The organism is Mesorhizobium sp. LSHC412B00 (genome assembly GCF_000503035.1).
Classification (GTDB): Bacteria; Pseudomonadota; Alphaproteobacteria; order Rhizobiales; family Rhizobiaceae; genus Mesorhizobium.
Genome location: NZ_AYWB01000003.1, coordinates 1 through 56533, shown reverse-complemented (window position 1 = coordinate 56533; position 56533 = coordinate 1). Strand labels below are relative to the sequence as shown.

General features: G+C 64.2%; 50 protein-coding genes and 2 pseudogenes (1 of these 52 cut by a window edge). 20 read left to right on the top strand and 32 right to left on the bottom strand.

Features of this window, described 5'->3' with window-relative positions; translation table 11 throughout:
• A protein-coding gene (locus tag X757_RS157780; protein WP_023670766.1) for a pyridoxal phosphate-dependent aminotransferase crosses the window boundary here: on the top strand, positions 1 to 1058 show its 3' portion. It extends 124 nt beyond the left edge of the window; only the last 1058 of its 1182 coding nucleotides appear in the window; its start codon lies off the left edge, out of view; the stop codon is at positions 1056 to 1058.
• A complete protein-coding gene (locus X757_RS157785) occupies positions 1055 to 3502 on the top strand; it encodes an FAD-dependent oxidoreductase (protein WP_023685238.1) in 2448 nt (815 codons plus the stop codon). Before X757_RS157780 ends, X757_RS157785 begins: the two co-directional genes overlap by 4 nt.
• A 69-nt stretch (positions 3503 to 3571) precedes the next feature.
• Here the strand turns inward: X757_RS157785 and X757_RS157790 are convergent, their stop codons facing one another.
• The 7 genes from X757_RS157790 to X757_RS157820 form a co-directional block, all read right to left on the bottom strand.
• Complete coding sequence (locus tag X757_RS157790; RefSeq protein WP_023685237.1) at positions 3572 to 4153, bottom strand: NAD(P)H-dependent oxidoreductase; 582 nt, start codon at positions 4151 to 4153, stop codon at positions 3572 to 3574.
• A complete protein-coding gene (locus tag X757_RS157795; protein WP_023685236.1) occupies positions 4153 to 4734 on the bottom strand; it encodes an NAD(P)H-dependent oxidoreductase in 582 nt (193 codons plus the stop codon). Before X757_RS157795 ends, X757_RS157790 begins: the two co-directional genes overlap by 1 nt.
• 283 nt (positions 4735 to 5017) lie before the next feature.
• On the bottom strand, positions 5018 to 6421 hold the full coding sequence (locus X757_RS157800) for an FAD-binding oxidoreductase (protein ID WP_031251149.1): 1404 nt from the start codon (positions 6419 to 6421) through the stop codon (positions 5018 to 5020).
• A complete protein-coding gene (locus X757_RS157805; protein ID WP_023685234.1) occupies positions 6421 to 7722 on the bottom strand; it encodes a cytosine deaminase in 1302 nt (433 codons plus the stop codon). Before X757_RS157805 ends, X757_RS157800 begins: the two co-directional genes overlap by 1 nt.
• Positions 7723 to 7916: 194 nt before the next feature.
• Positions 7917 to 8768, bottom strand: coding sequence for an ABC transporter permease (locus X757_RS157810; RefSeq protein WP_023670772.1), 852 nt, complete (start codon positions 8766 to 8768; stop codon positions 7917 to 7919).
• The gene (locus tag X757_RS157815) at positions 8755 to 9579 is read right to left on the bottom strand and encodes an ABC transporter ATP-binding protein (protein ID WP_023685233.1); all 825 of its coding nucleotides are present in this window, start codon (positions 9577 to 9579) and stop codon (positions 8755 to 8757) included. Before X757_RS157815 ends, X757_RS157810 begins: the two co-directional genes overlap by 14 nt.
• A 2-nt stretch (positions 9580 to 9581) precedes the next feature.
• Positions 9582 to 10586 (bottom strand): ABC transporter substrate-binding protein, encoded by a 1005-nt coding sequence (locus tag X757_RS157820; protein WP_023670774.1) that lies wholly within the window; start codon positions 10584 to 10586, stop codon positions 9582 to 9584.
• 255 nt (positions 10587 to 10841) lie between these two features.
• On the opposite strand from X757_RS157820, the gene X757_RS157825 reads away from it, so the two are divergent.
• Positions 10842 to 11225, top strand: coding sequence for a RidA family protein (locus X757_RS157825; RefSeq protein WP_023670775.1), 384 nt, complete (start codon positions 10842 to 10844; stop codon positions 11223 to 11225).
• 53 nt (positions 11226 to 11278) lie between these two features.
• Positions 11279 to 12082, top strand: coding sequence for a creatininase family protein (locus X757_RS157830; protein ID WP_023685232.1), 804 nt, complete (start codon positions 11279 to 11281; stop codon positions 12080 to 12082).
• 9 nt (positions 12083 to 12091) lie between these two features.
• Here the strand turns inward: X757_RS157830 and X757_RS157835 are convergent, their stop codons facing one another.
• Both X757_RS157835 and cobD read right to left on the bottom strand, forming a co-directional pair.
• On the bottom strand, positions 12092 to 12601 hold the full coding sequence (locus X757_RS157835) for a tyrosine phosphatase family protein (RefSeq protein WP_023685231.1): 510 nt from the start codon (positions 12599 to 12601) through the stop codon (positions 12092 to 12094).
• Positions 12598 to 13653 carry a threonine-phosphate decarboxylase CobD gene (gene cobD / locus X757_RS157840; RefSeq protein WP_023685230.1) on the bottom strand — a complete coding sequence of 352 codons (1056 nt, stop codon included), beginning with the start codon at positions 13651 to 13653 and terminating at the stop codon, positions 12598 to 12600. The genes X757_RS157835 and cobD overlap by 4 nt, the downstream gene beginning before the upstream one ends.
• Between cobD and cbiB the strand changes: the two genes are divergently transcribed.
• Positions 13652 to 14629, top strand: a complete 978-nt coding sequence (cbiB, locus tag X757_RS157845; RefSeq protein ID WP_023725581.1) for an adenosylcobinamide-phosphate synthase CbiB — start codon at positions 13652 to 13654, stop codon at positions 14627 to 14629. The genes cobD and cbiB overlap by 2 nt on opposite strands.
• A 138-nt stretch (positions 14630 to 14767) precedes the next feature.
• Here the strand turns inward: cbiB and X757_RS157850 are convergent, their stop codons facing one another.
• Positions 14768 to 15658 (bottom strand): LysR family transcriptional regulator, encoded by an 891-nt coding sequence (locus X757_RS157850; protein ID WP_023725580.1) that lies wholly within the window; start codon positions 15656 to 15658, stop codon positions 14768 to 14770.
• Between the two features lie 96 nt (positions 15659 to 15754).
• Here X757_RS157850 and X757_RS157855 point away from each other — a divergent pair, with 96 nt between their 5' ends.
• Positions 15755 to 16750, top strand: coding sequence for an aldo/keto reductase (locus tag X757_RS157855; protein WP_023725579.1), 996 nt, complete (start codon positions 15755 to 15757; stop codon positions 16748 to 16750).
• A 67-nt stretch (positions 16751 to 16817) separates the two neighbouring features.
• Here the strand turns inward: X757_RS157855 and X757_RS157860 are convergent, their stop codons facing one another.
• The 8 genes from X757_RS157860 to infC form a co-directional block, all read right to left on the bottom strand.
• Positions 16818 to 17420 carry a nucleotidyltransferase family protein gene (locus X757_RS157860; protein ID WP_023725578.1) on the bottom strand — a complete coding sequence of 201 codons (603 nt, stop codon included), beginning with the start codon at positions 17418 to 17420 and terminating at the stop codon, positions 16818 to 16820.
• Positions 17421 to 17580: 160 nt separating this feature from the next.
• Positions 17581 to 19989, bottom strand: a complete 2409-nt coding sequence (pheT, locus tag X757_RS157865) for a phenylalanine--tRNA ligase subunit beta (protein ID WP_023725577.1) — start codon at positions 19987 to 19989, stop codon at positions 17581 to 17583.
• Positions 19990 to 19991: 2 nt separating this feature from the next.
• Positions 19992 to 20438, bottom strand: a complete 447-nt coding sequence (locus X757_RS157870) for a GFA family protein (protein WP_023681387.1) — start codon at positions 20436 to 20438, stop codon at positions 19992 to 19994.
• A complete protein-coding gene (gene pheS, locus X757_RS157875) occupies positions 20435 to 21487 on the bottom strand; it encodes a phenylalanine--tRNA ligase subunit alpha (protein ID WP_032891898.1) in 1053 nt (350 codons plus the stop codon). The genes X757_RS157870 and pheS overlap by 4 nt, the downstream gene beginning before the upstream one ends.
• A gap of 296 nt (positions 21488 to 21783) precedes the next feature.
• The gene (rplT, locus tag X757_RS157880) at positions 21784 to 22185 is read right to left on the bottom strand and encodes a 50S ribosomal protein L20 (protein ID WP_023672281.1); all 402 of its coding nucleotides are present in this window, start codon (positions 22183 to 22185) and stop codon (positions 21784 to 21786) included.
• A 39-nt stretch (positions 22186 to 22224) separates the two neighbouring features.
• The gene (gene rpmI / locus X757_RS157885) at positions 22225 to 22428 is read right to left on the bottom strand and encodes a 50S ribosomal protein L35 (RefSeq protein ID WP_006201248.1); all 204 of its coding nucleotides are present in this window, start codon (positions 22426 to 22428) and stop codon (positions 22225 to 22227) included.
• Positions 22429 to 22612: 184 nt separating this feature from the next.
• Positions 22613 to 23251 (bottom strand): isoprenylcysteine carboxylmethyltransferase family protein, encoded by a 639-nt coding sequence (locus tag X757_RS157890; RefSeq protein WP_023681388.1) that lies wholly within the window; start codon positions 23249 to 23251, stop codon positions 22613 to 22615.
• A gap of 132 nt (positions 23252 to 23383) precedes the next feature.
• Complete coding sequence (infC, locus tag X757_RS157895) at positions 23384 to 23920, bottom strand: translation initiation factor IF-3 (RefSeq protein WP_023744911.1); 537 nt, start codon at positions 23918 to 23920, stop codon at positions 23384 to 23386.
• A gap of 247 nt (positions 23921 to 24167) precedes the next feature.
• Between infC and X757_RS157900 the strand changes: the two genes are divergently transcribed.
• The 4 genes from X757_RS157900 to X757_RS157915 all read left to right on the top strand — a co-directional run bounded on the left by X757_RS157900 (position 24168) and on the right by X757_RS157915 (position 27647).
• Entirely contained in the window at positions 24168 to 24938 is a 771-nt protein-coding gene (locus X757_RS157900; protein ID WP_023725576.1) for a carboxylesterase, read from the top strand.
• Positions 24939 to 24944: 6 nt separating this feature from the next.
• The gene (locus X757_RS157905) at positions 24945 to 26087 is read left to right on the top strand and encodes a benzoate/H(+) symporter BenE family transporter (protein ID WP_023681390.1); all 1143 of its coding nucleotides are present in this window, start codon (positions 24945 to 24947) and stop codon (positions 26085 to 26087) included.
• 117 nt (positions 26088 to 26204) lie between these two features.
• Complete coding sequence (locus X757_RS157910) at positions 26205 to 26690, top strand: DUF2852 domain-containing protein (RefSeq protein WP_023672286.1); 486 nt, start codon at positions 26205 to 26207, stop codon at positions 26688 to 26690.
• 198 nt (positions 26691 to 26888) lie between these two features.
• On the top strand, positions 26889 to 27647 hold the full coding sequence (locus X757_RS157915; protein ID WP_023681391.1) for a M48 family metallopeptidase: 759 nt from the start codon (positions 26889 to 26891) through the stop codon (positions 27645 to 27647).
• A gap of 18 nt (positions 27648 to 27665) precedes the next feature.
• On the opposite strand, the gene X757_RS157920 is transcribed toward X757_RS157915, so the two are convergent.
• The gene (locus X757_RS157920) at positions 27666 to 27884 is read right to left on the bottom strand and encodes a hypothetical protein (protein ID WP_023672288.1); all 219 of its coding nucleotides are present in this window, start codon (positions 27882 to 27884) and stop codon (positions 27666 to 27668) included.
• A gap of 109 nt (positions 27885 to 27993) precedes the next feature.
• On the opposite strand from X757_RS157920, the gene X757_RS157925 reads away from it, so the two are divergent.
• The 6 genes from X757_RS157925 to X757_RS157950 all read left to right on the top strand — a co-directional run bounded on the left by X757_RS157925 (position 27994) and on the right by X757_RS157950 (position 33698).
• Entirely contained in the window at positions 27994 to 28653 is a 660-nt protein-coding gene (locus tag X757_RS157925) for a phosphoribosylanthranilate isomerase (RefSeq protein WP_023725575.1), read from the top strand.
• A gap of 90 nt (positions 28654 to 28743) precedes the next feature.
• Positions 28744 to 29994, top strand: a complete 1251-nt coding sequence (trpB, locus tag X757_RS157930; protein ID WP_023725574.1) for a tryptophan synthase subunit beta — start codon at positions 28744 to 28746, stop codon at positions 29992 to 29994.
• A 2-nt stretch (positions 29995 to 29996) separates the two neighbouring features.
• Positions 29997 to 30836 (top strand): tryptophan synthase subunit alpha, encoded by an 840-nt coding sequence (gene trpA, locus X757_RS157935; RefSeq protein ID WP_023693067.1) that lies wholly within the window; start codon positions 29997 to 29999, stop codon positions 30834 to 30836.
• 101 nt (positions 30837 to 30937) lie between these two features.
• On the top strand, positions 30938 to 31864 hold the full coding sequence (accD, locus tag X757_RS157940; protein WP_023725573.1) for an acetyl-CoA carboxylase, carboxyltransferase subunit beta: 927 nt from the start codon (positions 30938 to 30940) through the stop codon (positions 31862 to 31864).
• 62 nt (positions 31865 to 31926) lie between these two features.
• A complete protein-coding gene (locus X757_RS157945) occupies positions 31927 to 33252 on the top strand; it encodes a folylpolyglutamate synthase/dihydrofolate synthase family protein (protein ID WP_023672293.1) in 1326 nt (441 codons plus the stop codon).
• 26 nt (positions 33253 to 33278) lie between these two features.
• Positions 33279 to 33698: a VOC family protein gene (locus X757_RS157950; protein ID WP_023681395.1), complete on the top strand. Its 420-nt coding sequence runs from the start codon at positions 33279 to 33281 to the stop codon at positions 33696 to 33698.
• Between the two features lie 438 nt (positions 33699 to 34136).
• Here X757_RS157950 and X757_RS157960 read toward each other — a convergent pair whose 3' ends face one another.
• The 13 genes from X757_RS157960 to X757_RS158020 form a co-directional block, all read right to left on the bottom strand.
• Positions 34137 to 34418, bottom strand: a complete 282-nt coding sequence (locus X757_RS157960; RefSeq protein WP_023672296.1) for a cupin domain-containing protein — start codon at positions 34416 to 34418, stop codon at positions 34137 to 34139.
• A 190-nt stretch (positions 34419 to 34608) separates the two neighbouring features.
• Positions 34609 to 34932, bottom strand: a complete 324-nt coding sequence (trxA, locus tag X757_RS157965; protein ID WP_023672297.1) for a thioredoxin — start codon at positions 34930 to 34932, stop codon at positions 34609 to 34611.
• 73 nt (positions 34933 to 35005) lie between these two features.
• On the bottom strand, positions 35006 to 38524 hold the full coding sequence (gene addA, locus X757_RS157970; protein ID WP_023725571.1) for a double-strand break repair helicase AddA: 3519 nt from the start codon (positions 38522 to 38524) through the stop codon (positions 35006 to 35008).
• Entirely contained in the window at positions 38521 to 41658 is a 3138-nt protein-coding gene (gene addB, locus X757_RS157975; RefSeq protein ID WP_023725570.1) for a double-strand break repair protein AddB, read from the bottom strand. The genes addA and addB overlap by 4 nt, the downstream gene beginning before the upstream one ends.
• Positions 41655 to 42359 carry a nucleotidyltransferase family protein gene (locus X757_RS157980; protein ID WP_027049083.1) on the bottom strand — a complete coding sequence of 235 codons (705 nt, stop codon included), beginning with the start codon at positions 42357 to 42359 and terminating at the stop codon, positions 41655 to 41657. Before X757_RS157980 ends, addB begins: the two co-directional genes overlap by 4 nt.
• Positions 42360 to 42373: 14 nt before the next feature.
• On the bottom strand, positions 42374 to 43885 hold the full coding sequence (gene tsaE, locus X757_RS157985; protein ID WP_023672299.1) for a tRNA (adenosine(37)-N6)-threonylcarbamoyltransferase complex ATPase subunit type 1 TsaE: 1512 nt from the start codon (positions 43883 to 43885) through the stop codon (positions 42374 to 42376).
• 8 nt (positions 43886 to 43893) lie between these two features.
• On the bottom strand, positions 43894 to 46458 hold the full coding sequence (locus tag X757_RS157990) for a PAS domain-containing sensor histidine kinase (protein ID WP_023672300.1): 2565 nt from the start codon (positions 46456 to 46458) through the stop codon (positions 43894 to 43896).
• 308 nt (positions 46459 to 46766) lie between these two features.
• On the bottom strand, positions 46767 to 48167 hold the full coding sequence (gene ahcY / locus X757_RS157995) for an adenosylhomocysteinase (RefSeq protein WP_023681401.1): 1401 nt from the start codon (positions 48165 to 48167) through the stop codon (positions 46767 to 46769).
• Positions 48168 to 48374: 207 nt separating this feature from the next.
• Positions 48375 to 48665 (bottom strand): HPr family phosphocarrier protein, encoded by a 291-nt coding sequence (locus X757_RS158000; protein WP_023672303.1) that lies wholly within the window; start codon positions 48663 to 48665, stop codon positions 48375 to 48377.
• A complete protein-coding gene (locus tag X757_RS158005; RefSeq protein ID WP_023672304.1) occupies positions 48662 to 49063 on the bottom strand; it encodes a PTS sugar transporter subunit IIA in 402 nt (133 codons plus the stop codon). The genes X757_RS158000 and X757_RS158005 overlap by 4 nt, the downstream gene beginning before the upstream one ends.
• 164 nt (positions 49064 to 49227) lie before the next feature.
• The gene (locus X757_RS158010; protein ID WP_023672306.1) at positions 49228 to 49689 is read right to left on the bottom strand and encodes an HPr kinase/phosphorylase; all 462 of its coding nucleotides are present in this window, start codon (positions 49687 to 49689) and stop codon (positions 49228 to 49230) included.
• 12 nt (positions 49690 to 49701) lie between these two features.
• A complete protein-coding gene (locus X757_RS158015) occupies positions 49702 to 51483 on the bottom strand; it encodes a sensor histidine kinase (protein ID WP_023672307.1) in 1782 nt (593 codons plus the stop codon).
• Positions 51484 to 51567: 84 nt separating this feature from the next.
• Positions 51568 to 52269 (bottom strand): response regulator transcription factor, encoded by a 702-nt coding sequence (locus tag X757_RS158020; protein ID WP_023725569.1) that lies wholly within the window; start codon positions 52267 to 52269, stop codon positions 51568 to 51570.
• A 346-nt stretch (positions 52270 to 52615) separates the two neighbouring features.
• Between X757_RS158020 and X757_RS158025 the strand changes: the two genes are divergently transcribed.
• The 4 genes and pseudogenes from X757_RS158025 to X757_RS01000000164620 form a co-directional block, all read left to right on the top strand.
• The gene (locus tag X757_RS158025) at positions 52616 to 54226 is read left to right on the top strand and encodes a phosphoenolpyruvate carboxykinase (RefSeq protein ID WP_023695997.1); all 1611 of its coding nucleotides are present in this window, start codon (positions 52616 to 52618) and stop codon (positions 54224 to 54226) included.
• 86 nt (positions 54227 to 54312) lie between these two features.
• Positions 54313 to 54747, top strand: a complete 435-nt coding sequence (gene arfB, locus X757_RS158030) for an alternative ribosome rescue aminoacyl-tRNA hydrolase ArfB (RefSeq protein WP_023725568.1) — start codon at positions 54313 to 54315, stop codon at positions 54745 to 54747.
• 158 nt (positions 54748 to 54905) lie between these two features.
• Positions 54906 to 55232: pseudogene (locus X757_RS158035) on the top strand (alpha-ketoglutarate-dependent dioxygenase AlkB); the annotation flags it as partial.
• A 97-nt stretch (positions 55233 to 55329) separates the two neighbouring features.
• Positions 55330 to 56533 (top strand): annotated as a pseudogene (locus X757_RS01000000164620) (IS256 family transposase); the annotation flags it as partial.

Here is a 56533-nt window from a genome sequence, read left to right as displayed (position 1 = left end):
ACCATGATTTCGATACGCCGAGCCAGACCATCGAAGCCTGCGTGACGGCGGTTCGCGGCAGCAACCACCACTACACCCCGCTTCCCGGCGTTCCGCGCCTGCGCAGGGCGATGGCGGCGGCCTCGACCGCCTGCACCGGGGTCGAGACGAGCCCCGACCAGGTGATCGCCACGCCGGGCGGTCAGGCCGCCCTTTACGCGGCGGTGCAGGCCGTTCTCGACCAGGGCGACCACGCTATCGTGGTGGCGCCCTACTACGCGACTTATCCCAACACCTTCAGCGCCGCCGGCGCCAGCTTCACCGTCGTCGAGACGCCGGCCGGAGACGGTTTCCAGCCGCACGCCGAGATGATCCGCGCGGCGCTCAAGCCCAACACGCGCGCCATTTTGATCAACACGCCGAACAACCCGACCGGCGCCGTCTATTCGCGTGAGCGTCTGGAAGAGCTGGCCGAGATCTGCCGCGAGCACGATCTCTGGCTGCTGTCGGACGAGGTCTACTGGACGCTCGGCGGCGGCGAGCACATCTCGCCGCGCGGCCTGCCCGGCATGGCGGAGCGCACGCTGGTCATCAATTCGATGTCCAAGAGCCATGGCATGACCGGCTGGCGCATGGGCTGGCTGACCGGCCCAGCGCAGATGATCACGCTGTTGACCAATCTCAATCTGGTGACGACCTACGGCCTGCCGGCCTTCATCTCGATCGCCTGCGCCGAGGCGCTGGAGAACCGCTTTGGCGTCAGGGAGATCGCCGAACGCTATGCGGCGCGCCGCACCGTCCTGCTCGACGCCGTGCGCGGCATGAACAATATCAGCGTGCACGGCTCCGAGGGCGGCATGTATGTCATGCTCGACATCTCCGCAGTCGAGCCCGACGACGAGAAATTCGCCTGGGCCTTTCTCGACCAGGAGAGTGTCGGCGTCATGCCGGGTTCCAGCTTCGGCAAGGCCGCTGCCGGCCACATCCGCATCAGCCTCTGCCAACCGGAGCCGGTGCTTCAGGAAGCCGCAAAACGCCTGCGCCGCTTCGCATCCGGCTATCGCCGCGAGGCCGCATGACCAGAAGCATTCCCACCAAGGCCCGCGCGGTTATTATCGGCGGCGGTGTCTCCGGCTGTTCGGTCGCCTACCACCTGGCCAAGCTCGGCTGGACCGACATCGTGCTGCTCGAACGCAAGCAGCTGACCTCGGGTACGACCTGGCACGCCGCCGGCCTGATCGGCCAGCTGCGCGGCTCGCAGAACATGACGCGGCTGGCCAAATATTCGGCCGACCTCTACGTCAAGCTGGAAGCCGAAACGGAAGTCGGCACCGGCATGCGCCAGGTCGGCTCGATCACCGTGGCGCTGACTGAGGAGCGCAAGCACGAGATTTATCGGCAGGCCTCGCTCGCCCGCGCCTTCGATGTCGATGTGCGCGAGATTTCGCCTGGTGAAGTCAAGGAGATGTACCCGCATCTCAACGTGTCCGATGTGGTCGGCGCCGTGCATCTGCCGCTCGACGGCCAGTGCGATCCGGCCAACATCGCCATGGCGCTGGCCAAGGGCGCCCGCCAGCGTGGCGCCGCCATCGTCGAGAATGTGAAGGTCACCAAGGTCCATACCAAGGCCGGTCGCGTCACCGGTGTGTCGTGGGCGCAAGGCGACGACCAGGGCACGATCGAGGCCGACATCGTCGTCAACTGCGCCGGCATGTGGGCGCGCGAGCTCGGCGCCCAGAACGGCGTCACCATCCCGCTGCATGCCTGCGAACATTTTTATCTCGTCACCGAGCCGATCCCCGGGCTCGGTCGTCTACCGGTGCTGCGCGTTCCCGATGAATGCGCCTACTACAAGGAAGACGCCGGCAAGATGATGCTCGGCGCCTTCGAGCCGGTGGCCAAGCCCTGGGGCATGGACGGCATAAGCGAGGATTTCTGCTTCGACCAGTTGCCGGAGGACATGGAGCATTTCGAGCCGATCCTCGAAATGGGCGTCAATCGCATGCCGATGCTGGCAACCGCCGGCATTCACACCTTCTTCAACGGCCCCGAAAGCTTTACCCCCGACGACCGCTACTATCTCGGCGAAGCGCCGGAGCTGTCGGGCTACTGGATGGCGACCGGCTACAATTCCATCGGCATCGTCTCGTCCGGCGGCGCCGGCATGGCGCTGGCGCAGTGGATCAATGACGGCGAAGCGCCCTTCGACCTCTGGGAAGTCGACATCCGCCGCGCCCAGCCATTCCAGAAGAACCGTAGGTATCTCAAGGAGCGGGTCTCCGAGACGCTCGGCCTGCTCTATGCCGACCATTTCCCCTACCGGCAGATGGCAACGTCCAGGAATGTCAGGCGATCGCCCCTGCATGAACACCTGAGGGCGCGCGGCGCGGTCTTCGGCGAAGTCGCCGGCTGGGAGCGCGCCAACTGGTTCGCCCGCGAAGGGCAAGAGCGCGAATACCGCTATTCCTGGAAGCGGCAGAACTGGTTCGACAACCAGCGCGAGGAACACCTGGCGGTCCGCAACAAGGTCGGCCTGTTCGACATGACCTCGTTCGGCAAGATCCGTGTCGAGGGCCGCGATGCCTGCGCGTTCCTGCAAAGGCTCTGCGCCAACGACATGGACGTGGCGCCGGGCAAGATCGTCTACACTCAGATGCTCAACCAGCGCGGCGGCATCGAGAGCGATCTTACCGTGTCGCGGCTGTCGGACACGGCCTATTTCCTCGTCGTACCGGGCGCGACGTTGCAACGCGATCTCGCCTGGCTGCGGCGGCATGTCGGCGAGGAATTCGTTGTCATCACCGATGTGACGGCGGCAGAAAGCGTGCTCTGCCTGATGGGTCCGGATGCGCGAAAGCTGATCCAGAAAGTCAGCCCCAACGATTTCTCCAACGACAACAATCCATTCGGCACCTTCCAGGAGATCGAGATCGGCATGGGCCTCGCCCGCGCCCACCGCGTCACCTATGTCGGCGAACTCGGCTGGGAGCTTTATGTCTCTACCGACCAGGCTGCCCATGTTTTCGAGGCGATCGATGAGGCGGGGGCGGATGTCGGCCTGAAACTTTGCGGCCTGCATACGCTCGATTCCTGTCGCATCGAAAAGGCGTTTCGGCATTTCGGCCACGACATCACCGACGAGGACAATGTGCTGGAGGCCGGCCTCGGCTTTGCGGTCAAAACCGCCAAGGGCGAGTTCATCGGCCGCGATGCGGTGCTGAAGAAAAAAGAAGCCGGCCTGTCGCGCCGGCTGGTGCAGTTCCGGCTGAAGGACCCGCAGCCTCTGCTCTTCCACAACGAGGCGATCCTGCGCGACGGCAAGATCGTCGGCCCGATCACATCGGGGAATTACGGCCACCATCTCGGCGGCGCGATCGGACTGGGCTATGTGCCCTGCCAGGGCGAGAGCGAGGCGGATGTGCTGGCCTCGTCCTACGAGATAGAGATCGCCGGCGAGCGTTTTGCGGCGGAAGCATCGCTGAAGCCGATGTACGATCCCAAGGCGGAACGGACGAGGATGTAGCACCTTTTTACCCTCCCCCTTGTGGGGAGGGTCGGCNGACCCTCCCCACAAGGGGGAGGGTGAAGAAGCTCAAAACCGCTCCAGCTTCGCCCGCACCTTCACCAGAAACGCCGCCCTCGTCCTTGGCGTCGAGGCGTCCATCAGGTAGTGCGCCAGGAAAAACGTCCGGCAGCGACGGGCGCACAGCGCGCGCATACCGCGCAGCAAGGTCTTGCGGCCGGGCTGGCCGACGACGACGCTCCACCAGGTCGGCGCGCCGCAGGGGGTGATGACGCCGACCCTGGTGACATGTGTCATCAGCGACATGATGCGCCCCTTGCCCAGCTTGAAGGCGACATCGGTCGCCCAGACCCGGTCGAGCCAGCCCTTCAGCATGGCCGGCAGCCCGTACCACCAGGTCGGATAGATGAACAGGATCGCCTCAGCCCAGGCGAGATGCTCGAAATGCGGTTTTAGGGCCGGATCCTCCGGCGCCCGCTCATTGTAGGCGCGCCGCTCCTCGCTACCCATCACCGGGTCGAATTTTTCGGCATAGAGGTCGAGCAGCCGTACCTCCCAACCCCGCGCCTTCAGCACGTCGACGGCGGTATCTCTGATCGCGGCGCAAAAACTTTCGGGCACCGGATGGCAATAGACCACCAGCACGCGCATCAGAAGGTATCCATCCCGGCCGCGACCTTGGCCATGAAGGCTGCCCGCGTCTCGTCGGTCGACAGGTTCATCGAATAATGAGCGAGGTAGGACACCGAGGCGCCGGGCCTGATCGTCGCGCGCAGCATCCGCTTGACCAGCCGGCGCGGCGGATCGCCCATCAGCATGGCGCGGAACCGGCTGCCGCCATAGGTGGTGACGGCGGTCAGCTTGCGGATGTTGTGGAGCGAAGGCTGCGCCTTGCCGTCGACCAATTTGAACGACACGCCGGGCAGAAACACGCGGTCGAAAAAGCCTTTCAGGATAGCCGGAAAGCCGTAGTTCCAGACGGGATATGACAGCACCAGCGCCTCGGCCTTGAGCAGCCGCTCGACATAGGGCGCGGCCGGGTCCGCAGGGCTGCGTTGGTTGTGATAATCCAGCCTCTCCCCGCGCGTCAGCCTGGGGTCGAAATCCTCGGCATAGAGATCGCAATCGTCGACCTCATGGCCGGCCGCCGTCAGCCGCTCGACGATCGTGCGGTGCAGGCTGGCATTGAAGCTGGTCTCCACCGGGTGTGCGTAAAGGACGAGGACTTTCATGGGAAATTGCTGGGGTCGGCGCGAGGCACCCCCCTCTGCCCTGCCGGGCATCTCCCCCTCAAGGGGGGAGATCGGACTGCCGCATCGCTTTCACTAATTGTCAGCGTGTCAGATTGGCTGCGGCGTTCAGGCTGCCAATCTCCCCCCTTGCGGGGGGTGAGAAGTGGTCGGGGAAGCCGATGGGAAGCCAATTGCTTGGCTTTCCAAACAACGAACGCCCGAAGCGGCAGCGTAGGGCCTGTGCCGGCAGGACAGAGGGGGGTGCTCAAGCTCAAACCTCTGCTCATTCTGCTTTCTGCAAACCCTTGAACAAAAAAGTCCGGCCGGAGCGATAGTCGTAATCCGGATTTTCCCAGGCGATCATCTTGCCGGGATTGAGCAGGCCTTGCGGATCGGTCTCGCGCTTGAAGGCGAGCTGGATTTCATCCGTCTGCTTCATGCCGCCCTCTTCCAGCGTGTAGCGGTGCGGGTTGAAGATCGGGCAGCCATTCTCCTCATGCAGCCGGATGATTTCGTTGAGCCGCGCCTCGGTGGTGAATTTCACCAGCGGCAGGCCGAAGCAGGTGATGTTGCCGTCGAGGCGCACGAATTCGAGATGCGAAAAGACCTCGTTCGGAAACATCGCGTCCATCTTCTCCACCAGCGCCAGCTGGTTGGGAAACGGATAGAGCGATTGCAGATAGGTGATCGCGGGATCGACCCGCAGTGCCCTGAGCGTGGTGTGGTTCCACGCCAGCTCGAAGCCCGGCGGCAGGCCCTTCTTCTCTTCGTCCGTTGCCGTCGCGGCATTGAAGATGACCTCGCCGCCGGCGCGGCGGGTGAAGGCGAGGAATGCGTCTAGCCCATGCCGGGCAACCATGACGACGCAGATGCTTTGCCCGTCCCGGAAGAACTTCTGGTGTCGCTTGAAATAGAGCTGCGGCACCGGCGCGGCGATCGGCGTGATCAGCTTGGTCAGGATGCCGTCCTGGCGTGCCAGCGCGTTGCCGTAGCGGGCTGCCGGCATGAAAGCGTCGAAGCCGACGATCACGTCGATCCATTCATAGGCTGCAGTCAGCGGCATCTCGACCTCGGTGATGATGCCGTTGGTGCCATAGGCGTGCGTGACTTTGTGCAAATCCTCGCCGGTGAGTTCGAGCGCCTTCGGTTCGGTTTCCATGGTGACGACGCGCAGCCGCAGCACATTGCCGAAATCACGCAGACCGCCGAAATTGATCGAGCCGACGCCGCCCGAGCCGCCAGCGATGAAGCCGCCGATCGAGGCGGTGTTGTAGGTCGACGGCGACAGCCGCAGTTCCTGCCCGGAATGCGCGCGCGTCGCTCTGTCGATGTCGGCGAGGATCGCGCCCGGCCCGGTGACGACGCGGCCCGGCGCTATGGCCTTGATCTCGTTCATCTCGGCAAGGTTCAAAACCACGCCGCCCGATAGCGGCATCGCCTGACCGTAATTGCCGGTGCCGCTGCCGCGCGGCGTCACCGGAACGCCATGACGGTGGCAAGCGGCAAGCACGCGGATCAGTTCGGCCTCGTTCCTGGGCGTCACGATCAGGTCGCCGGTGACGTGGTCGAGCTGCTGCTTCAGCACCGGGCTGTACCAGTAGAAGTCGCGGCTCTTCTGCTGGATGATGGCCGGATTGTCGTCGAGCTTTATCCCGTCGAGATCGCGTTTGAGCTCCGAAACATCCATCATTCCACCATCAGTCCGTCGAGCTCGGCGTAATCGGGCAATTGTCTGTCGATCGCTCGTCCCGCGCGCACGACGATGCGATCCGATTCGGGCCGCGAGAGCAATTCCGTCCAGCTCCGCCCTTTGAAGACGATGAAATCGGCGCTGCCACCGGCTGCCAGTGTCCCGACACCGTCGAGCCGCATCACCTTGGCCGGCGTCGCCGCCACCGTCTGCGGCCAGTCGCCGACCGGATGGTCGAAATGCAGGATGCGCGTCGCCATGCGGTAGACCTCCAGCATGTCGAGATCGCCATAGGCATAGAAAGGATCGCGGGTGTTGTCGGAGGCGACCGCGACCGCAATGCCCCTCGCCTTCATCTCGTGCAGCAAGGTCACGCCGCGCCAGCGTGGCGTGGTCTGGTCGGCGCGCCGGTCCTGCAGATAGAGATTGCACATCGGCAGCGACACCACGGCAAGTTTGGCCTTGGCGACCTTGTCCAGCGTGTCGAGCACGTCGAGGTCCGGCTGGCGCGCCAGCGAGCAGCAATGTCCCACCAGGATGTTGCCCTCAAAACCGTTCCAGAGTGCGGCCTCGGCAATCTTCTTCAGCGAGATCGCCGCGATATCGTCGGTCTCGTCGGCGTGGAAATCGAGATCGAGCCCGTGCTTGTTCGCCTCGGCGAACACCTTGTCGAGAAGCTCTTCGAGATCCGGCACCATATAGGTGACGACGCCGAGCACGCCCTTGGCCGCAGCCACACGCTTGGCCAGCCTCTCGAACCACTTTCTGTCGCGCACGCCTTCGATGCCGAGCAGGCAGGCTGCCTGCAATTCGATGCGGCCGCGCCATTTCTCCCGCATCGCCTCGAACACCGGCCAGGAGATTTCCTCCTGTGGCGGCACGCTGTCGAGATGAGTGCGCAAGGCCTTGGTGCCGTGCGCGTAGGCCGAGCGCAAAGAGAAATCCATGCGCCGCGCCACGTCCTCGGCGCTCCAGCGCGCTGCACGGTCGGCGCTGGTGGCATTGAGCGCGCCCATGAAACTGCCGTCGGGATTGGGTTTGCGCGGCCAGATATGGCCCTTGTCGATGTGGGTGTGGCAATCGACGAAGCACGGCAGGATGATGCGGCCGGCAAGGTCGATGGCGGTGGCTGGCGCTTTTGATTTCTTGTGCGCGGCGATGCTGGAGAGCTTACCGTCGGCGACGGCGATGTCGGCCAGCGCGAAGCCGTCAGTATCGTAAGTGGTGGCAAGACCTGATGTCAGCGACCGGTGAAGGCGGACGTTGGTGAGATGGTACGAGCCAGAGGTCGGTATCAAGGACCGCCCCCCTCTGCCCTGCCGGGCATCTCCCCCTCAAGGGGGGAGATTGGCAGCTTTGCCGGCAGCACCCGTCTTCCAACGTCGATAATTGGCGAAATCCCGGATGACGTCCAATCTCCACTCTTGAGGGGGAGATGGCCGGCAGGCCAGAGGGGGGTGCTTCGCGCCAACGTCTCGCTCACCTCGTCACCCTACCGCTCCTGCTTCAGCGCGCTCTCGTGCCAGCGGCGCAGGATGAGATGCGACACCAGCGACAGCACCAGGAAGATCAATATGCCGGTGAGCGAGATCAGGATCAGCGCCGCGAAAAGCCTTGGCGCGTTGAGGCGGTAGCCGGCCTCGATGATGCGCGAGGCGAGCCCTGAGGATTGTCCCTGCGCGCCGGCGACGAACTCGGCCACCACGGCGCCGATCAGCGACAGACCGCCGGCGATCTTCAAGCCTCCTAGAAAATACGGCATGGCCGCCGGCAGTCTGAGATAGCGCAATTGCTGCCAGCGCGTCGCGCCGTTGAGCTTGAACATGTCGCGAAGATTGCGGTCGACCGAATTGAGGCCGAGCGTGGTGTTGGACAGGATCGGGAAGAACGCGACGATCCAGGCGCAAAGCAAAAGCTTCACCGTCTGGTTGTCCACATAGATGTTGATGAGCGGGAAGACCGCCACGATCGGTGTTACCTGCAGCACGATGGCGAAGGGAAAGAACGACATCTCCACCCATTTCGATTGCGCAAACAGCACCGCCAGTCCGACGCCGCCGACGACCGCGAGCAGCAGGCTGAGAAAGGTTATGCGCAACGTGACCAGCAGCGCGGAGAACAGGAGCCCGGCATCGCTATAGAGCGTCCACAGCACCACGCCGGGGCGCGGCAGAATATATTGCGGGATCGCGTTCCACACGCAAATGCGGTCCCACAGCCAGATCGCCAGGATCATGATCGCCAAAGGCAAGACCCACCGGCCGATCCGCTCCAGCCGCTCCTGGCGTACGCGGCCCGCCTCTTCCGCGTCGAGCGTTGCGGCATTCTGGTCAATGGCCGTCATGGTGCGGTCCGGCTGATGTGTTGATGGCGTTGACCAGGATGTCCGAGGCCTGGCGGCAGAGCGCGGCATAATCGGGCGAAGTGCGGAAAACCTCGTCTCGCGGATAGGAGGCGTCGATGGCAAGCTCGGCATGGACGCGGCCCGGCCGCGCCGCCATGACGACGACGCGGTTGGACAGGAACACGCTTTCGAAGACGCTGTGGGTGACGAAGACGACGGTGAAGCGCTCGTCCTGCCACAGCTCCAGAAGGTCGTTGTTGAGCTTGAAGCGGGTGATCTCGTCGAGTGCGGCGAACGGCTCGTCCATCAGCAGAATGCGCGGCTTCGTCACCATGGCGCGTGCGATCGAGACGCGCATCTTCATCCCGCCGGAAAGCTCGCGCGGCACGGCGTTCTCGAAGCCGGTCAGGTGCACCCGCTCCAGCATCTCCGTCACCGCCGGCGCCGCCTTGGCGCGCGACACGCCTTTCAGCCTGAGCGGCAGCCAGACATTGTCGAATACATTGGCCCAGGGCAGCAGCGTCGGTTCTTGGAAGACGAAGCCGATATTGGCGCGGTCGATCGAACCGCCCCAGTCGAGCTGACCGGATGTCGGCGTCGACAGGCCCGCGATCAGCCTCAACGCCGTTGACTTGCCGCAGCCGGACGGCCCGAGAAGGCTGACAAAATCGCCCTCGCGGATGGCGAGATCGACGTCGCTCAATGCAGTCACGCCATTGGAAAACACCTTGCCGACATGGCGCAGCGTCAGCAGCATCGGGCCTTCACCCGATGCCGTCATGGGCGCCTGCGCCATCTTTTCCAGCTTCACGACTACTTCTTCAGCTCGATCCCGACACCTTTGTTGATGAAGGCCAGCGTGTAGGCCTTCTTGATATCGATGCCCTCGGGCGTGACCTTGGCCTTGACCATCTTGTCATAGAAGCTCTTGATCCGGTCTTCGTTCATGGCGCCGATGCCGAGCTTTTCGGTGTCGCCGGAATCGGCCAGGCCGAACTTCTTCATCTGCTCGATCGAGAAGGCAATCTGCTCGTCGCTCATGTCGGGGTTGTCTTTCTTGATCATCTCGTTGGCGGCCTTGTTGTCGCCGTAGAGGTAGTTGTACCAGCCCTTGGCCGAGCCATCGACGAAGCACTGGACCACCTCCGGCCGCTTGTCGATCGTGTCCTGCATCACCTCGATCGTCGTCGAATAGGTGTCCCAGCCATAGTCGGCGAGCAGGAACTGGTTGGGCACGAAGCCGCCTTCCTTCTTGACCGCAAAAGGCTCCGAGGTGACGTAACCCTGCTGGATCGACTTCTTGTTGGCCAGGAATGGAGCGGTGTTGTAGGTGTACGGCACGCGCTTGGCGGCATCGAAACCGAGTTCGATGACCATCCACTGGAAGAAGGTCTGGACGCCCTCGTCGCCGAGAATGTACTGGTCGGCGTTCTTCAAATCCTCCCACTTGTCCAGCCCCTGCCCCGGGTGGGACATGATGACTTGAGGGTCCTTCTGGAAATCGGCTGCGACGACGCGCATCGGGATGCCCTGCTGGACGGCGTCGAAGGCCGACAGCAGATTGCCGCCCATGTAGAAATCGAGCTTGCCGGCCAGCAGCAGCGGCCGCCCGCTGACCTGCGGACCTCCCTGCGAAATCGTCACGTCGAGGCCACATGCAGCGTAGGTGCCGTCGGCGACGGCCTGGTAGTAGCCGCCATGCTCGGGCTCGGCCAGCCAGTTGGTGCCGAAGGTGACCTTCTCGTTTGCTGCCGCGCCGAACGTGCCGGCTCCAAGCAGCGCGACCGCAAGCGCTGAAATCTTCTGTTTTCCGTACATCGACACCACCCTTTGTTGGCTCCGGAGCGTCACGCGCCGGGCTCGACACCATTGATCCAAGAAGCAAGACACATGCCACCGCCCGGGCCGCCTGCTTGCGCGGCAGTCACTGCCAACACCGGACGGGTCATGCTGTGCGGGAGGCATCGTGCCTATTTTTTGGACGCCTGTCCACAATCGCCCTCGTGCCATGCACCACATCTTGAACGTACTATCGGTCACGTCTTAGGCTGGTCTCGCAGACAGGAGATTGCCATGTTCAGATACCTCGCGCCGAAGTCGATCAAGCCGCCTTTCGCCCGCTATAGCCACGGCGTCGAGGTGCCGCCAGGCAAGCGGCTGGTTCTGTGCTCCGGTCAGGTCGCCATCACGGCGGACGACCAGATCCCCGAGGATGCCGGCGCGCAGGCCGAGCTCTGCTTTCAAAACATAGCGGCGATTCTGGCTGAAGCCGGGCTGGGGCTAGGCGACATCGTGCGCATAAACGCCTACGTCACCGACCGCGCCTTTCTGCGGCCCTATATGGACGTCCGCGACCGCTTGTTTGCCAGCCCCGCGCCCGCCTCGACGCTGATGATCGTGTCAGGCTTTGCGCGGCCGGAGTTCAAGGTCGAGGTCGAGGCGATTGCGGCTGGGTGATCGACAGGCGACGTTTGGCGCGCTAGGTCTCCCTCACAGTCAAGAGGCATGACATGACCGTTGCAAACAGACGCGTTTGGTGGGGCGACTACCGGACCACCGAATACGCCGCGATCGATCCGGAGGCGACGATTGCCGTGCTGCCGGTGGCGGCGATCGAGCAGCACGGCCCGCATCTGCCTGTATCAACCGATACCTCGATCATGAACGGCATGCTGGAGACGGTCATCGCCCGCCTGCCCGGCGATCTCGACATCCGCATCCTGCCGGTCCAAACGGTCGGCAAGTCGAACGAGCATCTGCAGGCGCCGGGCACGCTCACCCTGCCGGCGGCCACCCTGGTCGATGCCTGGACCGAGCTTGGCCTGTCCGTTGCCCGCGCAGGCGTAAGGAAACTGATCGTCGTCAACTCGCATGGCGGCAATGAAGAGATCATGGGCATCGTCGCGCGCGAGCTGCGCGTGCGTGAGAGGATGCTGGCGGTGAAGACCAGCTGGCAGCGCTTCGGCCGCCCCGCCGGCATGTACACCGAGCTGGAAGACCGCCATGGCATCCATGGCGGCGACGTCGAGACCTCGTTGATGCTGCATTTTCGCCCGGAGTTAGTCGACATGGCCAAGGCCGACAATTTCGCCTCCAAGGTCGCCCGCGCCGAAACCGAATTTGCGCTGCTGCGCCACACCGGAACGCACGCTTTCGCCTGGATCGCTGGGGATCTCAACCCCAACGGCGTGGTCGGCGATGCCAGCATTGCCGCGGCCGAGAAAGGCCGACTGACGGCGGAGCATCAGGCCGACGGCTTCATCACCCTGTTGAAGGATGTGCGCAAGGCGAAGCTTGCCGACTGGCTGGCATAGCGGGCCGCCTTAGCCGTCGATCTTCAACACGAAAGGCGTACCCTCAAAAGCATCGGCGCCGCGTCCGATCGCCTCGATCGCTTCGATCATGCGGCCTTGTCGTGAGAGAAGAGCATCCGCGACGGCGATCAACCGTGGATTGGGTGTCGCCGAGGGCGAAAGCTTCCGCAATGTCTGCGCAAGTTCGACTTCGTCGCGCTTCGGGGCGAGCGCCGCCGCAATGATATAGGCCGAGGCGGTCGAGCGGCTGATGCCGGCATAGCAATGGACGACCATGGGTTTGGCGCGGTCCCATTTCCGGGCGAAATCGAGCAGATTGCGCACATGGCCTTCGCCGGGCATGGTCATGCCGTCCTGCGCCACCGCGATGTCGTGCATGACCAGATGCAGGTGGTTCTCCCTCGATATCGAGGCCGGCCGCGTCACCTCGGTGCCGGCAGCGAGCAGCGACAGCACGCGCTCGGCGCCGCTTTTGGCCACCGTCTCCTCAAGCTTTGCCAGCGAACAGATATGGATCATGGCGCGATCTCCTTCGACCCATCGTCGCGCCGTGCGCGCCAGTCGGCAAGCGCCGATTCGAGCCGCTGCCATTCCTCCTGACGTCCAGGCAGCCCCGCGCGGAGCACCTGGGGACGCTCGAAAAAATGCCTGAGCAATATGCCGCGCTCGCCGAGCGTCGAAAACAGCCCCGGTGCATCGGCAAGCCGGAGATAGCGAAACAGCGTCGTGCCGCCGGCGACAGCAACGCCAAAGCGCGAAAGCAGCGCATCGAGCCGCGCCGCATCCTGCGCCAGCCGCCGCCGCATGTCGGCCTGCCAGCCGCTGTCGGCAAGCGCGCGGATGCCGTATTCGAGCGCTGGGCCGGCGACCGCCCAAGGGCCGAATTGCGTTTCAAGCCTTTCGACCGTCACCGCACCGGAAAGTGCGAAGCCGAGCCGCAGGCCGGCGAGACCGAAGAATTTGCCAAACGAGCGCAGCACGACGATGCCGCCCCGCCCGACATCGCCGGCCAGGCTTTCCGCGTGCGGGCCGACATCCATGAAGGCTTCGTCGACGACCAGCAGACCGCCTATGGCGCGCAATGTCTCGGCAAGCCGAAGCAGCCTTTCCCGCGACACGACTCGCCCGTCGGGATTGTTGGGATTGACGACGATGGCAATTTCGGCTCCGGCAAGCGCCTCGAAATCGTCGACCTCCGCCACCGCATGGCCGGCAATCGCGGCGGCCCTGGCATGCTCGGCATAGGTCGGCCCGAGCACCAGCGCCTTGCCGGGGCTGACCAGCGAGGCGACGCGCGGCAGCAGGATCTGCGTGCCCGGGGCGACCGCCACATTCTCGTCCGAAGGCGCGCCATAGGCGCCGGCCGCGACCCTGGCCAGCTCACGCAGGCGCGCGGCTTCCGGCAATCGTGACAGGGCGGTGGCGGGCAGCTCGAAAAGCGGGTAGGAGTGCGGATTGATACCTGTCGAGAGATCGACGAAAGGTTGTGGCGCGTGAGGGAAGAGCGCCCTCGCCCGGCCAAGGGATCCACCGTGATCCACCACAGTAATCGCTCCATCAGAAAGCTTCATGTCGATCCTGATCGCTTTCCTGTCGCTGGCCATCGAACGCATCCTGGGTTACCCGGACTGGCTGTTCCGTGCCGTCGGCCATCCCGTCACCTGGTTCGGCAGGCTGATAGCCTTTCTCGACCTCAGGCTCAACCGCGACACTGATTCCGACGCGCTGCGTCGCCGCCGCGGCGTGCAGGCGCTGCTGGTGATCGTGCTGGTGCCGGCGGCAATCGCCTTCATCGTGCAAATCCTGCTCTGGCAGCTCTTTCCTGCCGGCATGATCATCACGGCAATCCTGGCCTCGTCGCTGCTGTCGCAAAAGAGCCTTACCGAACATGTCGAGGCGGTGGCCGATTCGCTGGATACCGGCGGGCTGGCGCTCGGCCGCATTGCGGTTGCGCGCATCGTCGGCCGCGACCCAGAGAAGCTCGACCATGCCGGCGTCAGCCGCGCCGCCATCGAAAGCCTGGCCGAGAATTTCTCCGACGGCATCGTTGCGCCCGCCTTCTGGACAGGTGTCTGCGGTCTGGCCGGCGGCGTGGCCTACAAGGCCGCCAACACCGCCGATTCGATGATCGGCCACCGCACCCCGCACCACGAGGCCTTCGGCCGCGCGGCAGCACTCTTCGACGACTGGATCAACCTGCCGGCGTCCCGGCTGACCGCGTTGCTGATCGTTGCCGCCGCCTTTCTCGTTGACGGCGCCGATCCCCGCAACGCCTGGCAAGCAGTGCGGCGCGACGCCAAAAAGCACCGCTCGCCCAATGCCGGCTGGCCGGAAGCGGCAATGGCCGGCGCACTCGGCCTGGCGCTCGCCGGCCCGCGCAGCTATGGCGGCGTCATCATCGAGGACGCCTATATGGGCGAAGGCGGTAGGCGCGCGGCGGAAAGCCAGGACATCAGGCAGGCGCTGAAATTGTACCAGGTGGCGGACTATCTGCTGATTGGGCTGTTCGGGTTGCTGTCGGCGGTGCTTATCGCGGTGACGTTCTGAGAGCTTACCGTCGCCTTCCTTTACCCTCCCCCTTGTGGGGAGGGTCGGCGCGAAGCGACGGGGTGGGGGGTAGCGCCCTACGAAGACCCCCACCCCGATCCGCTACGCGGATCGACCCTCCCCACAAGGGGGAGGTGGCTAAGCACCGGCCTTGAAGAAATCCACAAACGCCCGCAGCGCCGGGCGCATCTGGCGGCGGCTGGGGTAGTAGACGAAGAAACCGTCGAAGGGCGGACACCAGTCTTCCAGCACGCGGATCAAGCGACCGTCGGCGAGCGGCGCGCGCACATAATCGTCGAAGACGAAGGCGAGCCCAGCGCCGTCGACCGCCGCCTGGGCGATCAGATGGTCTTCGTCGAGGATCAGCGGCCCTTGCGCCGCGATCTCGATCTCTTCGCCATCCTTCTCGAATTCCCAGCGGTAAAGAATGCCGCTGGAAAAACGGAAGCGGATGCAGCGGTGGTCGGCAAGATCGCGCGGATGGCGGGGTCTTGGCATGGTCGCGAAATAGGATGGCGCGCCGACCACGGCGCCGCGAAGGTCCGGTCCGATGCGCACCGCGATCATGTCGCGCTGCAGGCTCTCACCGAGCCGCACGCCGGCATCGAAGCCGCCTTCGACGACGTCGGTGAAGCGATCCTCGATGACGATTTCCAGCACGATGTCAGGATAGGCCGCGGCAAAGCCGCCGAGCCTGGGCGTCAATGCCAGGTGGGCCGCGGTGCGCGGCACGGTCAGCCGCAGGTTCCCGGCCGGCCGGTCGCGCGCCTCGATCGCCGTTTCCAGCGCCAGATCGATCTCGGACAGCGCCGGCCGCAGCCGTTCGAGCAGCTGCGCGCCCTCCTCCGTTGGTGCCACGCTGCGGGTGCTGCGCGCCAAAAGCCGCACGCCGAGCCGCGCCTCCAGGCTGGACACGGCATGGCTAACTGCCGAGGGCGCGATGGCCAGTTCGCGCGCCGCGCCGCGAAAACTACCGCATTGGGCGACTGTTGCCAGTACAGCGAGTTGAGAAAGATGCGCTCGGTTCATTGCTCTATTTTATAGAACAGCCCGTGCGAATGACAGCCAATTATCGAACGTAAAGCCAGGCGCTATCTCTGTTTCATCGCAACAAGGAGATGCGCCATGAAAACCCGCAAACTTGGTACTGAACTCGAAGTCTTCCCCGTCGGCCTCGGCTGCATGGGCATGAGCTTCGCATATGGCGGTCAGGCCGAGGCGGATGCAATCGCCACGCTGCGCCGCGCTGTCGAGATCGGCGTGACGTTTTTCGACACCGCCGAAGTCTATGGTCCCTTTGAGAACGAGATCCTTCTCGGCAAGGCGTTGAAGCCGGTGCGCGACAGGGTGACGATCGCCACCAAATTCGGCTTCAAGATTTCCGAGGAAGGCTCAGGCCTCGAACGCATGGTCGGCGTCGATAGCCGCCCGGAGCACGTCAAGGCGGTGGCCGAAGCCTCGCTGAAGCGGCTCGATACCGATGTTATCGACCTCTACTACCAGCACCGCGTCGATCCCGACGTGCCGATAGAGGACACGGTCGGTGCCATGGCCGAGCTGGTGCGCGATGGCAAGGTGCGGGCGCTGGGCCTGTCGGAGGTCAGTGCCGCCACCATCCGCCGGGCGCACGCCGTGCATCCGATCGCTGCCGTGCAGAGTGAGTACTCGCTTTGGAGCCGCGACCCCGAAGACGAAGTGTTCGATGTCTGCCGCGAACTCGGCATCGGCTTCGTCCCCTACAGCCCGCTCGGTCGCGGCCTGCTCACCGGCACCATCGCCAAGCCCGAGGCCCTCAGCGACGACGATTGGCGCCGCACCTTGCCGCGTTTCCAAGCCGACGCCATGGCGGCAAACGCCAAGGTCATTGCGACGCTGGAAAAGCTGGCGGTGGAAAAAGGCGTCACATCGGCGCAGCTGGCGCTGGCTTGGGTGCTGCACCAGGGCGACTTCATCGTGCCGATCCCCGGCGCAAGAAAGATACGCCATCTCGAGCAGAACACGGCGGCGGTCGGGATCGAGCTGAGCGCGGCCGAGGTCGCGGCGATTGGAGATGCGCTGTCGCCGGACAAGGTGGTTGGCAAGCGCTATACGGAGGAACTGTTGGCGCTGGTGAATGGGTGAGTGCCTTTACCCTCCCCCTTGTGGGGAGGGTCGATNCCGACCCTCCCCACAAGGGGGAGGGTAAGTCTTACCAAGGCACCACCGTAATCTCCGGCCAGCACGCCTTCGCCCTCGCCCCCTTGGCCTCATGCGTGCGCCTGTTATCCATCAGCCGGTTGGGCGTGATGCGAAACGCGAAGAGGTCATCCAGCCCGAACGGCGCCACGACCTCAAGCTGCCCGTCGGCATCGTATCGCACCCCGACCGCATGCGTCTTCGAGGCGAAATAGCTCACCGACTCGCTGGAGCTCGTATAGCGCGGGCAGGGCTGGCCGAATTTCTGCGGATACCACAGATGCACCCGTGCCTGGTTGCGCACCTCGGCCGGCAGAGCCAGCCCCTCGAAATGCTGCGCGGCCCGGCGGATGACCGCGTCCTCGGCCTCGTAGGACAGGTCGCTGTCATCGAAGTAGAAGAGATCGACATCCTTGATGCCGTAGCCCGGCGGCTTGCCGGTCAGGTGGTTCCAGACGCTGTTGTAGAGCGCACCGGACACCACCAGCCAGTCCGGCAACGCCAGCGTCCGTGCCCGCTCCAGCGCGTCGCTGACGAGCGCATCCGCCAACACCATGGCGAGAAACGCTTCGCGCTGGGCTTCGAACGGCAGACCGGAATAGCGCAGATGGTCCATCGCCCTTTGGAGAGCGATTCGCAACTGCCGGCAATCCTCAGAAGCAATTCCAGGAAAAGTGTGTAGCGGTTTTCCCAGGAAAGCGCGCCGCGCTTTCCCTAAGACGCGCTTTCCCTAAGAATTGCCTGAAGTCGAAATACGTAGGGCGGCGTTAGCCGCTCTACGTTCTCAGCATGCCGCCCGTTTGCTTGCCGACATTGTCGACGATGCGCTTGGCCAGCGCCTCGAAATCCTCGTCGGTGAGCGTCTTTTCAACCGGCTGGATAGATACTTCGATGGCAATCGACTTCTTGGCGGTCCCGAGAGATGCCCCCTCGAACACATCGAACACCGAAACGCCGGTGACCAGCTTCTTGTCGGCGGCGAGCGCCGCGCGCACCAGCGCGCCGGCCTCCACCGTCTTGTCGACGACGAAAGCAAAGTCGCGCTTCACCGCCTGGAAGGCGGACAGCTCCAGCTTTGGCTTGGTTTTCGTCGGCTTGGCCTTCGGCTCGGGCACGGCGTCGATATAGACCTCGAAACCGCAGATCGGTCCGGAAACGTCCAACCCCTCCAGCGTCTTCGGGTGGAACTCGCCGAAGGTGCCGAGCACTGTCTTCGGGCCGAGCTTGATCGTGCCGGAGCGGCCGGGATGATACCAGGCCGGACCGCCTGGCTCGATCTGCAGCCTGTCGACCGGCGCGCCGCAGGCTTCCAGCGCTGCAATCGCGTCGGCTTTGGCGTCGAACACGCCGACCGGACCGGAATTGCCGGCCCAACTGCGGCCGGAACCGTCGAGCTTGGCGGTGCCGCGGCGCACACCGGCGGCAACGCGCCGCTGCTGGTCGGGGCCGTCGCCCTCATAGCTACCGGAGACCTCGAACAGCGCGACATCGCCGATCCCCTTGTCGGCATTGCGCTGCGCGGCGACGATCAGGCCGGGCAACAACGAGGGCCGCATGTCGGACATGTCGGCTGCAATGGGATTGGCGAGCTTCAGCGCCGTCTGGCCGCCGCCGAACAGTTCGGCGTGTTTGGCCGGGATGAACGACCAGGTGAGAACCTCCAGCATGCCCCGCACGGCGAGCGAGCGCTTGGCAGTGCGGGTGCGAACCTGCACCGTCGTCAGTATCTTGGAGTTGACCGCGTCATGCGCGCCGAGCGGCTGCGGCGCGATGTTGTCGACGCCGTGGATGCGCATCACTTCCTCGACCAGGTCGGCCTTGCCGTCGACGTCAGGACGCCAGGACGGCACAGCGACATCGACGACGTCGCCCGAGCCTGACGGCTTGAAGCCGAGGCGGGTCAGGATGTCGAGGCTTTCCGCCTTCGGCACCTCGATGCCGGTCAGCCGCTTCACTTCCGAGATCGGGAAGGAAACGATCTTCGGCTTGTAGCCGGCATAGCCGACCACCTCCGTCTCGGTCGGCTCTCCGCCGCAGAACTCCAGCACCAGCTTTGTCGCCAGCTCGACGCCGGGCACCATGAATTCCGGGTCGACGCCACGCTCGAAACGGTAACGGGCATCGGTGATGATGCCGAGCGTACGGCCGGTGCGGGCCGTGGTGATCGGATCCCAAAGAGCGGATTCGATCAGCACGTCCGTGGTGTTCTCGTCACAGCCGGAATGCTCGCCGCCCATGACACCGGCGATCGATTCGACGCCATTGTCGTCGGCGATCACGCACATCTGCGGCGTCAGCGTGTATTCGCGCCCGTCGAGCGCCAGCACCTTCTCGCCGTCGCGTGCGCGGCGCACGACGAGATTGCCGGCGACCTTCTTGGCATCGAACACATGCAGCGGCCGGCCACGGTCGAAGGTGACGTAGTTGGTGATGTCGACCAGCGCGCTGATCGGGCGCAAGCCGATGGCGATCAGCCTTTGCTGCAGCCATTTCGGCGACGGCCCGTTCTTCACGCCTTTCACCAGGCGCAGCGCGAAACCGGGGCAGAGCTCCGGCGCCTCGATGGTCACCTTGACCGGCGTTTCACCTTTGCCAAGGACCGCTTCGACCGGCGCGGTCTTGAGCCGGCCAAGCCCGCTTGCCGCCAGGTCCCGGGCGACGCCGTAAATGCTGGTCGCATCCGGCCGGTTCGGCGTCAGATTGATCTCGATCACCGGATCGTCGAGATGCGCGTAAGCCGCGAAGCTGGTGCCGACAGGCGCATCGGCCGGCAGGTCGATAATGCCATTGTGCTCATCCGACAGCTCCAGCTCGCGCTCGGAACACATCATGCCATGGCTCTCGACGCCGCGGATCTTGCCGACGGTCAGCGTCACGTCGATACCGGGCACATAGGCGCCGGGCGCGGCGAAGGCGCCGATCAGGCCGGCGCGGGCATTCGGCGCACCGCACACCACCTGGACAGGGGCTGCGCCATTGCCGGTGTCGACGGTCAGCACCCGCAGCCGGTCGGCGTCGGGATGCTGCACCGCCGTCAGCACCTTGGCGATGACGAACGGCTTCAGGCCGGCCTTGTCGTCGACATGCTCGACTTCGAGGCCGATCGAGGTCAGCCTCTCGACGATCTCGTCGAGCGTGGCGTCGGTGTCGAGATGATCCTTGAGCCAGGAAAGGGTGAGTTTCATCACTATGTTCCGTTTTGTCTGTACCCGCCCGGACCTTGTCCATCGGGTCTGGGCACGCTTGTCTTCAAATGGCGCGGCAAGTCGTCGGGCATATGCACGAAGGGCAGCTGCTCGCGCACATAGGCATGGTGCGTCGGCCGGAAATAGGCCGGCATGTCCATGGCGCCCAGCATGAAATAGATGTGGTCTTCCAGCCGCTCGTCGACATAGGCGATAGGCGAGCCGCAAATGCCGCAGAACGAGCGTGTAACCGGGCCGTTCTCGTACATCTTCAGTGCCTTGCCGGTGAAAGCCACCTGCTCGGTAAGGAAGCCGACAAAGGCCGACACCGGCGCGCCGCTGGCGCGCCGGCAATCGCCGCAATGGCAATAGCTGACATGGTGCGGTTCGACCGAGGCCTCGAACCGTACCGCGCCGCAGCGGCAGCCACCGGCGTGCGGCGCCGTCATGCGGAAAGACCTCCGAACAGCGTCGGCATGTCGAGCGGCCGGAAACCGTAATGCGACAGCCAGCGGACATCGGCGTCGAAGAAGGCGCGCAGGTCCGGCATGCCGTATTTCAGCATGGCGATGCGGTCGATTCCCATGCCCCAGGCAAAGCCCTGATATTCGTCGGGATCGAGCCCGCCGGCGCGCAGCACATTGGGGTGGACCATGCCGCAGCCGAGGATCTCCATCCAGTCGGAGCCTTCGCCGAAGCGCACTTCGCCGGGCCGCGAGCGGTCGCATTGGATGTCGACCTCGAGGCTTGGCTCGGTGAACGGGAAGAACGACGGCCGGAAGCGCATCTTGACCTGCGGCACCTCGAAGAAAGCCTTGCAGAATTCTTCCAGCACCCACTTCATGTTGGCGACATTGGCCGATTTGTCGATCACCAGCCCCTCGACCTGATGGAACATCGGCGAGTGGGTAGCGTCGGAATCCTGCCGGTAGGTCTTGCCGGGAATGACGATGCGGATCGGCGGCTTCTGCTTCTCCATGGTGCGGATCTGTACCGGCGAGGTGTGCGTGCGCAACAGCTTGCGCTCGCCCTTTTCGTCCGGCTGGAAAAAGAAGGTATCGTGCATCTCGCGCGCCGGATGCCCTTCGGGGAAATTCAGCGCGGTGAAATTGTAATAGTCGCTCTCGACATCGGGACCTTCTGCGATGGCAAAGCCGAGATCGCCGAAGATCGCCGCGATCTCGTCGATGACCTGGCTGATCGGATGGATGCGGCCGCGCTCGGCCGGCGATTGCCGCACCGGCAGCGTCACGTCGACCGTCTCGGCGGCAAGGCGCGCCGTGACCGCCACATCCTTCAGCTCGGCCTTGCGTGTCGTCAGCGCTTCGGTGACGCGGTTCTTCAGGCCGTTGATCGCGGGGCCCTTGACCTGGCGCTCCTCGGCGCTCATCGCGCCCAGTGTCTTCAGCAATTCCGAGATCGACCCCTTTTTGCCGAGAGCCGCGACGCGCACGGCTTCGATAGCAGCCTCATCGGCGGCCGACGCGACGTCGGCCATCAGGGAGTTTTCGAGAGTATCCAAGCCGGTAGCTATGTCGTTCACGGTCAAACTCGCTGTGTTGGGAGTCAACTTTGAGGTGAAAGTCACTTTCAAGTTGAAAGTTCAGCCATAAGAAAAACCCGCGCCAGCCGTGCCAGCGCGGGTTCCCCAATCAGAATTGCGAATGCTGGGAAGCGCTGGGCTCGGAGGCCGATCCCGAAAAGTTGCAGACTTTTCGGAAAGATCGCGCTCCTCGCTAAATTTCCCTGAGCATGATGTTGTCCAAAAAGTCAGCAACTTTTTGGCATCATGCTCTAGGCGACAGCGCTTTCAAAAGCATTCGGGGTGGTGTTCTTCAGATATTCGAGCGCGACCTTGGCCTTGGCCACGAGTGCGGCGAACGCCTGCGGTTCATGGATGGCCATGTCGGACAGGATCTTGCGATCGATCTCGATACCGGACTTGTTGAGGCCGTCGATGAAGCGGCCATAGGTCAGGCCATGCTCGTGCGTCGCGGCGTTGATGCGCTGGATCCACAGCGCGCGGAACGAGCGCTTGCGGTTCTTGCGGTCGCGATACGCATACTGCATCGACTTTTCGACCGCCTGCTTGGCGATGCGAATGGTGTTCTTGCGGCGGCCGTAGAAGCCTTTCGCGGCTTTCAGGACCTTCTTGTGCTTGGCGTGCGAGGTGACGCCTCTTTTTACGCGTGCCATGTCATGATCTCCTTAAACGCTGTTCCTGAAACCGAATGCTCAGAGGCCGTTCGGCAGAAAATTCTTGATGACCTTCTTGCCATCCGGTTCAGCCAGAACCATCGTGCCGCGGGCATTTCGAATGAACTTGTTGGAACGCTTGATCATGCCGTGACGCTTGCCGGCCGCAGCCGACAGGACTTTACCCGTACCTGTGATCTTGAACCGCTTCTTGGCGGCCGATTTGGTCTTCATCTTGGGCATTTTGCTACTCCGTATTGGTGGCGCACAATCGCGCTTCTTGTTCGCTTCGGGCGGACCAAAAGCCCGAAAAGCAAATGAAACCGCCACGGCATGCCCTGCCGGGCGGTTTTCTTGGAACGGCGGTCCTATACGTCAAAGCGGGCTGGCGCGCAACACCCGAGCGGCTGCGACGCTCTCTCCGCGATCAGGGCAGCCTAAACAGCACCGGCAGAATGCCCGATTGCTGGGCACCATCGATGGTCTCGAACACCGGCAACGCCACCAGAAACACCAGCCCGTCGAGCAAGGTGGTCAGCAAGAGGCGCGGCTTGAAGCTGCCGGTGTCGCCTTCCTGGTAGAGCGACAGCTGGGGGAAGAAACGCGGCACCCGCGCCAGATAGGCTGTGTAGGGCGCGCCGAGAACCTCCTTGAGATACCGTTCCTCGCGCAGGATGACGATGTGGAAGGCGCCGGCGCACAAAAGCGCAAACAGGACGATGCCGGAGAACGAGCCGATCTGCGCCCCGACGCCGGCGGCGGCAACGGTCGAGAACACGTAGAGAGGATTGCGGGTGATCGAATAGGGTCCGCCGGTGACCACTTCGGAGGATTTGCGCCCCCCGATATAGAGTGTCGACCACAAGCGGCCGACGACGCCAAGGAAGATCAGCAGCACGCCGACCATCTCGATCGTTTCATGCACCGGGGTATCGGGCGGGAAGGTCGACTGGCCGAACAGCAGTGCCGCAAACAGCACCACCACCAGCACCGCAAGCACCATCCGGCGCATGTGCTGGTAGCCGCCCAGCTCCTTGATGGGCGCAGGGTTGATTTCATTGGCCATGTCGGGAATCCGATCGTCGAGAAGCTTTGCCGGCGATCGCGGCGTCTGGACAGGAGAATCGGCGTCCCGCCGATCGCCGGGACGCCATGAGACAGGATTCAGGCGGATTTAGAGCGCAACGCCCGAACTGATCTAGCGCGGGGCCAGCACCATCATCATCTGGCGGCCTTCCAGCTTCGGCTCGGCTTCGACCTTGGCGATGGTAGCCGTCTCCTCGCGCACCTTGTTCAGGAGCTGCATGCCGAGTTCCATATGCGCCATCTCGCGGCCGCGGAAGCGCAGCGTCAGCTTGACCTTGTCACCTTCCTCGAAGAAGCGCCGCACGGCCTTCATCTTGGTTTCGTAGTCATGGCTGTCGATGTTCGGGCGCATCTTGATCTCCTTGATCTCGATGACCTTCTGGTTCTTGCGCGCCTCGGCCGCCTTCTTCTGGTTGGCGTATTTCAATTTGCCGAGATCGAGAATTTTGACGACAGGCGGCACCGCATTGGGCGAGATCTCGACCAGATCGAGCCCTGCCTCTTCGGCGAGCAGCAATGCGTCGTTGATGGAAATATCGCCGCGGTTCTGGCCATCGGCGTCGATCAGTTGGACCCGGGGAACCCGGATATCACGGTTGGAGCGCGGGCCATCTTTGGTGGGCGCCGCTGCTTTGAAAGGTCTGCGAATGGTCGTGGTCTCCTTGGCCGTTTCGTTCAGGGTTTCAATCTAGAAATGTTCAGGACGCGCCAATGTGGTGAGCGCGCGGGCGGAGTCAATAGCACAGCGCTGACAGAAAATCACCCTGATCGCAGGCCTGCACCAAACAAAGGATGTCGCGAGCACTTTCCGCCTCGCCTGTGCCTGTGTCAAAAGACCGGCGAGTAAAATCAGGCTCCCGCAATCAGGCCCCCAGAACCAGGATTGATCCACAGCCATGACCGCGACCGCCCCAACCCTGCTGGATGTCGACGGCATTGATATCGCGGTTCGCCATTCCTCGGGCGCAACGCCCGGCATCGTCTGGCTCGGCGGCTATAAATCCGACATGCTGGGCACGAAGGCGCAGACGTTGTCGGATTGGGCGGCAAGGGAAGGCCGCGCGTATCTGCGCCACGATTATTCCGGCCATGGCGAATCCGGCGGCGCCTTTGCCGACGGCACCATTTCGAAATGGCTTGGCGAGAGCCTCGCCGTCTTCCGGCGTTTCACCGAGGGCAAGCAAATCCTGGTCGGCTCGTCGATGGGCGCCTGGATCGCGCTGCGCATGGTGCAGGAACTGCGCAAGGCGGGCGACAGCAATGTGGTTGGCCTGGTGCTGCTCGCGCCGGCGCCGGATTTCACCGCCGAGCTGGTCGAGCCGGCTCTGACGGAGGAACAGAGGCGCGACCTCCGGGAGAAAGGCTTTTTCGAAGAACCTTCGGACTATTCCGCCGAGCCTTACATCTACACAAGCGCGCTGATCGAGGACGGCAGGGCGAACCGGGTCATGACCGGGCCGATCGATACCCATTGCCCCGTCCACATCCTGCAGGGCCTGGCCGATGCCGATGTGCCGGCAAGCCATGCGCTGAAGCTGGTCTCGCTGCTGCCGGCCGACGACGTCACCTTGTCGCTCATTCCCGACGGCGACCACCGCCTGTCGCGGCCGCAGGATCTCGACATGCTGCTGAGGGCGGTGGGCGACATGGTTCAGCGGGCGGGGTAGGCGAGAATGCGCATTTCCATCCCGATATCCGCCTTTGTCGCGGCAATCGTCGGCTTCGGCGGCACGCTGGCCGTCGTCATTGCCGCCGCCAAGGCGGTTGGCGCCACGCAAGCCGAAACCGCGAGCTGGGTGACGGCAGTGTGCGTGGCGATGGCGATCGAATGCTTGTGGCTGTCCTGGCGCACGAAAATACCCATCATCACCGCCTGGTCGACACCGGGCCTGGCGCTGATGGCGGCATCGAGCGGGTTTACCATGGCCGATGCGGTCGGCGCCTTCATCGTCACCGGCCTAATGTTGATCGCCACCGGCCTGTTCAAGCCGCTGACCCAGCTGATATCAAGGATACCGGCGTCAGTCGCGTCCGGCATGCTGGCGGGCATCGTCGTCACCTTCGCGCTCAATGCCGTCAAGACCATTCCGGTCGACCCCTGGTTGATCCTGCCGCTGATCGCGGCCTTCTTCGTCATTCGCCTGTTCAACCCGGCGCTGTCGGTGCTGGCGGTGCTGATCGGCGGCGGCATCGCCGCCTTCCTGACAGGCCGCGTCGGCGGACTGCCGGCACCGGAACTGTCGACGCTGACGCTGATTGCTCCGCATTTCAGCGCCGCAGCTGTCATCGGCCTGGCGCTGCCGCTCTACCTCGTCACCATGGCGTCGCAGAACCTGTCGGGTCTCGCCGTCTTGCGCGCCGCCGGCTATCACCCCGAACCCGGCCCGCTGATCGGCGTCACCGGCCTGTTCTCGCTGCTGTCGGCGCCGTTTGGCGGCTCGACCACCAATCTGGCCGCGATCTCTGCGGCGATCTGCACCGGGCCGGACGTCCATCCCGACCCGGCCGAGCGCTGGAAGACCGGACCCTTCTATGCACTTGCCTATCTGATCTTCGCGGTTTTCGGCGCCTCGCTGGTGGCGATCTTCGCAGTGCTGCCGCAAAGCCTGATCGTGCTGGTGGCCGGCCTGGCGTTGATGGGGTCGCTGGCCAACGCGCTGGCGATCGCGCTCAAGGACGAGGACCAGCGCATGGCGGCTACTGTCACCTTCGTTGTCACCGCGTCGGGGCTGACTTTGTTCGGCGTTGGCGCCGCCTTCTGGGGCTTGGTCGCCGGCCTGGTCGTGCTTTTCCTCGAAGCGGTCAAAAAGCGATAATCAATTCAGGACCTTGTCCGGTTTTGGCGGACGTTGTCTTGAATCGCCGTTTTTCTCATCCCATTTCGAATCCACGCAGCCGCTCTTGGCTGTCTCCAACCGAAGGAATGGGAGAAAATGAACACATCCGCATTGATCCGCCCGGCCTGGACGCCGGCGACCATCGCGCTGATGGTGATCGGCTTCATGGTGTTCTGGCCGCTTGGCTTCGCCATGCTCGCCTACATCATCTGGGGCGACCGGCTTGACGGCTTCAAGCGCGACGTCAACCGGGCCACCGACGGCATCTTCGCCGGCTGCCGTCGCGGTTCCGACAAGGCCGCGCGCTGGGGCCACGGTTCGGCCCGCACCGGCAATGTCGCTTTCGACGACTGGCGCGAGAAGGAACTCGAACGCCTCGCCGAAGAGCGTCGCAAGCTCGATGAGATGCTGAGCGAGTTCGACGAGTACGCCCGCGAATTGCGCCGCGCCAAGGACCAGGACGAGTTCGACCGCTTCATGGCCAACCGCAACAAGTCGACAGCGCCTGCGAAGACAGGCTCGGCCGAAACGGCCAAGCCCGCGACGCCCAAGCGCAAGGGCCCGAACCTGCTTGACGACTGAGGCTGCGCGCATGACCCCGAAAATCGAAACCGATTTTCGGAAAGGTTCATGCGCCGAATTAGAGTGCTACAGCGTCCTTTGCGCGTCAGAGACGCGCGGCGCTCTAAGACAGGCCTTGGCATGATGGACGGCGTCGCGCGAGCGGCGCCGTTTCTTTTTTGTTCTGGTCGTTTTCCTCGAATCGCGTATCGTTCAGCCATGTCCTTCGGCTTTTTCCGCAACCTGACCAAACCAAAACCCTCGCCTGTCGAAGAGCGAGAGCACGTCGTTGCCGGCCGCACACTGCCGCTCAGGATCGTCGAGAGCGCCCGCGCACGGCGGCTGACGCTGCGCATCGATTCGGGCGGCCAGGGGCTGCGCATCACCGTGCCGCCGGGCCTGCGCCGCGGCGAGGTGGAGAAATTCCTTCACCGCCATCAGGGCTGGCTGGAGCAGCGTCTGGCCAAGGTACCGACACGGCCGCAAGTGCGCCCCGGCATCAAGATCCCGATACGCGGCGTCGCGCATCGCATCGTCCACGAACCGTCGAAACGCGGCACCGTCACCGTGTCGCGCGACGAGCGCGGTCCGCTGCTGATCGTCCATGGCGAGCGCATACATTTGCCGCGCCGCATCGCCGATTTCCTCAGGCGCGAGGCCAAGAAGGACATCGAGAAGCTGGTGGTCAAGCATACCGAGGCCATCGGCAAGCGCGCCAAGGCTATCCGCTTCAAGGACACGTCGAGCCGCTGGGGCTCCTGCACTTCCGACGGCAATTTGTCCTTCTCATGGCGCATCATGATGGCGCCGACGCCGGTGATAAACTACTTGGTCGCGCATGAGGTGGCGCATCTCAAGGAGATGAACCACGGCCCGAAATTCTGGAAACTGTGCGAGCAGCTCTGCCCCGACACCGACCGCTGCAAGGACTGGCTGAAGCGGAATGGTGGGGCATTGCAGGCGATTGTGTTCGATTAGCCTTCGCCGGCGGCGCGCTCAATCATCATTGGCCGCATTAAGCTCTTCAGGCCGCAGCCCTTCGTCGCCATGGCGCGGCCATGGCAGGAAATTCTGCTCGAACGCATCGCTGCCGAAATAATCCAGGACCCGGTGCGCTTCCGCCCCGTCGAAGGCGGCCTTTTGCATCAGATGGGCGATGACGTCGCGCGCTTGCGCGATCTTCTGCCTGAGTTCGGCTATGCTCTGGTCGGCCATTCGTCTGCTCCGCCTTGCTTCTCCCATCAATAGGTAGCGCCTTTGGCGTTGCCGGCAAACAGCATGCTTTTTCTCGACTCTTGGCCGGTTTCGTGCCAAGCCCCGCGCCATGGCGCTCGATATCAAGATCTGTGGATTGAAGACCGATGAGGCAATGGCCGCGGCCCTGGCCGGCGGCGCCAGCCATGTCGGCTTCATCTTCTTTGCTAAAAGCCCGCGCTATGTCGAGCCTGCGGCAGCCGGCCGCCTGCGCGAGGCGGCAATCGGCAAGGCCAGGGCGGTCGCCGTGACGGTCGATGCCGATGACGCGTTCCTGGATGAGATCGTCGCAAAGATGCGCCCCGACATGCTGCAGTTGCACGGCACGGAGACGCCCGAGCGGGTGGCCGAGGTGAAAGCTCGCTACGGCCTGCCTGTCATGAAGGTGTTCTCCGTCAGTGAGGTAGCCGATCTCGAGCGGCTAAAGCCGTTCATCGGCGTTGCCGATCGCTTCATGTTCGATGCCAAGCCACCAAAGGGCTCGCAACTTCCGGGCGGCAATGGCGTCGCCTTTGACTGGCGCATCCTGGCCGGCCTTGACGCCGGGCTCGATTACATGCTTTCCGGTGGGCTCAACGCCGCCAATATCGGCGACGCCCTGATATCAGCCAATCCGCCCGCGATAGACATTTCGTCGGGGGTGGAAAGCGGCCCGGGCGTCAAGGATCCGGCGCTGATCGAGCAGTTCTTCCGGGCCGTCAGGGTCGCGCGCGACGACCGCGCTGCCTGAGGCACTTCTTTCGAACCCGAGCATGTTCCGGAGAAGTGGGAACCGGTTTTCCGATAAGACATGCTCAGAACCAAGACCAGGAGATCGGCGATGAACAAGCCGGCGACACCCAATTCCTTCCGCACGGGACCCGACGAACAGGGCATGTTCGGCATCTTCGGGGGCCGCTTCGTGGCCGAGACGCTGATGCCGCTGATCCTCGACCTCGAACGGCACTGGAACGAGGTCAAGAACGATCCGGACTTCAAGGCCGAACTGACCGACCTGTCGACCCATTATGCCGGTCGGCCATCAAAGCTGTATTTCGCCGAAGGGCTCACAAAACACCTTCGTGAGGTTTCCTCGGCGAAGGGCCTCGGGGGCGGCGCCAAAGTCTACTTCAAGCGCGAGGATTTGAACCACACCGGTTCGCACAAGATCAACAACTGCCTCGGCCAGATCCTGCTGGCCAAGCGCATGGGCAAGAAGCGCATCATCGCCGAGACGGGCGCTGGTCAGCACGGCGTTGCCGCGGCCACGGTCGCGGCGCGCTTCGGCTTTCCCTGCGTCGTTTATATGGGCGCCACCGATGTCGCCCGCCAAAGCCCCAACGTCTTCCGCATGAAGCTGCTCGGCGCCGAAGTGCGGCCGGTGACCGCCGGTCACGGCACGCTGAAGGACGCCATGAACGAAGCGTTGCGCGACTGGGTCACCAATGTCGAGGACACTTATTACCTGATCGGCACTGCCGCCGGCCCGCATCCCTATCCGGAGCTGGTGCGCGACTTCCAGTCGGTGATCGGCATCGAGGCGCGCGCCCAGATCCTCGAACAGGAAGGCCGGCCACCCGACACCATCATCGCGGCTGTCGGCGGCGGCTCGAACGCCATCGGCCTGTTCCATCCGTTCCTGGATGACAAAGAAGTCCGCATCATCGGCATCGAAGCCGGCGGCCGCGGCCTTGACGGCATCGAGCATTGCGCCTCGATGAATGCCGGCGCGCCCGGCGTGCTGCACGGCAACCGCACCTATCTCTTGCAGAACGCCGACGGCCAGATCCTCGACGGCCATTCGATCTCAGCCGGCCTCGACTATCCCGGCGTCGGCCCCGAACATTCCTGGCTGCGCGATTCCGGCCGCGTCGAATATGTGCCGATCCTCGACGACGAGGCGCTGGAAGCCTTCAAGCTGACGACGCGCGTCGAAGGCATCATCCCGGCGCTGGAATCCGCCCACGCCATCGCGCATGCGGTGAAGATCGTGCCTGATATGGACAAGGACCAGATCGTCATCGTCAACCTGTCGGGACGCGGCGACAAGGATGTGCACACAGTGGCCTCGATGCTGGGCATGGAGATCTGATCATGGTGACCCGCATCGACCGCCGCATGGCAAAACTGAAAGCCGAGGGCCGCCCGGCGCTCGTCACCTATTTCATGAGCGGCGACCCCGACTATGACACCGCTTTGTCGATCATGAAGGCGCTGCCCAAGGCCGGCGCCGACATCATTGAAATGGGCATGCCGTTTTCCGATCCGATGGCCGATGGACCGGCGATCCAGGCCGCTGGCCTGCGGGCGCTGAAAGGTGGCCAGACCCTGGTCAAGACGCTGAAGACGGCGGCTGATTTCCGCGCCACCGACAATGAAACGCCGATCGTGCTGATGGGCTACTACAACCCGATCTACATCTACGGTGTCGATCGCTTCCTCAAGGACGCCATCGCCAGCGGCATTGACGGGCTGATCGTCGTCGACCTGCCACCGGAGATGGACGAAGAACTCTGCATTCCGGCGCTGAAGGCCGGCATCAACTTCATCCGCTTGGCAACGCCGACCACCGACGACAAGCGCCTGCCCAAGGTGCTGCAGAATACGTCGGGCTTCGTCTATTACGTGTCGATGACCGGCATCACCGGCTCGGCTTTGGCCGACACCGGCAAGGTTGCCGCCGCGGTCAAGCGCATCAAGGGCCACACCAATCTGCCGGTCTGCGTCGGCTTCGGCGTCAAGACCGCCGAGCAGGCGCGCATTATCGGCGCCAATGCCGATGGCGTCGTCGTCGGCACCGCGATCGTCAACGCGGTCGCCAATGTGTTGGGACCGAAGGGCGAGAAGACCGCCGACCCGGCCGAGGCCGTCGCCACCCTGGTCAGCGGACTGTCTCAGGGCGTGCGTTCGGCCCGCCTTGCTGCTGCCGAATAGTTTCCCTACTTAGGCCTTGTGCAAGTCGTTATCCCAAAACCGGTTCCCACTTTTGGGCGACATGCACGAGCCAACTCTTCGTCAGGACAGGAGCCGAAGCGATGAACTGGATCACCAATTACGTTCGCCCGAGGATCAATTCGATGCTCGGTCGGCGCACCGACATGCCCGAGAATCTCTGGATCAAGGATCCCGAGACCGGCGAGATGGTGTTTCACAAGGACCTGGAATCCAACCAGTTCGTCATCCCGTCATCGGGCCATCACATGAAGATTTCGGCCAAGGAACGGCTGAAATTCTTCCTCGACGACGGCAAATACGAGCAGGTTGAGAACCCCAAGGTCATGCAGGACCCGCTCAAGTTCCGCGACGAGAAGCGCTACACGGACCGGCTGAAGGACGCCAAGGCCAAGACCGGCCTGGAAGACGCCATCATCAACGCGCTGGGCACGGTCAAAGGCCTGCCGGTTGTGGTGACGGTGCAGGATTTCGCCTTCATGGGCGGCTCGCTCGGCATGGCCGCGGGTGACGCCATTGTGCACGGTTTCGAGGTCGCCTTGCAGCGCAAGCGGCCGCTGATCCTGTTTGCCGCCTCCGGTGGCGCGCGCATGCAGGAAGGCATTCTGTCCCTGATGCAGTTACCGCGCACCACGATCGGCGTCGACCGGCTGAAGGAAGCCGGCCTGCCATACATCGTCGTCTTGACCAACCCGACCACCGGCGGCGTTACCGCCTCCTACGCCATGCTGGGAGACGTCCACATTGCCGAGCCCGGCGCGCTGATCGGCTTTGCCGGCCCGCGCGTCATCGAGCAGACCATCCGGGAGAAACTGCCGGACGGTTTCCAGCGCTCCGAATATCTGATGGAGCACGGCATGGTCGATATGGTGGTGTCGCGGCTGGAACTGCGCGAGACGATTTCACGGCTGTTGAAAATCCTGCTCAAACTGCCGCAGGAGCAAAAGCCGCTGGAGCCGGAAATCCTGCCGCCGTCGGTCATCCCGACGGAAGCCCGCCCGCAAGCCTGACGCGACATTTCTGGCCGCAAACCGCGATTGCGTGCACCTGCGCGCATGCGTAGGATTCGCTCATGACAACGCTTGCCGCAGATCGTGAAATCGAAGCCCTGATGGCGCTGCATCCGAAAGGCTTCGACCTTTCGCTCGACCGCATCACAAGGCTGCTCGAACGCCTCGGCAATCCGCAGGAGCGGCTGCCGCCGGTCATCCATATCGCCGGCACCAACGGTAAGGGCTCGTGCGCGGCCTTTTCGCGCGCGCTGCTCGAAGCCGGCGGCCACCTTGTCCATGTCCACACTTCGCCGCATCTGGTGAACTGGGCCGAGCGCTACCGGCTGGCGGCCGAGGGCGGCGGCCGGCTGGTCGACGACGAGACCTTCGCCGAGGCCATCGCCCGCGTCGCCCGGGCCAATGCCGGCCAGAAGATCACCGTCTTCGAAATCCTAACCGCCGTCACCTTCATCCTGTTTTCCGAGCATCCGGCTGCCGCCGCCATCATCGAGGTCGGCCTTGGCGGCCGCTTCGACGCCACCAATGTCGTTGCCCGGCCGGCGGTGTCGGTGATCATGCCGGTGTCGATGGATCACGAAGCCTATCTCGGCGACCGGGTCGAACTGATCGCCGCCGAAAAGGCCGGCATCATGAAGCGCGGCTGCCCGGTGGTCATCGGCGCGCAGGAGAGCGAGACGGCGCTGCAAGTGCTGATCGAAACCGCCGAGCGGCTGGATTGCCCGACCTTCGTCTACGGCCAGGATTTTCTCGCCTTCGAGGAAAACGGCCGCATGGTCTATCAGGATGAGGACGGGCTGATGGACCTGCCGCCACCGCGCCTGCCCGGGCGCCACCAGTTCGCCAATGCGGCGGCAGCGATTGCCGCCGTCAAGGCCACCGGTTTCGAAATCAGTCATCGCGCCACTGAGAAGGCGATGGCGAGCGTCGCATGGCCGGGCCGCATGCAGAAACTGGTACAGGGCCGGCTGATGGAGCTGGCGCCCAAGGGCGCCGACATCTGGCTCGACGGCGGCCACAATCCGGGCGCCGGCATGGTCATTGCCGAGGCGCTGGCCGAGCAGGAGGAAAAGAACCCGCGGCCGCTGTTTCTGATCTCCGGCATGATCAACACCAAGGACCAGAGCGGCTACTTCCACGCCTTCAAGGGCCTGGCTCGGCACGTCTACACCGTGCCGGTGAGCATGAGCGATGCCGGCGTGCCGAATGACGAGCTGGCGGTGCGGGCGACCGAAGCCGGCCTCACGGCCGAACCGGTCAGTTCCGTCGCCAGTGCGCTGATGCTGCTGCGCGACACCTGGGACGGGCCGGCGCCACGCATCCTGATCGGGGGGTCGTTATATCTCGCCGGCGCGGTGCTGGCCGAAAACGGCACGCCGCCAACCTGAAGCCATTTCACTGCGAGGAGCCCATCATGATCAAGGTCAAGCAACTCGCCCATGTCTGCATCTTCGCGCATGATCTGGAGGCGACGCGAAGCTTCTACCGCGACGTGCTTGGCCTCGACACGCAGTTCAATTTCCTGCGCGACGACAAGGTCTTCGGCTTCTACCTCAATTGCGGCGGCCGCAGCCATGTCGAGGTGTTCCAGAAGGACGGCACTGCATACAGCGAGCAGAACCAGATCAACCATTTCTGCCTGGAAGTCGAAGATCTCGACGCGGCGATCGCCCATATCAAATCGAAGGGCATCGACGTCACCGCCAAGAAGCACGCCTGCGACGACACTTTTCAGGCCTGGATCCGCGACCCCAACGGCGTGAAGATCGAGCTGTTCGAATACACCGCAAAAAGCGCGCAATTTACCGGAGGCGACCGCATCGCCGACTGGTAGTATTTTGGCCCGGGGAATCTATCGGGCGGTTGCCCCTCGGGCAGAAGCCCCGATATGCTTGGCCAAGCATGGAGGCAAGCTCGAATGGTTGTGAAGTGTCTTGTTACCGTCGACAACGACCCGCCGGAGGAGCTGATATTTGAATATGCTCCGCGGGTCGGCGATCATGTGATGTTACCGGGAGCCATCGAGCCACCGCACCCAATTGTTCGAGTGGCCCACAGACCGACGCGCCCCAATGATGCATCCGGCCAGCCCAGTGTCGCGTATTTCGTAAGCCGAGAGACGTTTGTCTATCGTGTGTATACGGGCGCTATAGAGGGATATGGGCAGGTCCTGAAGCCCGCGACCGGACGGAAGCCCGGCAAGCCTAGGCAGGCCAAAAAAACCGTGGCTCAAACTAAATAGACATCGGCGGCCGCGGCACCAGTCTGAGGCCTATTTCAGCTCGATCTCGATGAAGGCGTATTCGCCGTCATTGGCGCTGATGACGTCGTGCTCGACGCCTTCCTTGCGGAAGTAGGGCGCGCCCTTCTTCATTTCAGCAAAACTCTCGCCGTCCTTGGTCACCAGCTTCACCTTGCCGTCCATCAGCGGCACCACGACGTAGTCATGGCGATGCCGGTGCCAGCCGGTGTTGTCGCCGGGCTGGAAGCGGTATTCGGTGACGATGACGCGCTCATTGTCGATGAAGACGGTGGCCTTGGCGGATCCGGTCATTCTGTTTCTCCCTGTCCTGCCTCAAGCAGATGACATGGAGTGCGCCGATGCGAGGGCCAGAGGCGGCCGGGCGATGACGCCAAAGAAAAAGCCCGGCGCGAGGGCCGGGCTTCGATCTCGGGAACTAATGCAGGTCGCCCAAAAGTGGTCCCGGTTTTGGGAGGACGACATGCATCAAAACAAAGCCAGATCAGGCGAGGCTGCCATTGATCCAGTGCGACAGCGCGGTCTTCGGCGCGGCGCCGACCTTCATGTCGGCGACTTCGCCGCCCTTGAAGATCATCAGCGTCGGGATCGAGCGCACGCCGAATTGGGCGGCAAGCTCGGGGTTCTCGTCGATGTTCAGCTTGGCGATCTTGATCTTGTCGCCGAGTTCGTTGGCGATCTCTTCCAGCGACGGACCGATCATCTTGCAGGGGCCGCACCATTCGGCCCAGAAATCCACGACGACGGGCTGCGAGGCGTTGAGCACATCGGCCTGGAAATTGCTCTTGTCGACCTTGACGGTGGCCATACGAAAATCCTTTCGAAATTTATCTCGCACCAAATGTGGTGGTTCAGCAGCCCTTCTTCAAGCAGAACTTGTGTCACGCTCCCGTGAGTCGGGCAAGGGCGTCATCCATCGCTTGCACCGGCAGTTCGATAAGCCTCGGTGCCTCGGTGAACAGCAGTGCTGCCGTCACCGCGCGGCCGGGGTAAAGCGGCTGGAGCAGCGCGCGGTAGAGCGCCAGCTGCAGGATATAGGCCGGCGGCACCTGGGCCAGGCCTGCGGGCGCCGGCCGGTTGGTCTTGTAGTCGACGATCGATACGCGCCCGGGCGTCACCGCCAGCCGGTCGATCTTGCCGGAGATCGAGCGCAGCCTGCCCTTGACCTCAAGGCTGCCCATCACAGCAACTTCGGCGCGGGACGACGGCGAAAACAGCCCGGCAAAACGCGAATCTCTGAGGATCGCCATCACCGAAGCCAGCGCCTTGTTGCGCTCGGCCTCCGGCCAGTCGGCGCCGGCTCGAATGAGATACTGCGCCGCCGCGCCTTGCCGTTCGTCTTCGGCAAAACCGGGCAGCATCTGCAGCAGCTTGTGCAGCGCCAGCCCGCGCATCACCGCAAAGCCCGGCTCCGCCTCGCTGTCCAGCACCGGCGAGCGGGTATCGACAACAGCTTCCTTGGCCTCGTCGATCAGCGCCGACGCGCCGGAAGGCGACAGCGGGCGCGGCAGCTCCTCATAAGGCGGCAAGGGCCGGAACAAGCCCACCGGCAGCGGCGGCACCTGTTGCGGCAGCCGCGACTCGTCGGCTGCCGCTTGCGCCACCGGCGGAAGCTTGGTCATGACGAAACGGTGCACCGGCTCGCTGCTGGCGGGGTGGCGGCGCTCCGTGCTTTCCGGCGCGGCAAGCAGCGCGCGGCTGACAATCGAATGCCAGGTGCCGGTGCTGGGCTGACGCTTGCCGTGATAGCCGCAGACGATCAGCCGGTCCTCGGCGCGCGTCATGCCGACATAGAGCAGCCGCCGGTATTCGTCGTCGGCAAGCTCCCGCGCCCTGGCCGAGGCCGCCTTGGAGAAGCCGTTGGCGACATCGGCGGCCGAGCGCCAGAGATAGCCCTTGCCGTCGAAATTGCGGCCCGAAGCGTCGAACGGCATGAGCCGCGGCAGATGCTGGTCGCTGAACGGCGCCGAACCGCCATCGACCAGGAAGACAACAGGCGCTTCCAGGCCCTTGGCGGCATGCACGGTCATGACGCGGACCTCGTCGCGCGTCTGGTCCATCTCGCGCTTGATCTCCGGGCCGGTGTTTTCCAGCGTCGCCAGGAAAGCCTCCAGCCCCGGCAAGCCGGTGCGTTCTTCGGCCAGACAGAAACTCAGGAACTCGTCGAGAATATCGCCGGCTTCCGGTCCAAGCCGGGCGATCATCTTCTTGCGCAGGCCGTCGCGCGCCAGCACCCCGGCGTAGAATTCGAACACCGGCCGGAACGCCGCCTCGTTGGCCCAGCCGTCGAGCCGGGCAACGACATCGGTCAGCGCGGTATTGTCGCCAGCATGCTGGCGTAATGAGGCGATCAGCGATGTTCCGGCTGGCCGTCCGGCGCCAAGCGTAAAAAGCGTCTCCTCCGACACGTCGAAAACCGGGCTGCGCAGCACGGCGGCGAGCGACAGGTCATCCTGCGGCTGGATGAGGAAATGGCCGAGTGCGATCAGGTCCTTGACCGCGATGTGGTCGGGCAGGCTCAGCCGGTCGGCGCCGGCGACGGGAATATCGCGGTCCTTCAGCGCGCGCGACAGCGCATGGACGAAGCGGTCGCGCTTGCGCACCAGCACAAGAATGTCGCCGGCCCTCAGCCTGCGTCCCTTGCCCTCGATGATCTCGCGGTCCTTGAGCCAGGTCTGGATGGTCGCAGCCACGTGCTCGGCCACCCGCACAGCCGGCGCGCTGGCATGATTGACCGGCAACGTCCAGTCGTCGGGCTCCTCGACGGCGTCAGCGCCGAGCGACGGCCAGACCTCGACATAGCCAGGCGCGTCGTTGCGGATCGCCTTGTGGTCGAGCGGATCGGGGTCGTGGCTGATGCCGCGCCGCACGCCCGGATCGGCAAAGACGCGGTCGACTGCGGCAAGCACGTCGTCGGTCGAACGGAACGACCAGGTCAGTTTCAGGTCGGCAAACGAAGCATTGGCTGCGTTCACGCGTCCGGAAAACAAGAGCCGGCTGTCGGCAAAGGAATCCGGTGCGGCACCCTGGAAGGAATAGATCGACTGCTTTTCGTCGCCGACGGCAAACACCGTGCGATTGGCCGTGCCGCGCTGGCCGTGGCCGGCAAAGAACTCCTCCGCCAGCCGCTTCACCACCTCCCATTGGTCGGGGCTGGTGTCCTGCGCCTCGTCGAGCAGGATGTGGTCGATGCCCTGGTCGAGCTTGTACTGCACCCAGGGGCCGGCATCGGGCCGCGCCAGAAGGTTGACGGTGCGGGTGATGAGGTCGTTGAAATCGAGAAAGCCGCGGCTGCGCTTCAGGCGCTCGTACCGCACGATCAGCCAGTCGGCTATGGTCAACGCCGCGACCGTGCCTCCCAGCATCCGGAACAGCGCCAGCCGGTCGGAGACGTCTGTTATCGACTTGACGGCCGCCAGATAGCGCTCGGGAAGGTCGGGCAGCCGGCCGAGCAGCGCCTTCTTGAACAACTTTGAGGGATCATAGGGGTCGCCATCGGCCTTGAGAAAGGCTTTGCCGAGCATCTGCAGCCGGCGGGTCGGGTCCGTCTCGGCAAAGGCCAACCGGGCATAGGGCAAGAGATTGTTGAGCACGGTGCGGGCGTCGGCGGCCTCGGCGGCACTGGCGAACACTGCAAAGAAGTCCGGCAGGAAACCCGGCAGCGGCCATACCGATGCCGCTATGTCTTCGGCGCTCCGCCCGGGGCGAAAATGGAATTCGTCGAACAGGGCCTGAAAGCCGCCGCCGTCGCGCCGGACCGCACCGATGAAGCCGCGTAAGCCGTCGCGCTTGCGCACGATTTCGGCGAGCAGCGCATCGAGTCCGTGTTCGCCGCCGCGCTCCAGCACGGTGGCAAAGGCCTCGGCCAGTCCGGTGTCTCCGGCTGACGTGCCCGAAATCATGTCCCGGCGGGCGCCAGCAAACAGCGAGGCCTCCATCTGCGGATCGAGCATTTCGAAATGCGCCGGGATGTTGGCCTCCAGCGGAAACTGGTGCAGCACCGATTCGCAGAAGGCGTGGATGGTCTGGATCTTCAGCCCGCCCGGCGTTTCCAGCGCTTCGGCAAACAGCCGGCGCGCCCGCCGCATCGTGTCGCGGTCGGGTCGGCGGCCGTCCACCGCCTCAATCTTTGTGGCAAGCTCGGCATCGCCGAGCGCCGTCCATTCCGACAGGGTCGAGAACACGCGGTTCGACATGTTGGCGGCGGCCGCCCGCGTATAGGTCAGGCACAGGATCTTCGACGGATCGGTGCCGTTGAGCAGCAGCCGGATGACGCGCTGGGCCAGCACATGCGTCTTGCCCGAGCCGGCATTGGCGGACACCCAGGCCGAGTTCTTCGGGTCGGAGGCGCGCGCCTGGCTGGCGGCGGTTTCGCTGGGGATGGGATAGGCTTTTTTCATGCCTCCCCCGCCTCGTCATCGCTGTCGCCGCCGGCCGACCATTCGAGCACGCGCGCCAGATGGTCGTAATCGCCATCGCTCTCGCCCTCGCGAAAAGGCAGCGCCCGCGACAGATAGCCGGTCGTCGGATCGGCATAGTGGACCAGCAGCTTTTCCAACCGCGCCCAAGCCTCCTCGGCGAGGTCTTCGGCGGTCCGAGGCTGGCGGTTGTAGTCGAGGATGGATTCCTCGAACACTTCGCCATTCGGCTTCAGCCGCACGAATGCGAGCTGGGAGGGCTCGCGCGCGCCAAGCCCCTTGAAGGCGCCGCGCCGGAGCAGCGCCCCTTCGAGCGCCAGCTGTGGCGCCAGCAGCGTGTGGGCCTGCGCCTTGGACGGGGACGAGCCGGTCTTGTAGTCGAGAATGTCGGCCATGCCACCGGCCAAAAGGTCGACGCGGTCGGCATAGCCGGACAGCGTCACGCCGGTGCGGCCGACAGCGGTCTTTTCGGCGCGCTCCTCGGCATGCCGCCGGGCGACGGCGGGAGCGCGGCCGCGCTCCCATTCGATGATGTTGGCGGCAAGTTTTTCGAAGCGCGGCCACCACACAGCCTCGACATCGGCGGGCAGGGCGATCTCGGCAAAGCAGGTCCGGCCGGCGGCGATAAGGCGCTCCAGGGCTTCCGGCGCGCGCGGGTCCGCAACCTCTGTCGAGAACAGATGCAGGATGTCATGAAACAGCGTGCCGCGCTCGGCCGCGCCGGGATCGCGGATCACCGGCTCGAGCGGCAGAAGGCTCAGAATACGCCTTGCATAGACCGCATAGGGGTCGCGTCGCAACGTCTCGATCTCGGTCACCGAGAAGTGGGTGGGCCGCATGCTCAGCGGCGGTTTCGGCTGCGGTCGCGGCGCGAAATGCTGCCGCTCGCCGGCATCGAGCGCGCGCGCCCAGGCAAGCAATTCGTCGCCGCGTCCGCGCAGTGCGGCTGCAGGATCCTTGCCGATGAAGGTGAGGATGCGCTGCAGCCAGCGCGACGGCACCGCCGGTGCGTCGCCGGCTCGGGCGGAGCGCGTCAGCACCACCTTTTTCGCCCCCATCGCCATCTGGAAGTCGTGGGCGGCAAGGCCGATACGGCGCTCCGGCGGCTCGAGATCGATGCCGGTCTTCATCAACCGCGACATGAAGCGATCGCTTTCCGGCTTGCGTGGCCACACGCCCTCGTTCAGCCCGCCAATGACCAGCGTGTCGACATTCTGCAGCCGCGCTTCCAGCGCCCCCCAAATGGCGATGTTGCGGTCGGTGCCTTGCCCGGGCTTGACCGTTTCCGGTGCTACCAGCGCGTCCATCACATCAGGCCATTCGTCGGCCGGGAAGTCGAACGAGGCCGAGGCCGCGACCACACCGCGCAGCAGCTCGGCGAGTTTCTCGCCGGCGTCGCCGGCATAAAATTCAGCCAGGCTGCGCTCCGCCGTGCGGCCGAGATTTTCCAGCGCGGCGACGCTCGCTCTGGTCAACGCGACAAGATCGGCATTCTCTTCACCGCGAAAGGCGGTCAGCGGCGCCAGTGCCGTCACAAGCCGGCTCAGCATATCGCGGGCATCGTCGATGCCGCGCACGCTCAGGCGCGAAAACCAGAAGGGCTGGCGCTTGTCCCCGCTCAGCCCGGCGAGACGCTCCTCGAACAGTGCTGGCAAGGCGGCGATGTCGGGGCGTCCGGTGCCGCCGCGCAGCGCCACGAGTTCGATGAGCTCGGCGGCATGGCGCACGCCGGTGCGCTCAAGTCCGAGCCCGAGCAGCGGATGCTTGAGCAGCGACAAAAGGCCGACGGGATCGCCGGGCCGGAATACCGCTTGAAGTGTGAGCCGCAGCAGGCTGGCGGCAGGCGTGTTGGCGAGCGGCGTGCCGCCGGAATCGTCAGCGATCACACCGAAGCGCAACAGCTCGGCCGAGACGCGCCGCGCCAGCCCGCGGTCGCCGGTAACGAGCGCTGCCCTGTGCCCCGGCTGTTCCACGGCGGTTTTCAGCGCGATGGCGATCGCCGCCGCCTCGTCGCGTTCGCTGGCGGCTTCGACCAGCGTCACATCGGCGAAGGCCTCGGCGATATCCAGGGCGTTGAAGCGTATGCGGGTCTCGGCCCATAGTTCCGTGGTCTCGGCCGGACGCAGCGCCTCGCCGACAAGGGCCGCGCGGAGCACCAGTGCGGGCTCGGCGGCGACCACTTCCTCGACATCGCCACGCAGCACGCCAACCTTGCCGATCAGCTTGGCCATGCCGTATTGTGGGTGGCCGAGCAGTGCCGGCCGCGCACCGGGCGCCGCAATCGCGGCAAAAGACGGTTCGTCCAGCATCCCATCGAGCCCGGGCAGCACCACGGCGCCGTTAGGCAGGCTGGCGACCGTGGCAAGCAGTTCAGCCGTGGCCGGAATAGAGCCCGTCGAGCCGGCGGCGATCACCGGGCCTTTGGGCGGGTTGCGTTCCAGCCGCTTCGCCTCGCGCCGGATCAGCGCATTGCGGTGCGCGGCCGGGTTGGAGCGGTCGCGCTCCTCCAGCAATTTCGGCCAGGCCTCGGTGACGATACGGAGGAAATCGAGCGTCACAAGCCACCATCCGGCAAGATTGCCGGTGACCAGATCGGCAAGCCTGGTCCAGTCCGTGCCTTCGGTTTCGATCTCGTCCATCAGCCGGGCGAGGTCGCGCGCCAGCCAGATCGCATCGGCGGCGGAGGCCGGCACGACGATCTCTTCGTTGAACATATCAAGGACATGCGCCGGCAAGGTGCGCTTCCAGGCCCGCACCAGCGGCGCCAGTAGCAGCAGGCGTTCGATGGCTGCGATCGGCGGCGCCATTTCAAGCTCGGTCGGCGTGCCGGCGTCGAAGGCGGCTTCGTCCTCGTCGAACTCTCCGAGCGGGCGGATGACCGGCAGGATCGCCGAACGGCGGCTCCCCCCCGGTCCCGAAAGCGCGTCGACAAAAGCGCCGCGCAGCGCACGGGCCGCGCGCCGTGTCGGCACATAGATGGTGACATCAGCCAGCGCCAGCGGATCGCCGTCGAACCGGAAGCCGGGCACCAGCCGTCCGGCCAGCAAGGCCTCGGCCAGAGTCGGCAGGAATGGCGCTCCGGGCGGGATCGAAAGAACGCGGCGCGCGCCGCTCATACCACCTTCGCGAGAGCTTCGGCGGCGGCCGCTTCCGCCTGCGGAATGGCGTCGGGAGTGCCGACGGTGATCCAGCTTCCGCGCATCTGCATGCCGAACAGACGGCCAGAGGCGATTGCCTTGTCGAAATGGGTGTTGAGCGAATGCGCCCCGGCCGGCGCATCCCTGAAGATGGCGGGATTGACGATTGCCGCTCCGGCATAGATCAACCCGGCCGGATCGCCTTTCGAGCGCCGCAGGCCGCCATCCGGCGCCATCAGGAAATCCGTGCCGACACCGTGTCCGGTGGCCGAGTCGAGATCGGTAAGCATCAGCAGAATATCCATTTTCGCGCCGTCCCATGCAAGGGCAAGGCGCTCGAGGCTGGGCTGGCCGCTGTCGATCCAGAACGTATCGGCGTTGATGATGTAGAAGGGGTCGCTGCCCAGCAGCGGCAATGCCTTGACGATGCCACCCGCCGAATTCAGCAGTGCGTCGCGCTCGTCGGAAATGACGATCTTTGGCGCCCGCCTGTGGGCGATATGGGCGACGATCTGGTCCGGCAGATAGTGCACGTTGACGATGGCTTTCTCGACGCCGGCCGCTTCGAGACTGTCCAGCCCCCAGTCGAGCAAGGTCCTGCCGGCGATCCGCACCAGCGGCTTCGGCATGGTGTCGGTGATCGGCCGCATGCGCTTGCCAAGACCAGCCGCCAGCACCATCGCTGTGGTCAAGGTCACGGGAGCCGTTCCTCCAGCAGGCCATGTGCCATGTAAAACTCCTTCAACTGAGCCAGCGCCGGGTGCGCCAGCGCCCGCCTGAGATAATCGCGGATGCGCGGCAGGTGTCGGAGATAATAGGGCTTGCCGTCGCGCTTTTCGAGCCGCACGAAAATGCCGAGGATCTTCGAATTGCGCTGCGCCGCCATGATCGCATAGGCCGCGCGGAAGGCGTCCTCATCGAAGCCGCCGGCGGCGTGGCGCGCAGCGACATAGGCGTCCACGGTCCGCTGCTCGATATCGGGCGAAACGGTGACGCGGGCATCCATGGCCAGCGACGCAACGTCATAGGCCGCCGGACCCATCAGCGCGTCCTGGACATCGACGATGCCCAGCCGGTCGTGGCCTTTGCGGTCACCGCGCCAGATGATGTTGGGCGAATGGAAGTCGCGCAGCATCAGCGTGTATTCCTGTGTGTCCAGCCGATCGAGAACCGCGTTCCATTCCCTGTGATAGCCGGCGCGTAAAGCCTCGCTTGCCGGGCTGCCGGTCACCATCGGCACATACCAATCGACCAAGAGATCGGCTTCGATCAGCATGGCGGCGCGATCGAAGGGCGGCACCTCGTGGAAGACGCCCGGCACGGCCTCCATGCGCTGCGGCCAGGTCTTCCCATGCATCATCGCCAGCAATTCGGCCGCTGCCGCGTAGCGCTCGGCCACCGGCTCATCATTGCCGTCGAGAAAACCTTCCGAGCCCAGATGCTCCAGCAGCAGAAAGCCCCGTTCGAGATCCTCGGCATGGATTTTTGGGACACTGACACCTTGCGCCAGCAGCGCCTTGTCGATGGCGACGAAAGCGGTGACCGACTGCGCCGTGTGGGCGATCACGGCATAGGGCTTGCCGTCGCGCACCGGCGGCCCCAGCACCAGCCTTGGCGAATTCATCAGCACGCGCGGCGCAAGGCCGGCGAGCGAAACAATCTCGTAAGAGCGCGCCGAGGCGTCGCCGACGAAATGGCGCCGCGCGGCGTCGCCCCAACCGGCCGTTTTGAGGAAATCGCGCATCGCCAGCGATCGGGCCACGCGTTCGAAGGCAACGCCTTGGCCCGATAGTTTCGCCAATCGTCCTTCGTCCTGATGGACGAGTTCGATCCAGATCGACGTTCTCGGAAGAGCGGCCTCCGCCCGTTCCGGCCACTCGACAAGGGCAGCGCCCTGCAGCAGCGCCTCGTCGAAACCCAGCTCGTCCATCTCGCCGGCCGAGGACAGGCGATAGAGATCGAAATGGTGCACGGGGATGCGCGTGTCGTAGCTTTGCACCAAGGTGAAGGTAGGGCTCGGCACATCGAGGCCGGCATCATCGGCCAGCGCCCTGATCAGGGCCCGCGCCAGCGTCGACTTGCCGGCGCCGAGATCGCCCTTGAGCGCCAGCACGTCGCCCGGCCGCAGCGCCATGGCCAGGTCTTCGCCGAGCCTTGCGGTCGCAGCCTCGTCGGCGAGAAAACGCTCCAGCACAACAACGGTCATCGAGCGCGCTACTCGGCCGCGGCGCGGATGCCCGACGGTGCATCGGGGAAGGTGCAGATGACGGTGGTGCCCTTGTCCTTGCCGGTCTCGATGCGCACGCTGCCGCCGTGCAGCTCGACAAAGCTCTTGACGATCGACAGGCCTAAGCCCGCACCGCGCCGGCGCCCGCCATTGGTGCGCGGCTCGAAGCGGCGGAACACCGAATCGAGCAGGTCCGGCGGCATGCCGGGGCCGTTGTCATGGACGGAGAATTCCACACCTTGCTCCAAATGCCGGCAGGCAAGCGTGATAGTGCTCGCCTCCGGCGCGTAATTGGCGGCGTTGCTGAGCAGATTGTAGAGGATCTGGCGAACCCGGGTCTCGTCGCCGTGAAAACTCTTCGGCGCCGCAGCGGCGTCGATCCGGAGCTTGATCGAATGCTCTTGCAGCCGGTCGGCGACCAGTTCGGCCGCGGCCTCGATGGTGCGCTCGACGCTTACTTCCGAAATGTCGAGCTGCATGATGCCGGCGTCGACGGTGGCGAGGTCGAGTATGTCGTTGACGATGGTGAGCAGCACCGAGGATGACGAGCCGACATGCTCGACATATTCGCGCTGCTTTGGGCTGAGCGGCCCGGTCGCCGGCAGCGACAGAAGCTCGGTGAAGCCGATGATGTTGGTCAGCGGCGAGCGCAGCTCGTAGGAGACATGCTGCACGAACTCGTTCTTCAGCTGGTCGGATTTCTGCAGCGCTTCGTTCTTGTCCTTCAGCGCGCGCTCGACATTGACGCTGTCGGTGACGTCCACAAAGGTCATCATCACCTGGCCGTTGGGCAGCGGGATGACGGCGTAGCTGAGCACTGTGCCGTTCTTCAGTTCGGTCTGGCCATGGCGGTCGCGGCGCTCGTCGTCGAAACCGGTGATGGCGGCGACGAACCCGCCCCACGGGCTGTCGACGGCGCGCTGGTCGCTGAGATCGCGGATCGCCGAGACATGGACGTTGGGCTTGATCACATCCTGGCTCAGTCCCCACAGCGCGACAAAGGCCGGGTTCGACAGGCGCAGCCGCCCATCGGGACCGAACACGGCGACGCCTTCGGCCAAATTGTCGAGCGTTTCGCCCTGGACCCGCACCGCCGTCTGGTAGCGGCTTTCGAGGTCCATCTTCTCGGTCAGGTTCTCGAACACCCAGGTCACGCCGCCCTTCGGCTGCGGGTTGGCCACCACGCGGATGGTCTTGCCGTCGGGCAGATGCCACCAATGCTCTTGCGATTCCACCGCGCGGTAGGCGCCAAGCAGGCCTTCTTTCCAGCGCCGCCATTCCGGCTGCTCGGCGATCTTGCCTTCGCTGCGCAGCCGGTCGAGCAGCAGCGCATTGTCGGGCGCGCTGTGCAGGAAGCCCGGGTCCAGCCCCCACAGTTTCTGGAACGCCTGGTTGAAGAAGCGCAACTTCTCGTTGGCATCGAAGATCGCCACCGCCGTGTTGAGCTGGTCGAGCGTGTCGGCATGGCTGCGCACCGTGCGCTCATATTCGCCGCGAATGGTTTCGGTGGCGCTGGTGTCGCAGGCAAGACCGGCCGAGCCGTCGGCACCGGCGAAGTCGGTGACGGCGAACACCCGGCGGTCGCCCTCGATCACCGTCGACAGCGTCTGTTCGAAGATCGGGCGCGATTTGTGCTGCGCGGCGATCTGTTCGCGCGCCTGGGCGCCGAGGAATTCCTTGGCTTCGCGCACCGCGGTCTCGGCGTTCGGTGCCTCGACCGCTCCGGCATAGGCACGGTTGACCCATTTCAGCCGCCCGTCGGTGGCGCGCAGCCAGGCCGGCATCGGCAAGGCGTCGAGCAGGCCGATCATGGTCTCGTAGTCGGCGGCCAGCCGCTGGTTCTCGATCTTCAGCCTGGCTTGGCTCCTCTGAGTTTCCGACAGCGAGACGAAGCGCACCAGCACATGCGCGGCGCTCTTGCGGCCATGCACTTCAAGCGGCGCCCCGGCCTGCGATTCGATCACGAGATCAAAGGGTTTCGCTTTCTCGCGCAGACCAGCGACGGCATTTTCGAGCGCCGCCGCCGAGCGCGGCATCAGCCAGCGGCCGAAGGCGAGGAAGGCTGCACGGTCGTCCGGCGCACCGCTTTCCAGCGGCAGCGTGCCGATCAGCTCCGGCTTCTTGTTCTCCGACGCCCAGACGATGACGCGCTGGTCACGCAGATTGAGCAGCGCCTCGGAGCGCTGCAGCGCCGCATTGATGTCGGCAATGCGGGCTCTGAGTTCGACATTCTGCGCCGAGGTGCGGGCTCTTTCGCGGATCAGGAAGATGGCCGAGACCAGTGCCGCGCCCATGACGCCGACGAACATGGCGAGCTGGATGACTTCGACCGCGCTGACCGACAGTCCGGCCTTCTGCGCAATGGCCGGCTCGGCATGGGCGGCAAACGAGGTGAGCGGGCCGGCAAGAGCTGAGGTGGCAAGAAAGCCGGCGGTGCGGGCGCCAACGCGCCTCTTCAGGCCACCGCCTGTCGTGACGGAGCCATTGCTATCGGAATCGTCATGGCCGCCGGAAACGGCCGATCCCGCGCGAGGCGGGTTTTCCCCCGGCATGCCTTGGTCCTCTTCGCCGCCTGAATGCAAGACCGCCTAGATCAGGATCACGTTTGATGGAAACGCCCTTCTGACCTAACTCTTTTCTAAAGGGCATGATCTTTTCCGAAAACCGCTTCCCACTTTTCGCTGACGCGGTCCTTCGGTTCGAATCATGCTCTCGATGCGTACGCCGGCCTCGTCCCCGGCCCACGAATCAGCACAATAGCGCGTGCTGGAATCGGCGTGAAGAATCATCCGCGCAAAAAAGAAGCCGGGCGAAAAGTCAATCGCCCGGCTTCAATATCTAGTGGTAAACGCCGCTTTGGCTAATAGCGGTAGTGTTCCGGCTTGAACGGACCCTGCGGGGTCACGCCGATATAGGCGGCCTGTTCGCCGGAAAGTTCGGTCAAGCGGGCTCCAAGCTTGTCGAGATGCAGACGCGCCACCTTCTCGTCGAGGTGCTTGGGCAGCACATAGACCTGGTTCTGGTACTGGCCGGGCTTGGTGTAGAGCTCGATCTGCGCCAGCACCTGATTGGTGAACGAAGCCGACATCACGAAGCTCGGATGACCGGTCGCGTTGCCGAGGTTGAGCAGGCGCCCCTCGGACAGCAGGATCATCCGCTTGCCGTCCGGGAAGGTTATCATGTCGACCTGCGGCTTGACGTTGGTCCATTGCAGGTTGCGCAGCGACGCGACCTGGATCTCATTGTCGAAGTGGCCGATATTGCCGACGATCACCATGTCCTTCATCGAGCGCATGTGGTCGAGGGTGACGACATCCTTGTTGCCGGTGGTGGTGATGACGATGTCGGCGGTCGGTGCGGCATCTTCCAGCGTGACGACTTCAAAGCCGTCCATCGCCGCTTGCAGCGCGCAGATCGGATCGACTTCGGTGACCTTGACGCGGGCGCCGGCGCCCTTGAGCGAAGCCGACGAGCCCTTGCCGACGTCGCCATAGCCGCAGACGACCGCAACCTTGCCGGCCATCATGGTGTCGGTGCCGCGGCGGATGCCGTCGACCAGCGATTCCTTGCAGCCATATTTGTTGTCGAACTTCGACTTGGTGACCGAGTCGTTGACGTTGATCGCGGGGAACGGCAGCAGGCCCTTCTTCTGCAGCTGGTAGAGCCGGTTGACGCCCGTCGTCGTCTCTTCGGTGACGCCGCGAATGGCTTCCTTCTGCTTGGTGAAGAAGCCGGGCGAGGCCTTCAGGCGCTTCTTGACCTGGGCGTAGAAGTATTCCTCTTCCTCGCTCTGCGGGTTGGACAGCACGTCCTCGCCGGCCTCGGCGCGGGCGCCGATCAGTATGTACATCGTGGCGTCGCCGCCATCGTCGAGGATCATGTTGGAGAGGCCGCCATCGGCCCACTGGAAGATCCTGTCGGTGTAGTCCCAATACTCCTCGAGCGACTCGCCCTTGACGGCGAACACCGGGATGCCGGCCTCGGCGATGGCTGCGGCCGCATGGTCCTGGGTCGAGAAGATGTTGCACGAGGCCCAGCGGATATCGGCGCCAAGCGCCTTCAGCGTCTCGATCAGCACCGCAGTCTGGATGGTCATGTGCAGCGAGCCGGTGATGCGCGCACCTTTCAACGGCTTCTTGTCGCCGAATTCCTCGCGGCAGGCCATCAGGCCCGGCATTTCGGTTTCGGCGATATCGAGTTCCTTGCGGCCCCAGCCGGCAAGCGAGATGTCGGCGACCACATAGTCCTTGCTACCTGTCATGGCAGTGCTCCGGTGTGATTTGTCTTCAGAATGCGCCTGCGCCACACGGCGCGTCGAAGGGCGCGGAATGCCGGCCTGACTAGCAGATCGCCGCCAAGACGACAATGGGATATAAAGAAATCTTTATGCGCGTATGTGTTTTACGGGGATGCATGCCGCCCAAAAGTATCCCGCGGTTTTGGGACAACGGCGTTCAAAGCAAAAACTTCAGCACTCTTCGCCGAAGCGCGAGGCGACCAGCTGCTCCAGCGCGTCCATCGCCGCTGCGGCTTCAGCGCCGCTGGCGGTGACGCGGATCGAATAACCGGGGCTCGCCGCCAGCATCATCAGCCCCATGATCGAGGTGCCGCCGACCTTGAGACCATCCTTCTCGACATGGACGGTGGCGTCGAAGCCGCTGGCGACCTGGACGAACTTCGCCGAGGCGCGCGCATGCAGGCCGCGCTGGTTGACGATCGGGAACTCGCGCACGATCTCACCGGGCGACAGCGCGTTCATTTGCTGCTCAGCAGCTGACTTGCGACATTGATGTATTTGCGCCCCGCGGCCTGCGCCTCGTCGAGCGCGGTCGCCATGTTGTCGCCCTTGCGGATCGACGACAGCTTGATCAGCATCGGCAGGTTCATGCCGGCGATGACCTCGGTGCGACCGGATTCCATCACCGAAATGGCGAGGTTGGAAGGCGTGCCGCCGAACATATCGGTCAGAACGATGACCCCGGTCCCGGTGTCGACGCGGCCGACGGCGTCGACGATATCGCGCCGACGCTGCTCCATATCGTCATCGGCGCCGATTGCCACGGTTTCGAAATTGTCTTGTGGCCCCACGACATGTTCCACGGCATGGCGGAACTCGGCGGCCAGTTGACCGTGCGTTACAAGCACGAGTCCGATCATTCTATGGTGGCTCCCGTCATCGCCGCTTCACAGGCGCTTTTTATGCTCGCCGGCCATCCCAGGCGGCGGGAGCGCTATCTTGTCGACGCGCGGCGCGTTGACAAGCCCAAAATTGCGTCGGCCATGGCCAATTTGACGCATTGCAGCAAAAAACCGGCGGCGGATCATACGAAAGGCGCAATCGCCAGCCGCGCCATTACCGCCGGCAAAGCCGCAGTGACGTTGCGCTGAACGAGGTCGATGCGCGGCACCACACAGCCGGCAATGGTCGCGCTCGACTCTTCCTGGAAACGCTCCACAGCGTTAGCGGCAACCAGCTGGATCGTAAGGTCGATGACTCCCACAGGTTGGAACAAAAGCGGCTTCGGACCAAGTCCGGGCACCTCTGCGAGGCCGGCAATGCTGGCGGGCGCATGGCAGACCAGCCGCCCGAAACGCGCCGCGACAAACAGCTGGTCGTCGCCGATCAGCCGCGCAAACAGCCCGAGCCGGCTGAAATGGTCGATGAGCGCCAGCGCCAGCGTTGTCTTGCCCGAGCCGGACGGCCCGGTGATCAGGACGCCCCGCTCGCCAATCAGGACTGCGGTGGCATGGATGTTCTCGGGTTCCGCGGTGGGATCGGGCATGCGCAGCCGTGATCAGCCTTCGGCCGGCAGCGTAACGACGAAGCGCGCGCCCTTGATGTCGCCGGGCTTGGTGCCGGGGATGTTCTCGGCGGTCAGCGTGCCGCCATGGGCTTCGACGATCTGCCTGGATATCGACAGGCCAAGCCCCGAATTCTGGCCGAACGCCTCGCCCGCCGGGCGGTCGGTGTAGAAGCGCTCGAAGATGCGGTCGATGGCGTCGGCGCGGATTCCGGGGCCGTTGTCGTCGACGGTGACGATGTTGACCTTGCCCGAGCGTGCCAGGGAAATGGCGATATGGCCGTGGTCCTCCGGCACGAAGGAGCGGGCATTCTCGATCAGATTGGTGATGACCTGGCCGATCCTCAGATCATGGCCGGTGACGAAATAGCCTTTGACGCCTTGCGGCAGCTTGGCGGCCTTGAATTCGATCTCGACAGCCTTTTTGTTGCGCGTCGCTTCGCGCGACACGGCGACGAGATCGGTAATGAATTTCTTCAAATCGACCGTGGCGGCATCCTCACGCGCCAGTTCGGCGTCGAGGCGCGAGGCATCGGAAATGTCGGTGATCAGCCGGTCGAGACGCCGGACATCGTGCTGGATGATCTCCATCAGCCTGCCGCGTGAATTGTCGTTCTTGGCCAGCGGCAAGGTCTCCACCGCGCTGCGCAGCGAGGTCAGCGGGTTCTTCAGCTCGTGCGAGACATCGGCGGCGAAGCTTTCGATCGCCTCGATGCGGGCATAGAGCGCATTGGTCATGTCGCGCACCGCGACCGACAAATTGCCGATCTCGTCCTGGCGGTCGGAAAAGTCGGGGATCTCCTCGCGGCTCTTGACGCCGCGCCGCACCCGCACTGCCGCCGCCGATAGCCGGCGCAGCGGATTGGCGATGGTGGATGCGAGCAGCATCGACAGGATGGCGGTGACCAGGGCGGCGATGCCGAACACGCGCAAAATAGCCTTGCGCTCGGCGGCGACGATCTTGTCGATGTCGCCGCCTTCCGTCGACAGCATCAGCACGCCGAGAACGGCGCGGAAGCGCTGGATCGGCACCGCCACCGAAACGATCTGCTCGCCTTGTTCGCTCACCCGCACGATCGTCGATGGACTGCCGGTCAGCGCCTTGACCACTTCCGGGAAGGCCGCACCGTTGCCGCCGGGCTGCTCATGGTAGACGGGCAGGTCCTTGTTGCGGAAGAAGTCGAAGACGAATTTCTGCACGCGCTCCAGCATATCCGGCTGCTCGTCCTCGACCGGCGGCAGGTCGTAGCGCAGGATCTGGCCGCGCGAATAGAGATGGCGCGAATCGAGCAGCAGATTGGCGTCGCGGTCATAGATGCGGGCCCGGGTGCGCGTCGGCGAAATCAGCCGCCGCAGCACCGGCGCGACGCGCTCGGGATTGATCGGGAAATCCAGATTGTCGAGCTGGTCTGAGCCCGGCCCCAGGCTTTCACCGGCCTGCAGTTCGAGCAGTTTTTCCGGATCGATGCTGATCGAATCGGTCTCGACCGTTGCCGACGCGGCAATGGCGCCGGCGATGATCTCGCCCTGCGTCATCAGGCTTTCGACGCGGGCGTCGATCAGCCCGTCGCGGAAGGTGTTGAGATAGAGGATGCCGGTGACCAGCACGGCGAGGCCGGCCAGGTTGAGGAACAGGATGCGCCGGGTCAGGCTGGAAAAGATGTGGTGGCCGAGGAAGCGGCGCATCGGCACCGTCAACCTCGACAGGAATGCGGGCAGAATCCGCGACCGCCTGACAGCGCTCGTTCGTCTGCTCCGCTGTACATCCACTGCCATCGAATAGCAGCTCCCGCCTAGTCTTTGGTTTTATGCATGTCGTCGTCCCAAAAACGCGACCACTTTTGGGCGACATGCATCAACTCAAGCTTCGCGGAACCGGTATCCGACTCCGTAAAGGGTTTCGATCATTTCGAAGTCGTCATCGACGGCCTTGAACTTCTTGCGCAGCCGCTTGATGTGGCTATCGATGGTGCGGTCGTCGACATAGACCTGCTCATCATAGGCCGAATCCATCAGCGCATCACGGCTTTTTACCACGCCGGGGCGCTGCGCCAGCGAGTGCAGGATGAGAAATTCGGTGACCGTCAGCGTCACCGGCTCGCCCTTCCAGGTGCAGGTATGGCGTTCCTGGTCCATGACCAGCTGGCCGCGTTCCAGCGAACGGGCCTGCTGGCTGGGCGCCTTTGCCGCAGATTCGCGGGCGCTGGCGCGGCGCAGCACGGCGCGCACCCGCTCGACCAGCAGGCGCTGCGAGAACGGTTTGCGGATGAAATCGTCGGCGCCCATCTTGAGGCCGAAAAGCTCATCGATCTCATCGTCCTTCGAGGTCAGGAAGATCACCGGTAGGTCGGACTTCTGCCGCATCCGGCGCAACAGCTCCATGCCGTCCATGCGCGGCATCTTGATGTCGAGGATGGCGAGATTCGGCGGCCGCGCCGCCAGGCCTTCCAGCGCCGACGCACCATCCGTGTAGGTCTCGACGCGATACCCCTCGGACTCGAGGGCGATCGACACCGATGTCAGAATGTTGCGGTCGTCATCGACAAGCGCGATTGTTGCCATTTCAAGCGGCTCCCTCATGAGCTGTCCCTTCTGTCTTAGAGAAGGGGCTTTTGCAGGACAAATTAGGTACAAAATGTGGCACAGGCTCCACCCGCTGTCGCGGACGGCTTGCCGGCGGCCCCATCGGAACCTCTACACGGGTTGGACGAACACTGTGTGCCAATCCTTTGGGCAACCACCGTGATTTTTTGCACATATAAACGATTTAAACAACTTTCAAAATTTTTAAATCGATTAATGATTTGATATCATTCGAGTTTTCTGGTTCTCACCGTCTCAGCCCCTAACGCGGGCTCGCCGGAAACGCGCCGGCAAAGTGCGGCGAATCCAGAAGAAGGGACCCTTGATGTCGGAAGTCGGCAAACGCAATTCTGCTTGCGCGATCGATCGTATCGGCCTGAAAACCACCGGCACGGTGCATTATAATTTTGGTGCGGCCGCCCTTTATGAGGCAGCGATCCGTCGTGGCGAGGCCCGGTTGACCGCCGGCGGCGCGCTGCTTGCCGAGACCGGCCAGCACACTGGCCGCTCGCCCAAGGACAAGTTTGTCGTCCGCGATGGCGCCACCGAGCCCCATGTCTGGTGGGACAACAACAAGGCGATTTCGGCGGGCCAGTTCGAAATGCTGCTCGCCGATTTCCTTGTCCACGCCGCGAATAGCGATCTCTATGTGCAGGACCTCGTCGGCGGCGCCGATGCCGAGCTGAAGCTGCCGACGCGGGTCATCACCGAATTCGCCTGGCACTCGCTGTTCATCCGCAATCTTTTGATCCGCCCGCAGGCCGCCGAGCTCGAGGATTTCGTGCCGGAGATGACGATCATCGACCTGCCGTCCTTCCGCGCCGATCCGGCCCGCCACGGCAGCCGCACCGAAACGGTGATTGCGGTCGATCTCACCCGCAAGATCGTGCTCATCGGCGGCACTTCCTATGCCGGCGAGATGAAGAAATCGGTGTTCACCATGCTCAACTATCTGCTGCCGGAAAAGGGCGTCATGCCGATGCACTGCTCGGCCAATGAGGGCCCGGGCGGCGACGCAGCGATCTTCTTCGGGCTTTCCGGGACGGGCAAGACGACGCTGTCGGCCGATCCGTCACGTACGCTCATCGGCGACGACGAGCACGGCTGGGGACCGCACGGCATCTTCAACTTCGAAGGCGGCTGCTACGCCAAGACGATCCGGCTGTCGGCCGAGGCCGAGCCGGAGATTTTCGCCACCACGCAGCGTTTCGGCACGGTGCTGGAAAATGTCGTGCTCAACGCCGACCGCGTGCCGGACTTCAACGACGGCCGGCTCACCGAAAACACGCGCTGCGCCTATCCGCTGGATTTCATCCCCAATGCCTCGAAGAGCGGACGGGCCAGCCACCCGAAAAACATCATCATGCTGACCGCCGATGCCTTCGGCATCATGCCGCCGATCGCCCGGCTGACCCCGGCGCAGGCGATGTACCACTTCCTCTCCGGCTACACCGCCAAGGTGGCCGGCACCGAGAAGGGCGTTACCGAGCCGGAAGCGACTTTCTCGACCTGCTTCGGCGCCCCGTTCATGCCGCGCCACCCCAAGGAATACGGCAATCTGCTGCGCGAGCTGATCGCCCGCCACGGCGCCGATTGCTGGCTGGTCAACACCGGCTGGACCGGCGGCGCCTACGGCACCGGCAAGCGCATGCCGATCAAGGCGACGCGCGCCTTGCTGGCCGCAGCGCTTGACGGTTCGTTGAAGGCGTCCGGTTTCCGCACCGACGCCAATTTCGGCTTCGAGGTGCCGGTTGCTGTGCCTGGCGTCGACAGCGCCATTCTCGACCCGCGTTCGACCTGGGCCGACAAGGCAGCCTATGACCGGCAGGCAGCGCGATTGGTCGGCATGTTCGCCGTCAACTTCGAGAAATTCGAGAGCCATGTCGATGCCGTCGTGCTCGGCGCAGCACCCCGCCTGCAGGAAGCTGCGGAATAGTCGAGGCGTCTTCACCGAAGCATCCTTGAAAGGCGCGGTCTCGATCGGGCCTTTTCTTTTTTGGTCCGCCGCGCCATGACTGCGGCATGCCTATCGACGACATCATCATATCAGACGAAGCCGTAATCCATCCGGGCGACCTGCACGAGGATTTCATCCGCTCGTCGGGTCCCGGCGGCCAGAACGTCAACAAGGTGGCGACCGCCGTCCAATTGCGCTTCGACGCCGCCAATGCGGCTGGCCTGTCCGCACGCGTGCGCGCGCGCACGATCAAGCTCGCCGGCCAGCGCGCCACCAAGGACGGCGTCATCGTCATCGAGGCCGGCCGCTTCCGCACCCAGGAGCAGAACCGGGCCGATGCCCGGGCAAGGCTGACGGCGCTGGTCGCCAAGGCCGCGGAACCGCCGCCGCCGCCGCGCAAGAAGACCAGGCCGTCGAAAGGCTCGGTGGAGCGGCGGCTGCAAAGCAAGGCAGGGCGCGGCACGATCAAAAAGCTGCGCGGCCGGGTAGAGAACGACTAAGGACCGCGCCGACTGCGTGCATAAAGCGGCCTCCCCTTCGGAGCCGCAGCCGCAAGGTTTCACCATTGCCACAGAAAGGGAGACCGACAACGGTGGCTTTCGGGTCGCCGTTTCTGATTGGCGGTGGCATGGTTTCAGTATCAACCGGAGGCGAAGTCATGCTCGTTCTGCCCAAAGGCGTCCGCCATATGCCTGGTTATCTGTCCCGCGCGGCGCAGGAAGCGCTGGTCGAAGAGGTGAGGACCATTGTACAGCGGGCGCCGCTGTACGTGCCGGCGATGCCGCGGACCGGCAAGGAGATGAGCGTGCGCATGACCAATTGCGGCTCGCTCGGCTGGGTCACCGACAAGGAACTGGGTTATCGCTACCAGCCAACGCACCCACTCACCGGAGAGCCATGGCCGCCGATCCCGGACGCGCTGCTGCAATTGTGGCGGGAGGTCGCCGCCTATCCGAATCCGCCGGAGGCCTGCCTGGTCAATTTCGGTAGTGTGCTGAGAGTTCTGCAAATTCGCTGAGAGGGGGCGGTCATGGCAGGCTGGTGATGTTCAACGTCACCGATTTCCTGGAAGGAACGCCACCATGACCAAGACAGAAGGTAAATCGACCAGCGCTGCCGTCAAAGACATTTTGCTTTCGAACCCGGATGGATTGCACGAAGTGCTCCGTGCGGTGATGCAGGAGGTGCTTGAGGCCGAGATGGACGAGGCGCTGGGTGCCTCGAAGAGCGAGCGCACGCCCGAACGGCTTGGCTATCGCTCGGGCTATTACGGCCGCACCCTTGTGACGCGGGTCGGCAAGCTCGAGCTGCGGGTTCCGCAGGACCGGGCCGGGCGCTTCTCCACCGAGCTGTTCGAGCGCTACCAGCGTTCCGAGCGGGCCTTGGTTGCGACGCTTGCGGAGATGTATGTGCAGGGCGTGTCGACCCGCAAGGTNGTTCCGCAGGACCGGGCCGGGCGCTTCTCCACCGAGCTGTTCGAGCGCTACCAGCGTTCCGAGCGGGCCTTGGTGGCGACACTGGCGGAGATGTATGTGCAGGGCGTGTCGACCCGCAAGGTGAAGGCGATCACGGAAGAACTGTGCGGCCATGCCTTCTCGGCCTCGTCGATCTCGGCCATCAACAAGCGGCTGGACGAGAGCCTCGCTGCCTTTGCCAGGCGCCCCCTTCAAGAGCCGTTTCCTTACCTCATCCTCGATGCGCGCTACGAGAAGGTGCGTGAAGCCGGTGTTGTCATGAGCCAGGCGGTGCTGATAGCGGTCGGTATCGACTGGGACGGAAGGCGCCAGATCCTGGCCGTGGAGATGGCCAATCGCGAGAGCCGCTCGGCCTGGAGGGACTTCCTCGTCGGCCTCAAGGCGCGCGGCCTCAAGGGCGTCGAGTTGGTTGTGTCCATCACGCCGGCCTGGTGGCAGCGATCGGCGAGGTGATCCCCGAAGCCGCCTGGCAACGCTGCTACGTGCACTTCCTCAGGAACGCGCTCGATCATCTGCCGAGGAAGCACGGCGACGACTGCCTGCAGGAATTGCGCTGGCTCTACGACCGGCGCGATCTCGCAGAGGCCAGGGCTGATCTTGCCGCATGGCTTGCCAAATGGTCGGCACGCTATCCGCGCCTGACAGGCTGGGCCGAGGATGCCATCGAACAAACCCTGACCTTCTTCAGGCTGCCCAGACAGCACCACAAGCATCTCAAATCCACCAACATGCTGGAGCGGCTCAACGAGGAAATCCGCCGGCGCACCTATGTCGTGCGCATCTTCCCCAACACCGAAAGCTGCCTGCGCCT

What these genes read in the sequence shown, in the direction of transcription:
- X757_RS157925 (WP_023725575.1), top strand. Translation starts at nt 27,994, where the DNA reads ATGGCGCTCGATATCAAGATCTGTGGATTGAAGACCGATGAGGCAATG.
- X757_RS157960 (WP_023672296.1), bottom strand. Translation starts at nt 34,418, where the DNA reads ATGACCGGATCCGCCAAGGCCACCGTCTTCATCGACAATGAGCGCGTC.
- X757_RS157920 (WP_023672288.1), bottom strand. Translation starts at nt 27,884, where the DNA reads ATGGCCGACCAGAGCATAGCCGAACTCAGGCAGAAGATCGCGCAAGCG.
- accD (WP_023725573.1), top strand. Translation starts at nt 30,938, where the DNA reads ATGAACTGGATCACCAATTACGTTCGCCCGAGGATCAATTCGATGCTC.
- arfB (WP_023725568.1), top strand. Translation starts at nt 54,313, where the DNA reads ATGCCTATCGACGACATCATCATATCAGACGAAGCCGTAATCCATCCG.
- pheS (WP_032891898.1), bottom strand. Translation starts at nt 21,487, where the DNA reads ATGGCCGACGTCGCGTCGGCCGCCGATGAGGCTGCTATCGAAGCCGTG.
- X757_RS158015 (WP_023672307.1), bottom strand. Translation starts at nt 51,483, where the DNA reads ATGGCAGTGGATGTACAGCGGAGCAGACGAACGAGCGCTGTCAGGCGG.
- X757_RS157850 (WP_023725580.1), bottom strand. Translation starts at nt 15,658, where the DNA reads ATGAACCGAGCGCATCTTTCTCAACTCGCTGTACTGGCAACAGTCGCC.
- X757_RS157905 (WP_023681390.1), top strand. Translation starts at nt 24,945, where the DNA reads ATGCGCATTTCCATCCCGATATCCGCCTTTGTCGCGGCAATCGTCGGC.
- X757_RS157870 (WP_023681387.1), bottom strand. Translation starts at nt 20,438, where the DNA reads ATGACGGCGCCGCACGCCGGTGGCTGCCGCTGCGGCGCGGTACGGTTC.
- X757_RS157990 (WP_023672300.1), bottom strand. Translation starts at nt 46,458, where the DNA reads ATGCCGGGGGAAAACCCGCCTCGCGCGGGATCGGCCGTTTCCGGCGGC.
- cobD (WP_023685230.1), bottom strand. Translation starts at nt 13,653, where the DNA reads ATGAAGCTTTCTGATGGAGCGATTACTGTGGTGGATCACGGTGGATCC.
- X757_RS157915 (WP_023681391.1), top strand. Translation starts at nt 26,889, where the DNA reads ATGTCCTTCGGCTTTTTCCGCAACCTGACCAAACCAAAACCCTCGCCT.
- X757_RS157950 (WP_023681395.1), top strand. Translation starts at nt 33,279, where the DNA reads ATGATCAAGGTCAAGCAACTCGCCCATGTCTGCATCTTCGCGCATGAT.
- X757_RS158020 (WP_023725569.1), bottom strand. Translation starts at nt 52,269, where the DNA reads ATGGCAACAATCGCGCTTGTCGATGACGACCGCAACATTCTGACATCG.
- ahcY (WP_023681401.1), bottom strand. Translation starts at nt 48,167, where the DNA reads ATGACAGGTAGCAAGGACTATGTGGTCGCCGACATCTCGCTTGCCGGC.
- X757_RS158005 (WP_023672304.1), bottom strand. Translation starts at nt 49,063, where the DNA reads ATGATCGGACTCGTGCTTGTAACGCACGGTCAACTGGCCGCCGAGTTC.
- trpA (WP_023693067.1), top strand. Translation starts at nt 29,997, where the DNA reads ATGGTGACCCGCATCGACCGCCGCATGGCAAAACTGAAAGCCGAGGGC.
- X757_RS157810 (WP_023670772.1), bottom strand. Translation starts at nt 8,768, where the DNA reads ATGACGGCCATTGACCAGAATGCCGCAACGCTCGACGCGGAAGAGGCG.
- X757_RS157900 (WP_023725576.1), top strand. Translation starts at nt 24,168, where the DNA reads ATGACCGCGACCGCCCCAACCCTGCTGGATGTCGACGGCATTGATATC.
- trxA (WP_023672297.1), bottom strand. Translation starts at nt 34,932, where the DNA reads ATGGCCACCGTCAAGGTCGACAAGAGCAATTTCCAGGCCGATGTGCTC.
- X757_RS157890 (WP_023681388.1), bottom strand. Translation starts at nt 23,251, where the DNA reads ATGGCCAATGAAATCAACCCTGCGCCCATCAAGGAGCTGGGCGGCTAC.
- addB (WP_023725570.1), bottom strand. Translation starts at nt 41,658, where the DNA reads ATGAGCGGCGCGCGCCGCGTTCTTTCGATCCCGCCCGGAGCGCCATTC.
- addA (WP_023725571.1), bottom strand. Translation starts at nt 38,524, where the DNA reads ATGAAAAAAGCCTATCCCATCCCCAGCGAAACCGCCGCCAGCCAGGCG.
- X757_RS158025 (WP_023695997.1), top strand. Translation starts at nt 52,616, where the DNA reads ATGTCGGAAGTCGGCAAACGCAATTCTGCTTGCGCGATCGATCGTATC.
- pheT (WP_023725577.1), bottom strand. Translation starts at nt 19,989, where the DNA reads ATGAAACTCACCCTTTCCTGGCTCAAGGATCATCTCGACACCGACGCC.
- X757_RS157825 (WP_023670775.1), top strand. Translation starts at nt 10,842, where the DNA reads ATGTTCAGATACCTCGCGCCGAAGTCGATCAAGCCGCCTTTCGCCCGC.
- rplT (WP_023672281.1), bottom strand. Translation starts at nt 22,185, where the DNA reads ATGGCACGCGTAAAAAGAGGCGTCACCTCGCACGCCAAGCACAAGAAG.
- tsaE (WP_023672299.1), bottom strand. Translation starts at nt 43,885, where the DNA reads ATGACCGTTGTTGTGCTGGAGCGTTTTCTCGCCGACGAGGCTGCGACC.
- X757_RS157820 (WP_023670774.1), bottom strand. Translation starts at nt 10,586, where the DNA reads ATGTACGGAAAACAGAAGATTTCAGCGCTTGCGGTCGCGCTGCTTGGA.
- X757_RS158010 (WP_023672306.1), bottom strand. Translation starts at nt 49,689, where the DNA reads ATGCCCGATCCCACCGCGGAACCCGAGAACATCCATGCCACCGCAGTC.
- X757_RS157910 (WP_023672286.1), top strand. Translation starts at nt 26,205, where the DNA reads ATGAACACATCCGCATTGATCCGCCCGGCCTGGACGCCGGCGACCATC.
- X757_RS158000 (WP_023672303.1), bottom strand. Translation starts at nt 48,665, where the DNA reads ATGAACGCGCTGTCGCCCGGTGAGATCGTGCGCGAGTTCCCGATCGTC.
- trpB (WP_023725574.1), top strand. Translation starts at nt 28,744, where the DNA reads ATGAACAAGCCGGCGACACCCAATTCCTTCCGCACGGGACCCGACGAA.
- X757_RS157855 (WP_023725579.1), top strand. Translation starts at nt 15,755, where the DNA reads ATGAAAACCCGCAAACTTGGTACTGAACTCGAAGTCTTCCCCGTCGGC.
- X757_RS157785 (WP_023685238.1), top strand. Translation starts at nt 1,055, where the DNA reads ATGACCAGAAGCATTCCCACCAAGGCCCGCGCGGTTATTATCGGCGGC.
- X757_RS157800 (WP_031251149.1), bottom strand. Translation starts at nt 6,421, where the DNA reads ATGGATGTTTCGGAGCTCAAACGCGATCTCGACGGGATAAAGCTCGAC.
- rpmI (WP_006201248.1), bottom strand. Translation starts at nt 22,428, where the DNA reads ATGCCCAAGATGAAGACCAAATCGGCCGCCAAGAAGCGGTTCAAGATC.
- cbiB (WP_023725581.1), top strand. Translation starts at nt 13,652, where the DNA reads ATGTCGATCCTGATCGCTTTCCTGTCGCTGGCCATCGAACGCATCCTG.
- X757_RS157980 (WP_027049083.1), bottom strand. Translation starts at nt 42,359, where the DNA reads ATGGTGCTGGCGGCTGGTCTTGGCAAGCGCATGCGGCCGATCACCGAC.
- X757_RS157945 (WP_023672293.1), top strand. Translation starts at nt 31,927, where the DNA reads ATGACAACGCTTGCCGCAGATCGTGAAATCGAAGCCCTGATGGCGCTG.
- X757_RS157860 (WP_023725578.1), bottom strand. Translation starts at nt 17,420, where the DNA reads ATGGACCATCTGCGCTATTCCGGTCTGCCGTTCGAAGCCCAGCGCGAA.
- X757_RS157795 (WP_023685236.1), bottom strand. Translation starts at nt 4,734, where the DNA reads ATGAAAGTCCTCGTCCTTTACGCACACCCGGTGGAGACCAGCTTCAAT.
- X757_RS157790 (WP_023685237.1), bottom strand. Translation starts at nt 4,153, where the DNA reads ATGCGCGTGCTGGTGGTCTATTGCCATCCGGTGCCCGAAAGTTTTTGC.
- X757_RS157830 (WP_023685232.1), top strand. Translation starts at nt 11,279, where the DNA reads ATGACCGTTGCAAACAGACGCGTTTGGTGGGGCGACTACCGGACCACC.
- X757_RS157835 (WP_023685231.1), bottom strand. Translation starts at nt 12,601, where the DNA reads ATGATCCATATCTGTTCGCTGGCAAAGCTTGAGGAGACGGTGGCCAAA.